48 protein-coding genes and 1 pseudogene (2 of these 49 only partly in view) are annotated in these 57671 nt (G+C 54.0%); 38 read left to right on the forward strand and 11 right to left on the reverse strand.

Annotated features, from left to right (window positions below; translation table 11 throughout):
* From Q334_RS0103115 to Q334_RS0103170, 12 genes are all read left to right on the forward strand, one after another.
* Positions 1 to 1584 carry the 3' portion of a GGDEF domain-containing protein gene (locus Q334_RS0103115; protein WP_035460555.1) on the forward strand. 180 nt of this gene lie to the left of the window's left edge, so the window shows 1584 of its 1764 coding nt (coding positions 181-1764); its start codon lies beyond the left edge, outside the window; the stop codon is at positions 1582 to 1584.
* 45 nt (positions 1585 to 1629) lie between these two features.
* Positions 1630 to 2259 carry an NUDIX domain-containing protein gene (locus Q334_RS0103120; RefSeq protein ID WP_027311927.1) on the forward strand — a complete coding sequence of 210 codons (630 nt, stop codon included), beginning with the start codon at positions 1630 to 1632 and terminating at the stop codon, positions 2257 to 2259.
* On the forward strand, positions 2249 to 2689 hold the full coding sequence (locus Q334_RS0103125) for a DUF1249 domain-containing protein (RefSeq protein ID WP_027311928.1): 441 nt from the start codon (positions 2249 to 2251) through the stop codon (positions 2687 to 2689). Before Q334_RS0103120 ends, Q334_RS0103125 begins: the two co-directional genes overlap by 11 nt.
* Positions 2689 to 3450 (forward strand): metallophosphoesterase, encoded by a 762-nt coding sequence (locus tag Q334_RS0103130; protein WP_027311929.1) that lies wholly within the window; start codon positions 2689 to 2691, stop codon positions 3448 to 3450. The genes Q334_RS0103125 and Q334_RS0103130 overlap by 1 nt, the downstream gene beginning before the upstream one ends.
* Positions 3410 to 4048 (forward strand): YqiA/YcfP family alpha/beta fold hydrolase, encoded by a 639-nt coding sequence (locus Q334_RS0103135; RefSeq protein ID WP_081414314.1) that lies wholly within the window; start codon positions 3410 to 3412, stop codon positions 4046 to 4048. The genes Q334_RS0103130 and Q334_RS0103135 overlap by 41 nt, the downstream gene beginning before the upstream one ends.
* Before the next feature lie 9 nt (positions 4049 to 4057).
* Entirely contained in the window at positions 4058 to 5965 is a 1908-nt protein-coding gene (parE, locus tag Q334_RS0103140) for a DNA topoisomerase IV subunit B (protein ID WP_027311931.1), read from the forward strand.
* Positions 5966 to 6524: 559 nt separating this feature from the next.
* Entirely contained in the window at positions 6525 to 7415 is an 891-nt protein-coding gene (locus Q334_RS0103145; RefSeq protein ID WP_027311932.1) for a WYL domain-containing protein, read from the forward strand.
* Between the two features lie 51 nt (positions 7416 to 7466).
* Positions 7467 to 9881: a type I restriction-modification system subunit M gene (locus Q334_RS0103150; protein ID WP_027311933.1), complete on the forward strand. Its 2415-nt coding sequence runs from the start codon at positions 7467 to 7469 to the stop codon at positions 9879 to 9881.
* Between the two features lies 1 nt (position 9882).
* Positions 9883 to 11262, forward strand: a complete 1380-nt coding sequence (locus Q334_RS17860) for a restriction endonuclease subunit S (RefSeq protein WP_211249481.1) — start codon at positions 9883 to 9885, stop codon at positions 11260 to 11262.
* Between the two features lie 4 nt (positions 11263 to 11266).
* Positions 11267 to 12439 (forward strand): DUF4268 domain-containing protein, encoded by a 1173-nt coding sequence (locus Q334_RS0103160; protein ID WP_027311934.1) that lies wholly within the window; start codon positions 11267 to 11269, stop codon positions 12437 to 12439.
* A 9-nt stretch (positions 12440 to 12448) separates the two neighbouring features.
* Positions 12449 to 13918, forward strand: a complete 1470-nt coding sequence (locus Q334_RS0103165) for an ATP-binding protein (protein WP_027311935.1) — start codon at positions 12449 to 12451, stop codon at positions 13916 to 13918.
* A 380-nt stretch (positions 13919 to 14298) separates the two neighbouring features.
* Positions 14299 to 17352 carry a type I restriction endonuclease subunit R gene (locus tag Q334_RS0103170; RefSeq protein ID WP_027311936.1) on the forward strand — a complete coding sequence of 1018 codons (3054 nt, stop codon included), beginning with the start codon at positions 14299 to 14301 and terminating at the stop codon, positions 17350 to 17352.
* Between the two features lie 87 nt (positions 17353 to 17439).
* On the opposite strand, the pseudogene Q334_RS20245 reads toward Q334_RS0103170, so the two are convergent.
* Positions 17440 to 17553, reverse strand: a pseudogene (locus Q334_RS20245) (IS3 family transposase); the annotation flags it as partial.
* Positions 17554 to 17647: 94 nt separating this feature from the next.
* The gene (locus tag Q334_RS0103175; protein ID WP_281172991.1) at positions 17648 to 18073 is read right to left on the reverse strand and encodes a TniQ family protein; all 426 of its coding nucleotides are present in this window, start codon (positions 18071 to 18073) and stop codon (positions 17648 to 17650) included.
* 247 nt (positions 18074 to 18320) lie between these two features.
* Between Q334_RS0103175 and parC the strand changes: the two genes are divergently transcribed.
* Positions 18321 to 20573 carry a DNA topoisomerase IV subunit A gene (parC, locus tag Q334_RS0103180; RefSeq protein ID WP_027311938.1) on the forward strand — a complete coding sequence of 751 codons (2253 nt, stop codon included), beginning with the start codon at positions 18321 to 18323 and terminating at the stop codon, positions 20571 to 20573.
* 84 nt (positions 20574 to 20657) lie between these two features.
* On the opposite strand, the gene Q334_RS0103185 is transcribed toward parC, so the two are convergent.
* Complete coding sequence (locus tag Q334_RS0103185; protein ID WP_027311939.1) at positions 20658 to 22484, reverse strand: HAMP domain-containing protein; 1827 nt, start codon at positions 22482 to 22484, stop codon at positions 20658 to 20660.
* A 154-nt stretch (positions 22485 to 22638) separates the two neighbouring features.
* Between Q334_RS0103185 and serB the strand changes: the two genes are divergently transcribed.
* Positions 22639 to 23787 carry a phosphoserine phosphatase SerB gene (gene serB / locus Q334_RS17865; RefSeq protein ID WP_051527482.1) on the forward strand — a complete coding sequence of 383 codons (1149 nt, stop codon included), beginning with the start codon at positions 22639 to 22641 and terminating at the stop codon, positions 23785 to 23787.
* An 86-nt stretch (positions 23788 to 23873) separates the two neighbouring features.
* On the opposite strand, the gene Q334_RS0103195 is transcribed toward serB, so the two are convergent.
* On the reverse strand, positions 23874 to 25892 hold the full coding sequence (locus Q334_RS0103195) for an EAL domain-containing protein (RefSeq protein WP_027311940.1): 2019 nt from the start codon (positions 25890 to 25892) through the stop codon (positions 23874 to 23876).
* Between the two features lie 158 nt (positions 25893 to 26050).
* Here Q334_RS0103195 and nhaA point away from each other — a divergent pair, with 158 nt between their 5' ends.
* Positions 26051 to 27262, forward strand: a complete 1212-nt coding sequence (nhaA, locus tag Q334_RS17870) for a Na+/H+ antiporter NhaA (protein WP_051527483.1) — start codon at positions 26051 to 26053, stop codon at positions 27260 to 27262.
* Between the two features lie 64 nt (positions 27263 to 27326).
* Here nhaA and epmB read toward each other — a convergent pair whose 3' ends face one another.
* Positions 27327 to 28379 carry an EF-P beta-lysylation protein EpmB gene (gene epmB, locus Q334_RS0103205; protein ID WP_027311941.1) on the reverse strand — a complete coding sequence of 351 codons (1053 nt, stop codon included), beginning with the start codon at positions 28377 to 28379 and terminating at the stop codon, positions 27327 to 27329.
* 50 nt (positions 28380 to 28429) lie between these two features.
* Between epmB and efp the strand changes: the two genes are divergently transcribed.
* Both efp and epmA read left to right on the forward strand, forming a co-directional pair.
* The gene (gene efp / locus Q334_RS0103210; protein WP_027311942.1) at positions 28430 to 29005 is read left to right on the forward strand and encodes an elongation factor P; all 576 of its coding nucleotides are present in this window, start codon (positions 28430 to 28432) and stop codon (positions 29003 to 29005) included.
* A gap of 92 nt (positions 29006 to 29097) precedes the next feature.
* The gene (epmA, locus tag Q334_RS0103215; RefSeq protein ID WP_027311943.1) at positions 29098 to 30069 is read left to right on the forward strand and encodes an EF-P lysine aminoacylase EpmA; all 972 of its coding nucleotides are present in this window, start codon (positions 29098 to 29100) and stop codon (positions 30067 to 30069) included.
* A 48-nt stretch (positions 30070 to 30117) separates the two neighbouring features.
* On the opposite strand, the gene asd is transcribed toward epmA, so the two are convergent.
* The 4 genes from asd to rsgA are packed head-to-tail and all read right to left on the reverse strand — an operon-like array spanning position 30118 to position 34449.
* A complete protein-coding gene (gene asd, locus Q334_RS0103220) occupies positions 30118 to 30984 on the reverse strand; it encodes an archaetidylserine decarboxylase (RefSeq protein ID WP_027311944.1) in 867 nt (288 codons plus the stop codon).
* Positions 30985 to 31800 carry a sulfurtransferase gene (locus Q334_RS0103225; protein ID WP_027311945.1) on the reverse strand — a complete coding sequence of 272 codons (816 nt, stop codon included), beginning with the start codon at positions 31798 to 31800 and terminating at the stop codon, positions 30985 to 30987. It abuts the gene before it with no gap.
* A gap of 1 nt (position 31801) precedes the next feature.
* Complete coding sequence (locus Q334_RS0103230) at positions 31802 to 33397, reverse strand: HDOD domain-containing protein (protein WP_027311946.1); 1596 nt, start codon at positions 33395 to 33397, stop codon at positions 31802 to 31804.
* On the reverse strand, positions 33394 to 34449 hold the full coding sequence (gene rsgA, locus Q334_RS0103235; RefSeq protein WP_027311947.1) for a small ribosomal subunit biogenesis GTPase RsgA: 1056 nt from the start codon (positions 34447 to 34449) through the stop codon (positions 33394 to 33396). The genes Q334_RS0103230 and rsgA overlap by 4 nt, the downstream gene beginning before the upstream one ends.
* Before the next feature lie 125 nt (positions 34450 to 34574).
* On the opposite strand from rsgA, the gene orn reads away from it, so the two are divergent.
* The 18 genes from orn to Q334_RS0103325 all read left to right on the forward strand — a co-directional run bounded on the left by orn (position 34575) and on the right by Q334_RS0103325 (position 53679).
* A complete protein-coding gene (gene orn, locus Q334_RS0103240) occupies positions 34575 to 35135 on the forward strand; it encodes an oligoribonuclease (RefSeq protein WP_027311948.1) in 561 nt (186 codons plus the stop codon).
* Complete coding sequence (locus Q334_RS0103245; protein WP_245593648.1) at positions 35128 to 36654, forward strand: NAD(P)H-hydrate dehydratase; 1527 nt, start codon at positions 35128 to 35130, stop codon at positions 36652 to 36654. The genes orn and Q334_RS0103245 overlap by 8 nt, the downstream gene beginning before the upstream one ends.
* A 2-nt stretch (positions 36655 to 36656) precedes the next feature.
* Positions 36657 to 37127 carry a tRNA (adenosine(37)-N6)-threonylcarbamoyltransferase complex ATPase subunit type 1 TsaE gene (gene tsaE, locus Q334_RS0103250; protein ID WP_027311950.1) on the forward strand — a complete coding sequence of 157 codons (471 nt, stop codon included), beginning with the start codon at positions 36657 to 36659 and terminating at the stop codon, positions 37125 to 37127.
* Complete coding sequence (locus Q334_RS0103255) at positions 37124 to 38545, forward strand: N-acetylmuramoyl-L-alanine amidase (protein ID WP_027311951.1); 1422 nt, start codon at positions 37124 to 37126, stop codon at positions 38543 to 38545. Before tsaE ends, Q334_RS0103255 begins: the two co-directional genes overlap by 4 nt.
* 23 nt (positions 38546 to 38568) lie before the next feature.
* On the forward strand, positions 38569 to 40410 hold the full coding sequence (gene mutL, locus Q334_RS0103260; RefSeq protein ID WP_081414331.1) for a DNA mismatch repair endonuclease MutL: 1842 nt from the start codon (positions 38569 to 38571) through the stop codon (positions 40408 to 40410).
* Between the two features lies 1 nt (position 40411).
* Positions 40412 to 41350 carry a tRNA (adenosine(37)-N6)-dimethylallyltransferase MiaA gene (gene miaA, locus Q334_RS17875; RefSeq protein WP_081414317.1) on the forward strand — a complete coding sequence of 313 codons (939 nt, stop codon included), beginning with the start codon at positions 40412 to 40414 and terminating at the stop codon, positions 41348 to 41350.
* Positions 41351 to 41455: 105 nt separating this feature from the next.
* Positions 41456 to 41695, forward strand: a complete 240-nt coding sequence (gene hfq / locus Q334_RS0103270; protein ID WP_027311953.1) for an RNA chaperone Hfq — start codon at positions 41456 to 41458, stop codon at positions 41693 to 41695.
* Positions 41696 to 41707: 12 nt separating this feature from the next.
* A complete protein-coding gene (gene hflX / locus Q334_RS17880) occupies positions 41708 to 43048 on the forward strand; it encodes a ribosome rescue GTPase HflX (RefSeq protein ID WP_051527484.1) in 1341 nt (446 codons plus the stop codon).
* Between the two features lie 27 nt (positions 43049 to 43075).
* Complete coding sequence (gene hflK / locus Q334_RS0103280; RefSeq protein ID WP_027311954.1) at positions 43076 to 44278, forward strand: FtsH protease activity modulator HflK; 1203 nt, start codon at positions 43076 to 43078, stop codon at positions 44276 to 44278.
* On the forward strand, positions 44278 to 45150 hold the full coding sequence (hflC, locus tag Q334_RS0103285; RefSeq protein WP_027311955.1) for a protease modulator HflC: 873 nt from the start codon (positions 44278 to 44280) through the stop codon (positions 45148 to 45150). Before hflK ends, hflC begins: the two co-directional genes overlap by 1 nt.
* Before the next feature lie 113 nt (positions 45151 to 45263).
* Positions 45264 to 45461, forward strand: a complete 198-nt coding sequence (locus tag Q334_RS0103290; RefSeq protein ID WP_027311956.1) for a DUF2065 domain-containing protein — start codon at positions 45264 to 45266, stop codon at positions 45459 to 45461.
* A gap of 17 nt (positions 45462 to 45478) precedes the next feature.
* Positions 45479 to 46669 carry an ATP phosphoribosyltransferase regulatory subunit gene (locus Q334_RS0103295; protein WP_027311957.1) on the forward strand — a complete coding sequence of 397 codons (1191 nt, stop codon included), beginning with the start codon at positions 45479 to 45481 and terminating at the stop codon, positions 46667 to 46669.
* Positions 46670 to 46840: 171 nt separating this feature from the next.
* Entirely contained in the window at positions 46841 to 48136 is a 1296-nt protein-coding gene (locus tag Q334_RS0103300; protein WP_027311958.1) for an adenylosuccinate synthase, read from the forward strand.
* Between the two features lie 106 nt (positions 48137 to 48242).
* Entirely contained in the window at positions 48243 to 50624 is a 2382-nt protein-coding gene (gene rnr / locus Q334_RS17885) for a ribonuclease R (protein WP_051527485.1), read from the forward strand.
* Positions 50625 to 50636: 12 nt separating this feature from the next.
* Positions 50637 to 51386: a 23S rRNA (guanosine(2251)-2'-O)-methyltransferase RlmB gene (rlmB, locus tag Q334_RS0103310; RefSeq protein ID WP_027311959.1), complete on the forward strand. Its 750-nt coding sequence runs from the start codon at positions 50637 to 50639 to the stop codon at positions 51384 to 51386.
* 89 nt (positions 51387 to 51475) lie between these two features.
* Complete coding sequence (locus Q334_RS0103315; RefSeq protein WP_027311960.1) at positions 51476 to 52825, forward strand: sodium-dependent transporter; 1350 nt, start codon at positions 51476 to 51478, stop codon at positions 52823 to 52825.
* A gap of 118 nt (positions 52826 to 52943) precedes the next feature.
* Positions 52944 to 53375, forward strand: a complete 432-nt coding sequence (locus tag Q334_RS0103320; RefSeq protein ID WP_027311961.1) for a type II toxin-antitoxin system RatA family toxin — start codon at positions 52944 to 52946, stop codon at positions 53373 to 53375.
* A complete protein-coding gene (locus Q334_RS0103325) occupies positions 53368 to 53679 on the forward strand; it encodes an RnfH family protein (RefSeq protein WP_027311962.1) in 312 nt (103 codons plus the stop codon). Before Q334_RS0103320 ends, Q334_RS0103325 begins: the two co-directional genes overlap by 8 nt.
* A gap of 22 nt (positions 53680 to 53701) precedes the next feature.
* Here the strand turns inward: Q334_RS0103325 and Q334_RS17890 are convergent, their stop codons facing one another.
* Entirely contained in the window at positions 53702 to 54043 is a 342-nt protein-coding gene (locus Q334_RS17890) for an outer membrane protein assembly factor BamE (RefSeq protein WP_081414318.1), read from the reverse strand.
* Positions 54044 to 54132: 89 nt separating this feature from the next.
* Between Q334_RS17890 and fur the strand changes: the two genes are divergently transcribed.
* Positions 54133 to 54549: a ferric iron uptake transcriptional regulator gene (fur, locus tag Q334_RS0103335; RefSeq protein WP_027311963.1), complete on the forward strand. Its 417-nt coding sequence runs from the start codon at positions 54133 to 54135 to the stop codon at positions 54547 to 54549.
* A 77-nt stretch (positions 54550 to 54626) separates the two neighbouring features.
* Here the strand turns inward: fur and recN are convergent, their stop codons facing one another.
* A complete protein-coding gene (gene recN / locus Q334_RS0103340) occupies positions 54627 to 56297 on the reverse strand; it encodes a DNA repair protein RecN (RefSeq protein ID WP_027311964.1) in 1671 nt (556 codons plus the stop codon).
* A 165-nt stretch (positions 56298 to 56462) separates the two neighbouring features.
* On the opposite strand from recN, the gene grpE reads away from it, so the two are divergent.
* On the forward strand, positions 56463 to 57026 hold the full coding sequence (grpE, locus tag Q334_RS0103345) for a nucleotide exchange factor GrpE (protein WP_027311965.1): 564 nt from the start codon (positions 56463 to 56465) through the stop codon (positions 57024 to 57026).
* Positions 57027 to 57137: 111 nt separating this feature from the next.
* A protein-coding gene (dnaK, locus tag Q334_RS0103350; protein WP_027311966.1) for a molecular chaperone DnaK crosses the window boundary here: on the forward strand, positions 57138 to 57671 show its 5' portion. 1380 nt of this gene lie beyond the right edge of the window; the window shows 534 of its 1914 coding nt (coding positions 1-534); the start codon lies at positions 57138 to 57140; the stop codon falls past the right edge of the window.

Here is a 57671-nt window from a genome sequence, read left to right on the forward strand (position 1 = left end):
GGGCGGCTACGAGAGTTAGAGCTTTGTGCCCGGCATTTGGCGATTGAACACTTTGCCACCCTGCAATTGGCGGGACGGTTATTTTTAAATGTGACCACCCAGGCTCTCTTGAGTCCTGATTACCCCAAGGGAACGACCTTGGAGTTGCTGGCCAAGGTCGGCATGAGCCCGGATCAGGTGGTGATCGAACTCTCCGAGCAGCAACCCTATGAAGATTTTGCCCAGACCCGTCAGGCCGTCGAGCATTATCGGCAGATGGGTTTTCGCATTGCTCTGGATGATTTGGGCAGCGGTTATTCAGGCCTGCGCCTTTGGTCCGAGGTGGCACCGGACTATGTCAAAGTCGATAAGCACTTTATCCATGAGCTCGACCGTAACCCGGTCAAACGTGAGTTTGTCCGTTCGATTATGAGCATCGGCCAGGGAGTGGGCTCACGCCTGATCGCTGAAGGCATTGAAACCCCAGAGGAGCTACGCACCCTGCAGGATATGGGGATGAGCCTGGGGCAGGGGTATTTGCTCGGTCGCCCCTTGCCCTTACCTGGATTGGCGGTGGAGCCGCGTTGGTTAAAGCGCGAAGGGCAGCAGTATCGTTTAGGGCAAACCACGGAGACTGCCGCCAGCCTGGTGCGCACCCTGGAACCCCTGACACCGGAGCAGCGCACGGGGGAGGTGGTGGCACTGTTCCAGCAGGATGCCAGCCTCAGTGTGTTACCGGTGGTGCAGGATGGTCGTCCCCTGGGGATGGTGCGGCGTGCCGCGCTGCTGGAGAGCTTCTCCACCCAGTACGGGCGTGCGTTACTGGAAAACAAACCGATCAGCCGTTGTATGGAGCCCCAGCCGCTGTGTATCGACAGCCAGTTGCCGCTTGATCAGGTCAGTCAGTTGGTAACGGAAGCCGCTGCCACCGAGTTGGCGGATGCCTTTATTATCACCCATCAGGATTTTTATCTGGGGTTAGGCAGCGTGCGGGATCTGCTCCGGCGGATGACGGAGCTGCAGGTGCAAAGTGCGCGCTATGCCAATCCCTTAACCCAGCTGCCGGGCAGTGTGCCGCTGAACCGGGAAATGGATACCCTGCTACACAGCGCCAGCCCCTTTTGGGTGGCCTATTTCGACCTTAACCACTTCAAGCCCTTTAATGACCACTATGGCTACTCCCGTGGCGATCAGGTGATCCAGCTGTTGGGGGAACTGCTACGTCGCCATGCCAGTAACCAGGATAACCTGGTGGGACACATCGGCGGGGATGACTTTATTGTGATCTTCCAAAGCCCGGACTGGCAGCAACGCTGCGAGCGTATTCTGCAGGAGTTCGATGGCCAGATCGCCAGCCTCTATGATCCCCAGGATTTGCAGCAAGGGGGGATTAAAGGCCATAACCGGGAGGGCCACACGGATTTTTTTCCACTACTGGGACTGGCCATCGGCGTGGTCCAGCCAGATCCCAGTCGTTGTGCCAACCATAATGATATTGCTGCCCTGGCGGCGCAGGCTAAGCATGAGGCTAAACAGCAGCCGGGCAGCTTCCTCTATATCGCTCAACCGCAGCGCCCGCCGAGCTATCGTCTGAACTGCGCCTGACTCTGCTATACTGCCGCCCTGCCACGGTTGCCAGGAGAGGGAGTGATGCTGAAGGCCCGTTTTAGCCAGGCCGATGTTGAGGTGCTGGAACAGAAGCCACTGTATTCTGGCTTCTTTCAGATGAATGCCTATCGTCTGCGCCACGCCAGTTTTGCCGGTGCCAGCATTGAAGTGCAACGGGAACTGTTTGAGCGGGGACGCTGTGTTTGCGTCCTGCTGTATGATCCCTGGCAGGATGCGGTGGTGTTGCTGGAGCAGTTCCGCATCGGCGCCTTACGTGAGCCTAGTCCCTGGTTGCTGGAGCTGGTGGCGGGGATTGTGGAAGCGGGGGAAACGGATGCTGAGCTGGCGGCACGGGAGGCAATGGAAGAGGCCGGAGCGACCCTGTTGGCGCTGGAGCCAATGCTGGAGTATCTCAGCAGCCCTGGCGGCACCAATGAAAAGGTGGGGTTGTATCTAGGCTGTGTCGATGCCAAGGGACTTGGCGGGATTCATGGTCTGGCCGAGGAGGGAGAGGACATCCGCGTACAGGTGGTCAGCCTGGCCGAAGCCTGCCAGGCCTGCGACAATGGCCGTATCAATAATGCGGCCACCCTGATGGCGATTTTATGGTTGCAACTGCATAAACAAAGAGTCATAGCCCGTTGGCGTGAGCAAGGAATTTATGAAGGTTAAGCGTAAATATGTCCCCGATCTGGTGCGGATGATGGCAGTGTGCGAAAGCAACTACCTGCGTCTGCAACGCCTGCTGGCGGGCCAGCAGGATCGGGCCAGTTATTGCTTGCCCTTACCCAATGCCAGTGAAGGCCAGTTGGCGATCGAGGTATTGGAAGACTTTGCCTATACCAGCAGCCTCAAGATCAGCCATAGCCTGAGCAGCCCCTGGCTGGCGGATCAGATATTGTGGGTGCGCCTTTACCACGATGCCCGCAGTGCTGAGGTAACAGGGCCCTGGGGCAAGGTGCTGGCGGGCAAAAACGATTATCCCAATGCGCAGATGCACAGCCCGGATGAAAAACTGCAGTTAAATCTGCTGCTGGGGGAGTGGCTCAAGCACTGCATGGATCACGGCTATCGCCAACAACCGCTGCAGGTGGCGGGCTGATGGGGGCGGCGCTGCGCTTATTGCAATTAACCGACCTGCACCTGACTGCCCATCCTGATCTTGCCCATAAAGGTGTTTATCCCTGGCAGCGTTGGCAGCAGGCGCTGGCGCAGTTGCGTCAGCAGCCCCATGATCTACTGCTGCTGAGTGGCGATCTGGCCCAGCATGACGCCCCCAATGCCTATGCTGCCTTGGCACAGAGCCTGGCCGATTGGCCCCGTCCCTGGCGAGTGATCCCTGGTAACCATGATGACCTGGTGCAGATGCAAGCGGCCTTGCCGGCCTCGGCGCTGTGCAAGTCAGAGGTGTGGGGCTCCTGGCAGTTACTCTATGCCTATAGCTGTGCCCACCCCGATGGCCGGGGGGGAGCTGCGCTGGGGCAGGATGAGCTGGCTTGGCTGGCACATCAACTGCGCCATCCTCAAGCGGCGAACCAACTGCTGCTGATCCACCACCCGCCGCTACCGGTCTTCAGTGCCTGGCAGGACGCTATTATGCTGGCCGATGCAGACGCCTTATTGCGCCTGACCGAGCAGGCAGCGCATTTGCGCGTGCTGCTCTGTGGCCATGTGCACCAGGCTCACCATTGGCGTTATCAACACTGGCAAGCATTCAGTACGCCGGCACTGGCCGCCCAGTTTGCCCCCTACCAGGCACAGATGACCCTGGCGACGGGTCAGCAGAATCTTGCCGCCTGGCGTTGGCTGGAGCTATTTGAGGATGCTAGTATGCACACCACTGTACAAAGATTCAGTGGTTAAGCCTTTGCCTGTCTATCAGTTTTATTATTTACACGGTTTTAACTCCTCCCCTCAGGCGGCCAAAGCGCAAGAGTTGGCGACCTTTCTGCAGGAGCAGAAGGCGCTCGATTATCAACTGCTGGTGCCGCAGTTGAGTAGTCGTCCGGCGCAGGCGGTAGCAGCCTTGCAGCAGTCTGTGGCTCAGGCCCAGGCGCAAGGGCGGCAAGTGGTGCTCTGGGGCAGCTCCCTCGGTGGTTTTTACGCTACCTATTTGAGTCAGCGCCTCGGCTGCCGGGCGATTCTGATCAATCCGGTGGTGGCTCCCTGGACTCACCTGAGCCGCTATCAGCAGCCCATCACCAACCCCTATAGCGGTGAAACCTACTGCATTGGCGCCGAGCATCTGGCGGAGCTGCAGCAGTTGGCGTTGCCTGAACTGCCGTGCCCACAGAACTTACAGGTGTGGTTGCAGAAAGGGGATGAGGTGTTGGATTATCGCCAGGCCGCCGCCTACTACCAGCAGGCTGAGTTGATTATTCAGGCAGGGGGCGATCATCGCTTTCAGAACTTTTATCCATGTTGTCCGCGCATGTTGGCTTTTGCGCAGACCGGCCAATGAAGCATGACTATGAGCAAACAGGAATATAACGCCCAGGCCATTGAGGTATTGAGTGGCCTCGACCCGGTGAAGAAACGGCCGGGGATGTATACCGAAACCGATCGACCCAATCACCTGGTGCAGGAAGTGATCGACAACTCGGTGGATGAGGCCCTGGCGGGCCATGCCAACCGTATTGAAGTGCGCCTGCATGAGGATGGCTCGATCAGCGTGACCGATAACGGTCGCGGCATGCCGGTGGATATTCACCCGGAGCATGGCGTCAGTGGGGTCGAGCTGATCCTGACCCGTTTGCACGCCGGGGGTAAATTCTCCCAGGGTAACTACCAGTTCTCCGGTGGTTTGCATGGGGTAGGGGTATCGGTGGTCAATGCCCTGTCGAAGTGGCTGGAGGTGGTGGTCAAGCGCGGTGGTCAGGTATACCGCATGAGCTATGCCGATGGTCATAAGATGAGCGAGCTGGAAGTGACGGGCAGCTGCGCGCAGAAAGACCGGGGCACCCAGGTGCGCTTTTTGCCCGATAGTCATTACTTCGATAGCCCACGCTTGAGCCTGAGCCGCTTGCGTCATCTGTTGCGGGCCAAGGCGGTACTCTGCTCCGGCCTGACCATGGTGCTGGTGGATGCCAGCAAAGGCGAAGCCCAGGCGGAGACAGAGCAATGGTGCTATCAGGATGGGCTAACTGACTATCTGAAGCAGGCCACGGCCCAATCGCCGACCCTGCCGGATGAACCCTTTGTGGGTAACTTTGCCGCTGAACAAGAAGCGGTGGAGTGGGCGGTACAGTGGTTGCCAGAGGGGGGGGAACTGTTGACCGAATCCTACGTCAACCTGATTCCCACCGTGCAGGGGGGAACCCATGTGAATGGTTTCCGTACCGGCTTGCTGGAGGCCATGCGCGAGTTTTGTGAATTCCGCAATCTATTACCCCGTGGCATGAAGCTGTCGCCAGAGGATATCTGGGCTAATTGCAGCTATGTGCTGTCGGTGAAGATGCATGATCCGCAGTTTGCCGGACAAACCAAGGAGCGTTTGTCTTCACGCCAGTGTGCTCCCTTCGTTTCCGGGGTGGTGAAGGATGCTTTCAGCCTCTGGTTGAATAAGCATGTCGAGTTGGCGGAACAACTGGCGGAGCTCTGTATTAGCCATGCCCAGAGTCGCCTGAAAGCCGCCCGCAAAGTGGTGCGCAAAAAGGTAACGCAGGGGCCGGCCCTGCCGGGTAAGTTGGCCGATTGTAGTGGCGCTGAAGCCATGCAGGCGGAGCTGTTCCTGGTGGAGGGGGACTCGGCTGGAGGCTCGGCCAAGCAGGCGCGGGACCGTGAGTTTCAGGCGGTGATGCCGCTGCGCGGTAAGATTCTGAATACCTGGGAGGTGGACTCCAGCGAGATTCTGGCCTCCCAGGAGGTACACGACATTGCCGTGGCCATTGGGGTTGACCCCAGCTCAACCGACCTGAGCGGTCTGCGTTATGGCAAGGTGTGCATCCTGGCGGATGCTGACTCGGACGGTCGCCATATTGCTACCCTGTTGTGTGCGTTGTTCGTCCGTCACTTCCCCGCGTTGGTTAAGGCCGGTCATGTGTTTGTTGCCATGCCGCCGCTGTTTCGAATCGACCTGGGGAAAGAGGTGTACTACGCCCTCGATGAGGCGGAGAAAAGCGGGGTGCTGGATCGTCTCAAGGCAGAAGGGCGCAAGGGCACCCCTCAGGTTACCCGCTTTAAGGGGCTTGGTGAGATGAACCCCCTGCAGCTGCGGGAAACCACCATGGCCAGGGACACCCGGCGTCTGGTGCAGTTGGTGTTGGATGAACAGGATGACACCCAGGAAATACTCGACATGCTGTTGGCGAAAAAGCGTTCAGGTGACCGTAAGACCTGGCTGGAAAGCAAAGGCAACCTGGCGGATGTAGAGGTGTAATGTAAATTAGTGCATAAAGTTGAATAGTTCGACATAAGCTTGAACAAATAAGCCCCGCCAAACTCGATTTGCCGGGGCTTTTTTATGGGTCACGCAATAATAAGAACAAAATCTATTGGCTTGTGATGATGTTCTGACGATCTGTCGAAGGTGCCACCGAAGCAAGCCTGGAATGGACTCCCGGCAGCTGATCGCCAGTGAGCTCATGCTCATGTTTATCTGCGTGCACACCAGGCCCCGCGAAACATCCCAAAACTCTGTCTGCATGACTATATCCCTTCGCTGGCGGGTCTGGATGAGGCCACCGACAAAGCCCAGCGTCAGGCGGTTTACTCCTGCGGGTTAACCACTGAGTTGTTGGTAATGCTTCCCTCAGGTGGCAAAAATACCCAATTAAAGGCAGCCCATAAGCCTTTTGCGGCTCGCTAGCAGCAGTCAGCCTTGCCAGAGGGCAATTTTTTGTATTTCAAGCCAGAAATGCTGTGATAGGATGTCACCTGATAAAAACTATCAGGTGACATATTCAGCCTATGGTCATGCAGCATGATGGGATTCTCATATGAATAGCACGCTTCGGGATTTAACTCAGGCCCAACGCGATCGTATCGCCCACATCGACTTCACCCTGCTATTTAAGGGGGAAGCCAACCGTGCTGACCTGGTGGGTCGTTTCAGTATCACACCCGCCCAAGCCACCAAGGATTTCACCCAGTATCGGGAGCTGGCCCCCGCCAATATCCGCTATGACGAGAAGCTGAGAACCCACCTGCGTGGTGACCAGTTCAAGCCCCTGTTCGACTACGATGTGGTGCGCACCCTGGCAACCATCAGTCAGGGCTATGGCGACGGCTTTACCGGCAAGCTCAAGCCACCATTGGCCTGCGAAGCACCGTACCATCTAAACCAGCCCAGCCTGGCCATCGTTGCCAAAGTGACCGAAGCCATTCACAAGGCCAAGCCCCTGGCCATTACCTATGTATCCCTGTCCAGCGGTGAGTCCCGGCGCGAGATCGTGCCCCACACCTTGGTGGATAACGGCCTGCGCTGGCATGTGCGGGGGTTCGACCGCAAGAGCGGCGAATTCCGCGACTTTGTGCTCACTCGCATTAAAGAAGCCACAGTGGTTGAAGCCTCCGCCATCGACGAGCAAGAAACCGAAAGCCAGGATCGCCAGTGGAACCGCTTCGTCGAGCTGGAACTGGTACCCCATCCCCGCATCCAGCATCACGAAGCCATCGAGCTGGATTACGGTATGGAAGGTGGCGTAATGAAGGTCGAGATTCGAGCGGCGACAGCTGGGTACCTGTTGCGGCAATGGCATGTGGACTGTTCACCGTCCCACACGCTCACAGGCCCCGAGTACCAGTTATGGCTCCGTAATAGCCAGGCGCTATACGGCGTGCAAAACCTGATTCTGGCCCCCGGCAGAGCCGAGCAACCGCCGGCTTGAACCCAATGACTAAATCAATTTAAGCCAAATTATTAAACCCCAGGAAACACAATGGACCACAGCGTACACAACAAACTTGTCTCATTTATCTGGAGCATCGCCGACGATTGCCTGCGCGACGTGTACGTGCGCGGTAAATACCGTGACGTCATCCTGCCAATGGTGGTATTGCGTCGACTGGACACCCTGCTGGAGCCAACCAAAGAAGCGGTACTGGAAGAAGTTCGCTACCAGAAGGAAGAAATGCAGGCCACCGAACTGGACGAAGAGCCACTTAAAGAAGCCTCCGGCTACGTGTTTTACAACGTATCCAAATGGACGCTCACCAGCCTGCACAACACCGCCACCAACAACCGCCAGATTCTGTTGGCCAACTTTGATGAATACCTCAATGGCTTCAGCGCCAACGTGCAGGAAATCATCGAGCGCTTTGAACTGAAAAGCAAAATCCAGCATATGGCCAATAAAGACGTGCTGCTGGATGTGGTGGAAAAGTTCATTTCTCCGAAAATCAACCTGACACCTGTGGCTGCCGAAGACCCGGATGGATACAAGCTGCCCGCGCTTTCAAACCTGGGCATGGGCTATGTGTTTGAAGAGCTGATTCGAAAATTCAACGAAGAAAACAACGAAGAAGCCGGGGAGCATTTTACACCAAGGGAAGTGATCGAACTGATGACCCACCTGGTGTTTGACCCGATCAAAGATAAGATTCCATTAACCCTGACCATCTATGACCCTGCCTGCGGTAGCGGCGGCATGCTCACCGAATCGCAGAATTTTATTGAAGAAAAGTATCCGGCGGACCCTTCAGCAAAAAGTCAGAGAGACATCTATCTCTACGGCAAGGAAATCAACGACGAAACCTACGCCATCTGTAAATCCGACATGATGATCAAGGGCAACAACCCTGAAAACATCCGGGTCGGCTCAACGCTTTCCACCGATGAATTCGCATCCCTGCGCTTTGACTTTATGCTCTCCAACCCTCCTTACGGCAAAAGCTGGGCCTCGGAGCAAAAATACATCAAAGACGGCAGTGATGTGATTGACCCGCGCTTTAAAGTCAAACTCAAAGATTATTGGGGCAATATCGAGGAGTGTGACGCCACCCCGCGCTCCAGCGATGGCCAGCTGCTGTTTTTAATGGAAATGGTCAGCAAAATGAAAGACCCTGCTTCCGGCACAAATGGCAGCAGAATCGCATCGGTTCATAACGGTTCCAGCCTGTTTACCGGCGATGCCGGCAGCGGTGAGAGCAATATCCGCCGCTACATTATCGAAAACGATTGGCTCGACGCCATCGTGCAGTTACCCAACAACCTGTTTTACAACACCGGCATTACCACCTATATCTGGCTGCTCAATAACAACAAGCCTGAGTCCCGCAAGGGTAAGGTGCAGTTGATTGATGCCAGTCTACTTTATCGAAAGTTGCGCAAAAACCTGGGCAACAAGAACTGCGAGTTCGCCCCGGAACATATCGAACAGATTACCCGTACCTATCTGGATTGCGCGGCAATTGAACGAGAGTTGGACGCAAATGGCGATCCCGTCGGCATCGCCAGCCAGGTCTTTAACAACGAAGATTTTGGCTACTACAAAGTCACCATCGAACGCCCCGACCGCCGCAAAGCCCAGTTCAGCGCCGAGCGCATTGCGCCTTTGCGTTTTGACAAGCAGTTAAGCGAGGTCATGGAGCACCTGTATGCCGAACATGGCGACAAGCTTTACGAGAAGGGCTTCTTAAAATCCATCGAGAAAAACGTCCTTGCCTGGTGTGACGATAACGACATCAGCCTGAACGCCAAGGCCAAAGTCAAACTGCTGGATGTGAAACACTGGCTAGGACTAAAAGCGGTTTACGAGACGGCCCAGGCGCTGATGGCTGCAATAGGGTGTGACGAGTTTGATGACTTCAATCTGTTTAAAGATCAGGTGGATGCCGAGCTGAAGGCGCTTAAGGTCAAACTCTCTGCCACTGAAAAGAACGCCATCCTCAATGCCGTGAGTTGGTACGATGAATCTGCGGCCAAAGTGATTAAGAAAGTAGTGAAAATCAGCGGTGACAGGCTGGATGAACTGCTGGAGCGCTATGGCTGCACTCAGCAACAACTGGCAGATTTCGGATACTACCCAACGGATAAGAAAAACGAATACCTCACCTATGAAGCCAGCAGTGAGCTGCGCGACAGCGAAACCATCCCGCTGCGGGATAAACAGGGCCAGCCGCAAAGCATTTATCGGTACTTTCTGGATGAAGTTAAACCCCACGTAGAAGAAGCCTGGATCAATCTGGATTCCGTCAAAATCGGCTACGAAATCAGCTTTAACAAATACTTCTATCGCCATAAGCCGCTGCGTTCTTTGGAAGAAGTTGCCAGGGACATACTGGATTTGGAGAAAAAGGCTGAAGGTTTGATAGCGCAGATTCTGGGTGTGGATATTGAGCAGGTGCAGGGGTGATATGGCTATGGTAAGTATTGCTGAATTACCGAAGTATGAGACGTATAAGGACTCTGGCTATGAATGGATCGGCAACGTTCCATCGAAATGGGAGGTGTCAAAACTTGGTAGTTGCTTGTCACCGGTTTCAATCAAAAATCATCCAGAGTTGCCCTTGCTTTCTATAACAAGAGAGCAAGGAGTAATCGAGAGGGACATAGAAAATCAAGATTCAAATCATAATTTCATTCCTGATGACTTGAGTGGCTATAAATTACTCAAAAAAGGTCAGTTTGGAATGAATAAGATGAAGGCGTGGCAAGGTTCTTACGGTGTATCAAACCATACCGGAATCGTTAGCCCGGCTTATTTCGTGTTTGATTTCGTAAAGCCAATATTTCCGCCCTTCTTTAATTGGGCTATACGAAGCAAATTATATGTTTCGTACTTTGGTAGTGCTTCGGATGGCGTTAGAGTTGGCCAGTGGGATTTGTCGAAAAGCAGAATGAAGGTTATTCCATTTTTGGTTCCTTCTGAGCAAGAGCAAAAGTTGATCGCCAGTTTCCTCGACAAAAAAACCACCCAAATCGACGAAGCCATTGCCATCAAAGAGCAGCAGATCGCCCTGCTGAAAGAACGCAAGCAAATCATCATCCAAAAAGCCGTCACCCAGGGGCTTGACCCCAATGTGCCCATGAAAGATTCCGGCGTGGATTGGATTGGGGAGATTCCGGAGCATTGGGATTGTGCAAAGTTAAAATATTATATTGATATATTGCCTGGGTACGCATTTAAAAGTGAGCAGTATTCATCAGAAGTGTCTGATATGAAACTCTTGAGAGGTATAAATGTTTCACCTGACCTAGTAAAGTGGGAAGAAGTAGTTTATTGGCCTAGCTCAAAAGTAAAAGGTTTAGAAAAGTATGATTTGCAAGAAGGAGATCTGGTTATAGCAATGGATCGTCCTTGGGTATCTTCTGGAATTAGGGTTGCTGAGATTAGTAAAAAAGACCTGCCTTGTATGCTTCTTCAACGAGTAGGAAGAATTAGAGGAAATAGCGGATCGTTAACTTCATATATAAAGCTATTACTTTCAACGAATTTATTCCTTAGCTATTTTGAACCAATGCTCACTGGTATAAGTGTGCCTCATATTAGCTCAGATCAGATTGAAGACTTTCGAGCTCCAATACCTTCGTTACAAGAGCAGCGTGAAATTTTAGATTTTGTAAATAGACAAACGAACTATTTCGATCATGCAATTGAAAGCACTCTACAACAAATAGAAAAACTCAAAGAATACAGAGCCACTCTGATCAATAACGCTGTGACCGGAAAAATCAAAGTCACTCCTGAGATGGCCGGTTTGAATAACAACGTGCAGGACGCAGTGGAGGTATAGGGCAATGTTTACCGTCAATCATCAAACCAATCGCATCAGCCCGGTAAAAATCAAGACTTTCAGCGAATTGGGTTTTACCGAGCGCAAGCACCTACAGGAGTGGTTGGCCCATCAGCCCGATGCGCTGGGCGAAGAGCTGCTGATTATTCAAAAGGAGTTTGATGGCTTCGACGATACCCGCGAACGCCTCGATTTGTTGGCACTGGATAAAGACGGCAATTTAGTGATTATCGAAAACAAACTGGATGACAGTGGCCGCGATGTGGTGTGGCAGGCGCTGAAGTATGCCTCTTACTGCGCCAGTTTGACCAAAGGCCAGATTGTCGAGATTTATCAGCAATACCTGCATCGCTATTTGCCAACGATTGAAGCGGGCGAGCCACTCGCTCAGGCGGGCCAACCAATCGATGCCGCGACCCGTATTTGCGAATTTCTCGATGCACCCGATCTGGATGAAGTCAAACTTAACCTCGGCAACAGCCAGCGCATTATGTTAGTGGCAGCCAATTTCCGTAAAGAAGTCACCAGTACGGCCCTGTGGCTATTAGGCCAGGGTATCAGCATTCAATGCTTTAAAGTCACACCCTATGCCCTGGGTGAGCAGCTGCTGATTAACATCGATCAGATCATCCCCACGCCGGAAGCCAAAGAGTTGATGATTGGTATCAATGCCAAAGAGGCGGAAGAAAAAACCACCGAAGTGGTAGTGAAGAACCGCCACACCGTGCGCCGTGAATACTGGGAAAAGGCCTTGGAAGCCTTTCAAAAAAGCCAATGCAATCTTTATGACAATATCAGCCCCAGCAAAGACCACTGGCTTTCGGCGGGTTCGGGCTTAAGTGGCTGCCCCTACAATTTGATTTTTAATAAAACTGAGTTGCGCGTAGAGCTTTGGATTAGTCGTAGTGCAACAGAGGAAAATAAATTCCTCTTTGATTTTTTGCTGGGCCTTAAAGACGACATCGAAACAAGTTTTGGTGATGCGCTTGAATGGATGCGCCTGGACGAGAAGAAATCCTGCCGTATTCAATATTCCTGTGCGGCAGATGGTTTTAATAAAGACACCTGGAAAGAATCGGTTGCCTGGCACCTGGAGCATATGTGCAGGCTGGAACAGGCTTTGAAGAAGCCACTGCAAAAAGCCGCCGAGGCGCTTAAGCAACAGAATTTTGAGTAGGTTACGTTGATGACTTTATATCGCCCCTTGGAATATCTGCAATCTTTGTTAAAAGAACTGTGTTCACTGCCACAGGAAAGCGAGTGGGTGGAGTTCAAGCATAACAATGATGATGCACCACTGATCGGTGAATATATTTCGGCGCTGGCTAATTCCGCCGCTTTGCTGGGTAAGCAATCTGGCTATGTGGTTTGGGGCGTTGAGAATAATACCCATGAGGTGATTGGCACCACGTTCAAGCCTTCGGCGGTTCGCCACAAGCAACAGGAATTGGAAAGTTGGTTGTTACAGAAAATATCGCCAAAAATTCACTTTCGCTTTTTTGAGTTTTTTAGTGCGAATGATTTGCCGGTCGTTATTCTAGAAATACAGGCCGCTGCACACAACCCGGTGCAATTTGATGGTGTTGAGTTCATCCGTGTCGGCTACTATAAAAAGAAGTTAAAGGAATTTCCAGAAAAAGAGCGCGCCCTTTGGCGCGTGTTCGACAAAACGCCATTTGAGCGACAAATAGCAGCCGCTAATGTCAATGCTGATGAGGTTTTGAAGTTACTGGATTATCCGGCTTATTTTGAATTAACCAGTTTGCCCTTGCCGGAAAATCGCGCTGGAATTCTAAATGCTTTAAAGGCTGATCAAATGATTCAGGAAATGCCCGGTGGTCAATGGGGTATCACGAATTTGGGTGCCATCCTGTTTGCGAAAAAGCTGCAAAACTTTCAGCACTTAGGGCGCAAGGCCGTAAGGCTCATTTTATATCGTGGCAACAGCCGCATCGAAACCGTTCGGGAAATCGAAGGTAACAAAGGTTATGCCGTCGGCTTTGAAGGGCTTATCGACTATCTAAAGACCTTATTGCCCTCCAATGAGGAAATTGGCAAAGCGTTTCGCAAAGAAGTGCCTATGTATCCAGAGCTGGCTATTCGTGAGTTGGTAGCGAATGCCATTATTCATCAGGATTTTTCAGCCACCGGTACAGGCCCAATGATTGAAGTCTTTGATGCCAGAATGGAGATTACTAATCCTGGTGTTCCTTTGGTTGCGACCGATCGGTTTTTGGATTCACCACCACAGAGCAGAAACGAAGCGCTGGCTTCATTCATGCGACGCATCAATATCTGTGAAGAGCGTGGTTCAGGGGTTGATAAGGTGGTGTTCCAGACAGAGGTCTATCAGTTACCCGCGCCGATCTTTGAGGTGACTGACAATCACACCCGCTCGGTTTTATTTGGCCATAAACCCTTTGCCGATATGGATAAGGAAGATCGTATACGGGCCTGTTATCTGCACTGCTGTTTGCGTTATGTGAACCGGGAGCCAACTAACAACAGCTCATTGCGTGAGCGGTTTGGGATTGAGCAAAAGAACCAGGCGCAGGTGAGCCGAGTGCTAAAGGATACCGTTGCGGCAGGCTTGATAAGGGCCTACGACCCCGATGCTGGCACTAAGGCGATGCGCTATATCCCGGCTTGGGCATGATTTGCTTGACCGTTGCTTGACTCAGGTGGCCGTTTTGTAGGTATGGTGAGTTTAGGTTGTTGTTTTTAATAGAAAAATAGATTTTTTGTTGCTTGATCGTTGCGTGGCTAGGCGGGGTTTCAGGAGGGGAATGGTCGCCTATTGTCAGCCGGGCGATGCGGCTACCTCTTTCTACGCATTGGTAGGTGAGCGCAGTTATTTTGAATGCAGTGATAGCTTGGGTCAACGGTTGTGTTTTGAACGGAATTTGTATGACTGTTGTTTGATAGAAAGGCAGTCGGATGTCATAAAGTACATATAAAACAACAGTTTATATGATATCTGTTGTGTGACTGATGCTTGATCGACTAAGGCGATTTATAAATTAAATAGGACGTAAGATGGTTAGCAACACCAACGAACAGGCGCTGGAGGCTGCGATTGAGCAGGCTTTAACCGGTACCACCTCAGAAGCCGTCAAGGCAGCGGGTGGCGTTGCCGATGGGGCCGATGCTCAGGTCAAGGAGACGCCTGCTGACTACCTGGTCGGCAATCAGCGCTTCAAGCTGGGCCTGCCCACCGATTTTAATGCCCAGTACGCCCTTGATGAAAAGCTGTTCTGGCGCTTTCTGGAGCATACCCAGAAGCCTGAGCTGACCAAGCTGCAAAAGCACAATCCTTCGGACTGGCAGCGGAAGCTGCTGGAGCGTTATGACCGGCTGATGAAGAAGCACGGCATTCTCCACCTGCTCAAGAAGGGGCTTCCGGTAGATGACGCCCACTTCCATCTGATGTATCCGGCTCCCCTGGCCAGCAGTAGCGAAAAGGTTAAGCAGAACTTTGCGGCCAATATTTTCAGCTGTACCCGGCAGGTACGATACTCCCTAGCCAACCCGCTCCAGGAAATCGACATGGTGCTGTTCCTGAACGGCATCCCACTGGTGACCATGGAGCTGAAAAACGCCTGGACCGGCCAAACCGCCCGCTACCACGGACAGAAGCAGTATCGGGAAGACCGCGACGTAAACCAGCCGTTACTGAACTTCGGGCGCTGTCTGGTGCATATGGCTGTGGACACCGATGAGGTGTACATGACCACTAAGCTGGCAGGTCTTGCGACTTACTTTTTGCCCTTTAACAAGGGCCACAACCACGGTAAAGGCAACCCGCCCAACCCACATGGCCATAAGACGGCGTATCTATGGGAGAAGGTGTTTACCAAGGAAAGCATTGCCAACATCATCCAGCACTTTGTAAGGCTGGATGGCAGCAGTAAAGATCCGCTGCCCAAGCGCACGCTGTTCTTCCCCCGTTACCATCAGTTGGATGTGGTGCGTAAGCTGGTTGATCATGCGTCTAACCAGGGTGTTGGCCATACCTATTTAATTCAGCACTCGGCAGGGTCGGGTAAGTCCAACTCCATTACATGGGCGGCCTACCAGCTCATCGAAACCTACCCGGCGTCACTGCAAGTTGCGAATGGGAGGAGCATTGAGCAGCCTCTGTTTGACTCGGTTATCGTGGTGACAGATCGACGACTGCTGGACAAGCAGCTGCGGGATAACATCAAAGAATTCTCCGAGGTTAAAAACATCGTTGCCCCGGCCCACAAGTCTTCTGAGCTGAAGAGCGCACTGGAGAACGGCAAAAAGATCATTATCACTACCATTCAGAAGTTCCCGTTTATTGTGGATGGGATTGAAGACCTTAGCGATAAGCGCTTTGCAGTGATCATTGACGAAGCCCACAGCTCACAATCAGGTACTGCCCACGACAATATGAATCGAGTGATGGGGCAGGATGACGATGAGGACGATCAGGACAAGATCCTCAAAGCCATGAAATCCCGCAAGATGCAGGGCAATGCGTCCTACCTGGCTTTCACCGCTACGCCCAAGAACACCACCCTGGAAAAGTTTGGTGAAAAGCAGAAAGACGGTACATTCACACCCTTCCACTTGTACTCCATGAAGCAGGCCATCGAGGAAGGTTTCATTCTGGATGTGCTCGCCAATTACACCACCTATAAAAGTTATTACGAGATTGAAAAGTCCATCGCGGAAAACCCGGAATTCGACACCAAAAAGGCGCAGAAGAAGCTCCGAGCCTATGTAGAGCGCAGTCAGCAGACCATCGATACCAAAGCGGAAATCATGCTGGAGCACTTCATCCCCCAGGTGGTCAATGCCAAGAAGCTCAAGGGCAAAGCCAAAGGCATGGTGGTGACGCAGAATATTGAGACAGCCATTCGTTACCACAAGGCTATTACGCGCTTGCTGGAAGCCAAAGGTAATCCCTTCAAAGCCTTGGTAGCCTTTTCTGGAACGAAAGAAGTGGATGGTATTGAATATACGGAAGCGGAGATCAATGGGTTTTCGGAATCTGATACCAAGGACAAGTTCGATACCGATGAATACCGCTTGCTCGTGGTGGCCAATAAGTACCTCACCGGGTTTGACCAGCCCAAGCTCTGCGCCATGTATGTGGACAAAAAACTATCGGGCGTTTTGTGTGTACAGACCCTTTCGCGCCTGAATCGTGCCGCGCCCAAGTGGGGCAAGAAAACCGAAGACCTGTTTATTCTGGATTTTTTTAATTCGGTTGAAGATATCAAAGCCGCTTTTGATCCCTTTTATACCGCCACCTCACTTTCGCAAGCGACCGATATTAACGTGCTGCATGAGTTGAAGGACGCGCTGGGTGAAGTGGGTGTGTATGAATGGCACGAGGTAGAAGACTTCGTAAAACGCTACTTCAACAACGAAGATGCGCAAACGTTAAGCCCGATAATTGATGTGGCTGCTGCCCGCTTCGAACATGAGCTGGAGTTGGAAGACGACGAAAAAATCGATTTCAAAATCAAGGCCAAGCAGTACGTAAAAATCTACGGGCAAATGGCATCCATTATGCCCTATGAAATTGTTGCATGGGAAAAGCTGTTCTGGTTCCTGAAGTTCCTGATACCAAAGCTGAAGGTGGCAGACCCGGATGCGGATACTATCGACGAACTATTGGATTCTGTTGATTTGAGTTCCTATGGCCTGCAAAGGGTCAAGCTGAATCACACTATCAAACTGGATGAGGCAGATACTGAGCTCGACCCTCAGAATCCAAATCCTCGTGGTGCCCATGGCGGGGACAAGCAAACAGACCCTTTGGACGACATTATCCGGACGTTCAATGAACGCTGGTTCCAGGGTTGGAGCGCAACGCCTGAAGAGCAAAAAGTTAAGTTCATCAATATTGCCGAGAGCATCAAACAGCACCCGGATTTTGAGGCTAAATATCAGAATAATCCTGATCCACATAACCGAGAGCTGGCATTCGAAAAAATGCTTAAGGAAGTGATGTTGCGTAGGCGGAAAGACGAGTTGGAACTGTACAAATTGTTTGCGGGGGACGCCGCTTTTAAGGCGGCGTGGATGCAGAGTATGCAGCGGATGATTGGTGAGTAATCCGCGAATTCAACACCGAAGTGCAACACCCCCCCTCAAAGCTATTGATCTGGCAACAGTTTGCCGGACACATTCTCAAGTGGCTGTTCATAGCTCTGATTCATAGTCCATCGGACTTATGTGGTCGTTGCTAGAGTGCAGCCGCACCCGGTTATAAAACACTTCGATGTACTTGAAGATCGCCTGCTTCGCTTCTTCTCGTAGTGAAGGCTAAGGTTGCAGGCGAGGCCATAGGTATCGAATTAGCCGGTGGGAATGGGTCGCTTTCACCGAATTCATTGAGAGAGTGGCGGTATTAGCTCAGCCTCTTCCCTGTCTTGGGGCTTGTATCGACGAGTAACAGCTTGTGCTTGATACAGGCTGTATAGGCGATGTGGCTCCATAGGTCGGAAGAATACCCCATCGCTTCGAGGTATTCAGGGCAGATTTTCGGAGTTTTGACGAAGATCTTGGGGGTAAAGTGGGGCACTTGGGACGATTTGAAGGTGTCAGCTGTTCTCGGATAGGTATAATCGAGCCCCAGCAGGGAAGAGTAAGGTGCTATGTCATACTCTCCAATGATTATCTGGTGGGCTGGTATCCGGAGGTTTTTCCACGGCAGACCGGCATGCTGGAGCAAATAGCCGATATGGTGAAAGCCATTTTGCCCGCTGACCCGGATGAGATAACTGACCATGCACTCATCGGGTTGCCGATGGGATCGAATTAGTAGTCTGCTCATGTTTTGAACATAGGATTTCAGCGTATGGTCGTGAAGAGATAGTGAGCTGGGGTTGGTAAGAAACTTGTTCAAACTTATGTCGAAGCCACGTGGTGCGTGGGCATTAGACGGTTTTTGGGGATAGTAGAAATTTGTTCAATCTTTTCTCGAAAGTTTTGATCAAACTTATCTCTAATCGAGCCGAAAAATGCGGGCTGTAGAGATGTTTTGTTCAAGCTTATGCGAGGATTTACAGTGTAAGAGCAAGATGACAGACACATTAAGCCTGGACAACGGCTTCGAGCGCCTGGCGCTGAAAGACTATACCGAAAAGGCCTACCTGGATTACTCCATGTACGTCATTCTCGATCGGGCGCTGCCCCATCTCGGGGATGGCATGAAGCCGGTACAGCGCCGCATCATCTATGCCATGTCCGAACTGGGGCTGAAAGCCAGCGCCAAATATAAGAAGTCTGCCCGTACCGTGGGGGATGTGCTGGGTAAATATCACCCCCATGGTGACAGTGCCTGTTATGAAGCCATGGTGCTGATGGCGCAGCCTTTCTCCTATCGCTACCCGCTGGTGGACGGTCAGGGTAACTGGGGCTCGGCGGATGACCCCAAATCCTTCGCCGCCATGCGTTATACCGAGTCCCGTTTGACCCCCTATGCCGAGTTACTGCTGGGTGAGCTGGGTCAGGGTACCGTCGATTGGGGAGCCAACTTTGATGGCACCATGGATGAACCCTTAGTGCTGCCGGCCCGTCTGCCTAACTTGCTGCTTAATGGCACCACAGGGATTGCGGTGGGCATGGCGACGGATATTCCGCCGCATAATCTGCGTGAGGTGGCAGCCGCCTGTATCGATTTGCTGCGCCATCCCCAGGCGGGGTTGGAGCAGGTGTTACAGCACATCCAGGGGCCTGATTACCCCACGGAGGCGGAGGTGATTACCCCGCGTGCCGAGCTGGAAGAAATGTACCGCCAGGGCCGTGGCAGTGTGCGGATGCGCGCTCGCTGGCGCCTGGAGGATGGTGACATCATTATCTATGCCCTGCCGCATCAGGTGTCAGGGGCCAAGGTGCTGGAGCAGATTGCCGCCCAGATGCAGGCAAAGAAACTGCCAATGGTGGTGGATTTGCGTGATGAGTCGGACCACGAAAATCCCACCCGCTTGGTGGTGGTGCCACGTTCGAACCGGGTGGAGGTGGAATCGGTGATGAATCACCTGTTCGCCACCACGGATCTGGAAAAGAGTTACAGGGTCAACCTGAATGTGATTGGTTTGGATGGTCGTCCACAGGTTAAAGGCCTGTTGCAGATGCTGCAGGAGTGGTTGGTGTTCCGCCAGCAAACGGTGCGTCGCCGCCTGCAATATCGTCTGGATAAAGTGCAGGATCGGTTGGAAATCCTGGAGGGTTTATTAATCGCTTACCTCAATATTGATGAGGTGATTGCCATTATCCGCCATGAGGATAAGCCCAAGCCGGTGTTAATGGAGCGCTTTAACCTGAGTGAACGTCAGGCTGAAGCCATTCTCGATTTGCGTTTGCGTCATCTGGCCAAGTTGGAAGAGATGCAAATTCGTACCGAACAGGATGAACTCAAGGCGGAACGTGATCGTTTGCAGCACCTGCTGGCGGACCCTGACGCGCTACGGGATCTGATGATTGACGAACTGCAGGCGGATGCGGACAAATATGGCGATGAGCGACGTTCGCCGTTGGCGGCGCGCAGCGAAGCTAAAGCCTTTAGTGAGCTGGACTTGCTCAGCAACGAGCCGGTGACGGTGGTGCTGTCCAAGCAGGGCTGGATACGGTCGGCCAAAGGCCATGATGTTGATGCCGCCGGTTTAAGCTACAAGAGTGGCGATGAGTTCTTGTTGGCGGTACCTGGGCGCTCTAATCAGCCAACCCTGTTGTTTGATGACAGTGGCCGCAGTTACACCCTGGCGACCCATAGTCTGCCCTCCGCCCGAGGGCAGGGGGAGCCGCTAACTGGGCGTATTAACTTAACTGCAGGGGCGCAGATTGTAGCCGCACTGATCGCCGATGAGGCTCAGCGGGTGTTGCTGGCCAGTGACGCGGGTTATGGATTTGTCACCAAGGTGGCAGATCTGGCCGGTAAGAATCGCGCCGGTAAGGCGGTGCTCACTCTGCCGGAAAACAGCCAGATGCTGACCCCGGTTTTGGTGCCTGCAGAGGCGCAGGAATACTCGGTGGCGGTAGTGTCCAATGAAGGGCGTTTATTGGTGTTTCCCTTGGCGGACCTGCCCGAGCTGGCCAAGGGGAAAGGCAATAAGATGCTTAATATCCCCAGTGCCCGCGCTGCTAATCGGGAGGAGCTGGTGGTGGCAATGGCGATGCTAGGAGCGGAACAGGCCCTGGTACTGCAATGTGGCAAGCGTGAACTACGCCTCAAACCGGATGATCTGGCACTCTATAAAGGCGAACGTGGTCGTCGTGGTAGTCGTTTACCGCGGGGATTTCAACGGGTGGAGTCCATGCGCGGCGAGAGCTGAGGCCGATCAGGGGATGTGCTGGCATCCCCAGCAGTGGCTGGAATAAGCAAGGGCGCCTTTGGGCGCCCTTGCTGTTGTGAGGGGTTAACTCTGGGCTTTTTCCTGCTGTAAGTGCTTACTGCTAAAGTGCACCACCTGGCGCTCCAGTAATCGCTGTGGTTTATCTTGCAGGCGCTCGACCAGGTAGATACCTTCCCCCGCCGGGCGAATGTAGCGGTCATCCAAGAGTTTTTCCCGCAAGAGGTCGGTGTCATAGACGGCGCGGGAAATGATCAGCTGATTCGAACTGACTTTACTCGCCAGCTCACTGCAATAGTTGGACACCTGATGCAGCTGTTTCAGGGGGCCGGTGTGCAGGGCCAGTTGCAGATTGAGAATAGGCTTCAATTGCTTGATGCGGGTCTGGTTATAGCCTTTGTAGAGGCCCAGGAACAGGGTTGCGGCACAGAGGGAGTTGAGGCCATGGCTGCCATCTTGCTCTGGGCTATCGAATACCACCAATAGGTTATCGTCGACATCAAACTCGAGAATACCACCATAGAGGCGGCAGGCCTGATTAATGAAGTCGTGGTAACGGGCCAGTGCTTCTTCCCGCTCAGCGGTAGAGGCATAGCCAGTGGATTGCTGGTGGGTAATAAAGAGCACAAACACCCGGTCATCACTCTGGCTGATGGAGCTGGGCTCAGGGCTCGCCGGTTTGCTGGCCGGAGTGGCTAATGCCTGGACGAGTTCGCTGGCAAAGTCCGGTGCCTGGCGCGGGGGCTCATGCTGAGTACTGAGCTGCACCTGCTTGGCCGCAGGCTGAGGTTCGGTAAAGAGTGGCGCGCCAAGATCGGGCTGGGCCTTGCTGTCGGAGGGTAGATCGAAAGTAAGGGAGCCCAGTTGCGGTTCGGCTCGTTGGGCGGCGAGTGGCTGTACCGCTACGGGCTGAGGCTGTTTTGCTATGGGCTGAGGCTCTGCCGGTTGGGGCGATACCGTGGCTGGGCTGGCAGCAAAGAGCGGTGCGCCGAAATCCAGTTCATCTTTGTTACTGGTCGGTGTGGCTGCCGTACTGGCGGGGGGCTGAGCCTTAGCGTTTTCGATTGCGGCTTCTAAGGGCGTAAAAGGCAAGGGCTCTTTACGGCTTGGATTAAGTGCGCGTGGTTTAAGGGTCAGTTCGGCTAAGGGGTCCTGGTTGTTTTGCGACTGGCTGTTTTCCAGCGGCCGTAAATCCAGTTCCTGTTGCGGCAGGGTAACCTGCTCAACTAATACCGGTACCTCATTGAGGGACTCTGCATGCAGGCGGTTAAAGCAAAAGTTGATATAGCCCCACTCGTCTTTGCGGTGCTCATCAAGCGGATAAAAGCGCTCGCCATAGCGGAGTTGGCGTGAGGCTTCAGTCAGGTCACTCAGGGGGCGCTGCATATAACGGGCTAGCCAAATCATCGGGATCAAGCTTAAAGCCAGAAGCAGGCTGTATTCATAGCCATGGTAATTGAGCAGATTGCTCAAACTGAGAGGCCAATCTGGCTGCTGCCAGCGCACCCGCAGAGAACCGACGGTTTGTTGGTTAACCTTGATTTTCAGTTCTTGATCAAATCCTTGGGTTTGGCTGCCGGCACGGGCGAGTAGCTGATCGTCTCGATAAAGGGCCGCTGCATCCACTAAGGGGTGTTGATGTAAGTCGTTGATCAGCACATTGAGGCCAATGCGGTCATCGCCAATCAACAATGGAATCGCTGCCAGCTGGGTTTGCTGAATCAGGACGCCCTTCAAGCTGGCGTTGTGTTGTTCGGCCAATTCATTGAGTTGGCGGTCCAGCAACCAGGCAGCCGCTAAGGCCGTTACGATTAATGAAGCAAGCCAGACCAGCACCAAACGTAGGTGCATACCGAGGGGGGTAAGGCTGCGAGGGGGCGTACGCTCCAGCATGGTGAAACAATCACGGCTTCCTGAATAAGAGTGCCTGATTATAACGAGCTTAGGCGGGATTGCAGCTGCTTTCATCGGTGTTCCAGGGTGGAAGTGGTATGATGGCGCCTTTGCATGCTTAAGCGAGGGTAGGCGGCGAATGTTAGAGGTACGAATGAGCGGCCCGTTAGAGGCTGATATGCTGGGCTGGTTAACACGTCATTTGTCTGATCAGGCCGAGTGGGGACAGGTTGAGCAGAGTTGGCAGGGAGACCGTCAATTACTGCGTTTCCAATTGCCAGTGGCGGCGGAGCGCGCGTTGGAAGCGGCGGTGTTAGAAGAAGGTTGGCAGTGGCAGATTAGTGATGCTCGCCAGCAGCAACCTTTTCGCGCGCGTTTGACCTTGATTGGCCAGGCGCTGACGCCTGCTCATTTAGCGGAAGTGGCATTGCTGATTCGCCAGCATGGCTGGCAGCCACAACAGCTGCAGCAAAAGAGCCTGAGCCTGCAGCCTCGTGAAGGTTTAGCCTGCGTGGAGTGGTTGTTGGCCGGTGAGGGCAATGAGGACAGCTTACGTGAGCAAGCACTAGCCTTCGCCACACGAACAGGGCTGGAGTTGGTGTTGCAACAGGCATCGGCTTTTTATGGTCTGCGTCGTTTGATTTGTTTTGATATGGACTCAACCCTGATTAAAGCTGAAGTGATTGATGAGTTGGCGAAAGAGGCGGGTATTGGTGAACAGGTCGCCGCGATCACCGAGGAGGCGATGCAGGGACATATCGACTTTAAAGAAAGCTTTCGCCGGCGGATGGCGCTGCTTAATGGTTTGGATGAGTCTGTTCTGCAAGGGGTGGCGGCACGGTTGCAGTTAATGGATGGGGCGGAAAAGCTGATCAGTACGCTCAAGCGTATGGGGTTTAAGGTCGCTATTTTGTCCGGAGGCTTTACTTACTTTGCTCAGTATTTACAGCAGCGGTTAGGCATTGATTTTGTTTATGCAAATCTGCTTGAACTGGAGCAGGGTAAGCTGACGGGACGTGCGGTGGAGCCGATTGTCGATGCCACCCGTAAGGCCGAGCTGCTACAGCAGTTGGCTGCGCAGGAAGGGCTCTGCTTAGAGCAAACAGTCGCGGTGGGGGATGGCGCCAATGATTTGCAGATGTTGGCCAAAGCCGGTATCGGTGTGGCCTTCCGTGCGAAACCCTTGGTGCGCGCCAGCGCCCGTCAATCGATCAGCACCCTGGGGTTGGATGCGATTCTTTATTTGCTAGGTTATGAGGAGAGCCTGGAGGCTGGTCTGGCCACAGGGACACCTGCTGCTTAAACATGGCAGCCGCATAGACAATAAAAAGGAGTGGGCGACCACTCCTTTTTATTTGTCCATTGTTGGGGCTATGACAGCGTTTTGGATTACTCCTCGGCGCTAAAGTTATAGTCCATATGCTGATGCGGAGGCTGCAGATAGTGGCCTTGGATATATTTGATACCTGCCTGCCAGAGTAAACTCAGGCAGGAGGCATTCTCCACCATGGGCCCAACAATCGCTTTTTGTTTGGGCGCCAGGGGGGCGATCAAGCGATAGAGACGAGCCTGGGTATCTGGCTGATGAATGTTGCGAATCAAGGGGCCATGTAGCTTGTAGTATTCGCAGTCAAAGTGTTCCGCCAGTTGTTGCGCATGGGTGGTCATGCCCAGGTGTTTTAAGCAGGTTTTTAAACCCAGATGCTGTACCTGTTGTTGGAAGCTTTGTGCCTGGCGGCCCGCCATCCAGGCATCCACTTCACTGATCTGCATGACGAGTTCATGATGACGATGTACCTCTCCCAGCGCTTCCTCCAGCCAGACAAAGAAGGCCGGATCATGAATTGCCTGAGCGCTGAGGTTGAGGAATACCCGGGTACGCTGTTCGGTCTTGCGCAAGGTATTGGCTAGATGTTGGATGACCCACTGGTCAATTAGTAGTGCTTGCCCGGTTTGTTCGCTCTGGTTGAAGAGTTCAACAGGGGTAATCCACTGGCCTTGATCATCACTCATCCGCAACAGTACTTCATAGCTGGGCTCACCAGGGCTGAAGAGGTTGAGGATAGGCTGGTAGAACAGGGTGAACTGGTTGTGATCCATCGCCTTGCGCAGTTGTTGGCGCACACTGGCTGCGGCAGGTTGGCCGCTGGTGGCACCGGCTCGCTGCGGTGAATACACCAACAGGGATTGCCCTTGCCGCTGTGCCTGGGCACAAGCATGCAGTGCTTGATGAACCAAGGTTTCTGCATCAGGCAAGGCGCCATGAATTTGCACTAAACCGGCACAGAAGCCGTTGCTCAGTGAGTAGGCGATTTCAGGCAGGTGGGGAGTAATCAGGTTCTGTAACTTACCAGCGCTGGCCAATACATGTGCATCGGTTTTGAGGGGGGCGACGATCCCCAGGTGGTGAATATCAATGCAGGCGAAGGCATAGGGTAAGTCTTGGTCACTGAAGTGTTGCTCCAACTGGGCAATCAGTTCATTGGCTTGGGGAGTGGGCTCACCATGCTCATCGACTAAGTCCCAGCGTTCCATTCTGGTTGCCATCAACACCCACTGACGATCGCTGGCTTGATGCTCGCCCCGATGTTGGATGTGCTGCATATGTTCAATTAACGCGCGGCGATCATGGGATGCAGCCTGCAATAGCAGTTCCGGATTGTCATTCAGGTGCTGGGGCTGATTGTTAATTAAACGTACCTGGAAGATGTTCTCTGGCGCAGGAGCCAGGCACTGCATACGAATTTGCAGGTTTTGCAGGTGGCTATCGCCGCCCAGGATGATATCCAGATGCTCGCCTTTGGCCCAGGTGGGGAGGCGTTGGTGCAGAGCTGTCATCGCTGAGGGGGAGAACACTTCAGCAAGATCCAGATCTTCCAGAGGTAGCTCTTCCGGTAACTGCCACAAGCGCCGATAAGCAAGGTTGGCATGGGTGTGGTGAGGATAGCGGATCAGAGCAACGGGTTCAGTTTGAATATCGAGTAAAGATTGTAACTGGGATTCCATTGAGTGCAGATGACGACGCAGGCGCATATGCTGGCGCCAGCTCTGCATCAGGTCGGCGAGCAAGCTGAACTCGACTCCCTGAGGATTCTGCAGGTTGTCAAAAACTAAACTGGCATCGGTTAGTACCCCAGGGGCACGATCACGGCTAAGGGTGACGAGAGGTTGATCACGCAGGTTGCGCCTTTGCCGCCGTAACCACTCTTCCAGGTCGTAATCCAGGCGCTCGGTAGCGAGTAGGACAATATCATAGGGGCCACAGCCTGGATTGTCGCTGAGGTTTTCTTCCCGTAACTGCAGGCCGATGCGTTCGGCCAGACGGCGAATTTCAGCCAGTACGGGTAGAAATTCATCGGGAAGTGGCATCTTTACCACTATATGTAAACAGTCACGATGAAGACTCATAAGCATCCTGCAGGAAGTAGGCAAATCTGTCTGAATACTAGCATGCTTATTAGAGGCGAACAGCTTGAAAAAAAACGAAACTGTACATAAGCCTGGGGATAGGGCACTAATGTTGGCTTTGTCCGAAAACCATAAAATGAGATGACAGGGAGCACACTATGGCGCTAGGGGTGTCACGTAAGCTGCTAAAAGAGTTTCTGCACCTGGAATCTGCCGGGGGGATTTTGCTGGTTATCGCCGCCATTTTGGCGATGGTCTTGGTGAATTCGCCCTTTGATTTCATCTATAACGCTTTGCTGGAAATTCCAGTGGAGATTCGCATTGGCGCGATTGAAGTCGCCAAACCATTACTGCTGTGGATTAACGATGGCTTGATGGCCATCTTCTTTCTGCTGATTGGCCTGGAAGTCAAACGGGAAGTGCTTGAGGGCCAGTTATCTGAACTTAGCCAAGTGGTATTGCCAGGAGTGGCGGCCTTGGGTGGGGTAGTGGTGCCCGCATTAGTGTATATGATGCTGAACCAAGGCGATGCTACGGCGATGCGTGGTTGGGCAATTCCGACTGCCACCGATATTGCCTTTGCTCTGGGTATTTTGGCGTTGCTAGGTTCGCGGGTACCTTCTTCGTTGAAGCTGTTCCTGTTAACCCTGGCGATCCTGGATGACTTGGCGGCGATTATCATTATTGCCGTGTTCTATTCCCATGAGTTGTCAGTCCTGTCGATGGGGTTAGCTTCTGCGGCGTTACTGATTATGGTGATTTTGAACCGTCTACATGTCTCGAATATCACCATCTATATCCTGTTGGGGGTATGTGCCTGGGTATTCGTGCTGAAATCTGGGGTGCATGCAACGCTAGCGGGGGTGGCGGTGGCCTTTACTATTCCGCTGAAAGTCGAGAAACCTGCTTACTATTCACCGCTGAAACATCTGGAGCATAAGTTACACCCCTGGGTAGCCTTTATGATTGTGCCGGTTTTTGCCTTTGCCAATGCCGGGGTGCCGATTAGTGGTGGTTTGGATCTGATGTTTACCGGTATTCCAATGGGGATTGCTCTGGGTCTGTTAGTCGGTAAACCCTTGGGTGTTTTTGGTGCCAGTTGGTTGTTGATTAAGTCTGGTTTTGCCAAATTGCCCAGTGGTGCCAATTGGTCGCAGCTGTTTGGGGTGTCGGTACTTTGTGGTATTGGCTTCACCATGAGTTTGTTTATCGGCTCGCTATCCTTTGATCAGAATGCAGCGGATTACGCCATGCAGGATCGTATTGGCATCCTAATCGGCTCCTTCTTTGCTGCGGTGATTGGGGTGGTGTGGCTATATCTGGCAGGCAAACCTAATCCAGATGATAGCGGTGCCGGCAAGGGCCACTGAGTCAGTTGTGATGGTTAACCCAACGCCCCTTTTGAGGGGCGTTGTCGTATTAGGTGCTTAATACTTAGGGGCTGAGCCAGGGGCTGCTGGGTAGCAGGGTTTTATGGGGGCGCCCTGGTACTTCGCGAGCAAGCTTGGCTACCAAGAAGCCAGGCAATTTTTGTTGGAGCTGTAAATGCAGCTGCTCAGCCTGGCTATCGCTGATGGCGAAGTGTGCTGCACCCGCAACGTTATCCAGCACAAACAGATAGTAAGGCAGAATATCAGCTGCAAAGAGAGCTTCGGCCAGGGCAACTTGAGTCGAGAGCTGGTCATTGATGCCTTTGAGCAATACCGCTTGATTAAGCAGGTGTACCCCTGCTTGGCGCAGCTTGCTCAGTTGAGTGCAGACCTCAGCATCTATCTCTTGGGGGTGGTTAATATGGCTGACCAATACCACTTTGAGGCGGCTCTGACCAAGGATTTGGACTAGTTCGGGGGTGACTCGACTGGGAATGACAACTGGCAGGCGGCTATGAATGCGCAGTCGACTGAGTTGGGGCAGTGCCTCCAGTGCGGTGATCAAGGCAGCTAAGCGGCTATCACTATTGGCCAGTGGATCACCGCCACTCAGGATAACTTCATTGACTTCGGGATGCGCTTGAATGTAATCCAGAATAGGTTGCCACTCCGCCCGGCTGGGGTTGTTGTCCTCATAGGGGAAGTGACGGCGGAAGCAATAGCGACAATTGATCGCACAGGCACCATTGGCAATCAATAAAACCCGACTGGCATATTTATGGATCAAGCCAGGCAGGGGGTTGCTATTGGCTTCTTCCAGCGGGTCACTGGCAAAGCCGGGTACACTTTGTAATTCCAGACCAAGGGGTAGCACCTGCAGTAACAAGGGGTCCTGGGGATTGCCCGGTTGCATCCTCTGCAAATAAGGGCGTGGTACCCGCAATGGGAACAAGCGTGCGGCTTGTTCGGCAGCTGGCAGCAAGCCAGGGTCAAGTTGGAGCAGTTGTAGTAGCTCCGCCGGTTGACGGATGACGGTGCGCATTTCCTCTTGCCAGCGGCTAGATGGCTGATCAATCAGGGGTAATGGCTGCCCGTTAGACAAAGATTGGGTTATCATTAGCGGCTATTCCCGCAAGGGGTATGTTTCTGTGTTCTGGTGAGACGACAATGGCTAACTATTCTACCAACGAATTCAAGAACGGTCTTAAGGTTCTGCTGGACGGGGAGCCCTGTGTATTTCAGGAAGTCGACTTCGTCAAGCCGGGCAAGGGTCAGGCATTTACCCGGGTAAAACTACGTAACCTGAAAACTGGCCGTATTTGGGAACGTACTTTCAAGAACGGTGAAAGCATCGAAGCCGCCGACGTAGTAGATACCGATATGGAATACATCTACACCGATGGTGAGTTCTGGCACTTTATGAAGACTGACGGCTCTTTTGAGCAATATGCAGCTGATAAAGCGGCGGTGGGTGATTCCATCAAGTGGTTGAAAGAGCAGGACAAGTGCATCATCACCCTGTTTAACGGTGTGCCTCTGGCGGTGACCCCGCCTAACTTCGTTGAGTTGGAAGTGGTTGAGACTGATCCTGGTCTGAAAGGTGATACCGCTTCAGGTGGTGGTAAGCCTGCTACCCTGAGTACTGGCGCTGTGGTGCGCGTGCCCTTGTTTATCAACGTAGGTGAAGTTCTGCGTGTGGATACCCGTACTGGCGAGTACGTGAGCCGCGCCAAAGAAAGCTGAGTGAATCCCCTTAGCTGGATGTTAATAAGGCCGCTTTTACAGCGGCCTTTTCTATGCATGTCCGAAGTCGTTAATGCACCCAAGGAGTCCCCATGAGCGAACAGTGGCAACCCCAGGCCAGTATGGCAACACTGCGCCAACGTGCGCAGCTATTGGCTCGTACCCGGGCGTTTTTTGCGGAGCTCGGGGTGTGGGAGGTAGATACGCCACTTCTGGCCAGTGCAGGGGTGACGGATCCGTATCTCAATGTGATGGAAGTGGCATACATCCCGGAAGCAGCGGGTGAGGCCCGCACGCTCTATCTGCAAACTTCTCCTGAATATGCGATGAAGCGCCTACTGGCGGCAGGTTCGGGCCCCATCTATCAGTTGGGTAAAGTGTTTCGCAATGGTGAGCGTAGCCCACGTCATAACCCCGAATTTACCCTGCTGGAGTGGTATCGTCCCGGTTTTAATGATCAGCAACTGATGGATGAGGTGGCCGCGCTCTGGCATGCCCTAGGTGGTATGGAGCCCCCCTTGCGTATCAGTTATCGCGAGGCTTTTGAGCGGGTATTGGCGATTGACCCCCATGAGGCCCCTATCACACAGCTGCAAGCCTTGGCGCGTCAGCATTGTGGTGCGGAGTTTGCCGATGAGCGTCGTGATACCTGGTTAGAACTGCTGATGAGCCAAGTGGTGGAGCCGGGCCTGGCACCTTTGGGCGCGGTATTCGTCTATGACTTTCCAGCGACCCAGGCAGCGTTGGCGCGTGTGGTGGAAGATGAGCGAGGGGCGCGGGTTGGTAAGCGCTTTGAACTCTATATTCGTGGTCTGGAAGTCGCTAATGGTTACTGGGAATTAACGGATGCGCAGGAGCAGCGCCGACGTTTTCAGGCGGATCTGGCGGTTCGTGCGCAGTTGCAACGGCGATTAATTCCTCTGGATGAACGGCTATTAGCGGCAATGCAGGCTGGTTTGCCCGACTGTGCTGGTGTGGCGGTGGGATTTGATCGGTTATTGATGCTGTTAAGTGGCAAACAGGAGATTGCTGAGGTGATTCCCTTTGCGCTTGAGCGCTGCTAAGCCATCAGCCAACCTGAAAGTCAGGCAGGCTGATGGCGGTAGGGCATCTTATTCCTGAGTGCTGAGCGGCTGGCCCATGGCTTCGCCCATGCGGGTGGCGCGTCCGGCCTGCCAGCCTTCTAGCCAGTTAATCCGATCCTTGCCAAAGAGTACGATGGCGGTGGAGCCGAGCCAGAAACGTCCCATTTCGGCCCCACGCTCAAGCTGAATTGGCTGGCTGGGGGTTAGGCTGTAAAGCTGTCGCGGAGTCAGGGGCGCAGGCGCCACTTGTCCCGCCCAGGGAGTTTCAATGCCTGCGACAATGAGGGCGCCCACCAATACCACTGCCATTGGGCCATATTCGGTCTCAAACAGGCAAACCAGACGCTCGTTACGGGCAAATAGGTTATCTACCTCTTCGGCGGTGGTTTGGTTGACCGAGAACAGGTCGCCGGGCACATAAAGCATATCCGTCAGAGTACCGGCTACGGGCATATGCACCCGGTGATAATCACGGGGGGAAAGGTAAACGGTGGCGAAATGTCCGTCTTCAAACAAGGCCCCCCAATCCGCACGTCCGCCTAACAGGGCGGTTGCGCTGTAACTGCGTCCTTTGGCCTGCAGTATTCGCCCCGCATGCAGTTTACCCATTTCGCTGATGCTGCCATCGGCCGGGCAGAGAATAAGGCGGTCGTCTGCCGGCAAAGGGCGGGCTCCCTCTTTCAAGGGGCGAGTAAAGAAGGCGTTAAAGTGCGGATAAGCCTTGGGGTTGGGCTCTGCTGCCTCGCTCATATCCACTTTGAAGTAGCGGATAAAGCTACCAATCAGCAGGTCCTTCAGCCAGGGCCAACGGCAACGGGCCAGGGCACCGGTCAAACGTGACAGGGCGTGCTGCGGTAGTAACTGTTGCAGGGCGATAAACAGGGTGGTTTTCACCTAAACATCTCCTTGACTGACGGGGGTGTCAGGGTGGTTACCCCACTCGAACCAGGAACCGTCATAACATTGAATACGGGGATAACCGAGCGCGCAGGCGGCTAGGTAGGTCAGGCCCGAGCGGCGATGAGTCTGGCAATGGGTGACGATGCTGTGCTCAGCCCGTAGACCACGCTCATGCAACAAGCGTTGTAGTTCGGCAAGCGGCTTTAACCGTGGTATCTGCGGGCTTTCCAGGAGTTCAGTCCACTCCAGCCAAATGGCGCCAGGAATATGGCCACCCTTGTGTGCATTGACGATTTTCTCGCCACGATATTCAGCTTGAGAGCGAGCATCCCAAATTCGCAGATCTTGGTGATGTTGCAGTAATTCATCCAGGGTGATGCGTTGACTGCCTTGCCATTGGGCTTGGTAGTCGCTGCGCTGGGGTGGGTTAACCTGTTGCTCAATCGCGAAGCCAGCCGCTTGCCAGGCAGGTAAGTGGCCGTTGAGTACGGAGACACGCTGGTGGCCCAGTAGATGCAGGGTCCAGAGCAGGCGCCCAGCCCAGGGGCCCATTTGGTCATCGTAGGCCACTACCCAGTGATGGGGTTGTAAACCGAGACTGGCGAAGCGCTCACTGAGTTGATCCAGGGTGGGCACGTAGTTTGCCACTGGCGGCTGGCCATGCAGCAGCCAGTCACTGGGCATGTGAATGGCCCCAGGTACGTGACCTTGTTGGTAGTGTTCCGCAGAGGACAGGTCAAGAAGCAGAATGTCGGCCTGCTGACGCAGGGCGTCCAACTCGGCGGGCTCGAGTAGTACGGGCACAGCCATATTAGGATCTCCCTTGTTGACGGGCTTGGTAAAGCTGGGTGAGTCCGCGCAGGGCACATTGCACCAGTTGCCGGAAGGCGCGGTAATGCAGTTCGGTCGGCTGGGCCGGGTTGCGGCCGGCATCGGCATAAATAATGGCCAAAGGCTTGTTGCCTAATACCATCGACATCAGCATAAAGTCTTGCCCCGCGCACTCACGGCGTAGGCTGTCAGGTAGCAAAGGCAGGAGTTTGGCGCGGTTATCGGGTTTGGCATGCAGCGCGCTGCTGCTACTGCAAAGGCGCTTAAATAGGCTGGGAACTTCCAGGCTTAGGTTCAACTGACGAAACACTTCAACGCCTTCCCCAGCGCTTAAACGCCCGGCGATCATGCCTTTTTGTGGAATAAAAGCCACCACTCGCTCCAGGCCGACCCCTTCATGTAAGGCGACGAGCAAGGTCTCCAGCAAGGCCTGTGGGGAGTTAAATTGCTTGGGGTTTTGGCTGAGGTGCTTAGCCAAATCCTGCACCAGTGCCACATCTTTAAGGTGGTTAGGGCGTAAGCTTCTGGCTGTCGTGGAGACGACGGCGGGTTGGCTACGTTGTGGGCTATAGTCCTGGCTTGGCAGGCGATAGGGAATGGGTTGGTCTTCCTTAGTTAAGACCAGTCGTGCCGCCGGTACCAAAATGCCAGGTGCTGGATACTGGCGTGCAGCCAGGGCCGCTACACGGTGAATACGAGCCGAGGTCGGCTCTAGCGGGCGGCGTAAAAAGTCGGCAATCAGGTTTTTGATCCGCTCGGTTTTGCGGCTTTGCCAGCCAAAGTGCAGGGTATAGGCAAGCCAATTAGCCAGTTTCACCGGCATCCAGCTGGCGGTGGTGAGGTGGTTGAGCTGGCGTTCTTCTTTATCCTCCAGCAGTTTGCCCTGGGCACGGCGATGAAGCAGGGCCAGTTGGCGCCGATCAGGTGAGGTGGCGTGATCCAGTGCCTGCACCAGCAGCTCGGGCAACTGCCAGGCTTGCGCCAGCGCATGGCCAATGCTTTGGGCAGGGCAGCCAAGCTCTTCGCTCTCCGCCAGAACGACATCTTCCTTGCCGACATAGACCCGCTCATAAACCGCGCTGATGCGTTCAGGGGCATAGCGCCAGAGTGCCCAATAGACAAAGGAGTAAAGCAGGGAGGCTGCATAGATTTGAGCCGCCTGATTGGGACGCCATTGCTGTGCCCAGTCGCGCGCCTGTACAGCGGCATGCTGGGCATTGGTCAGGGCGTAAAGATACTGGCGGTGGGCGACATTATGATCATTGATCTGCAGAACAGGCATCTTGCCAAGTAGTTCGCGGATACGCTGCAGGCCCAGGCTACTAAGAGCGTGGTCCAGGGTGCGGATGTCGGTTTCCTGATTGGCATTAATCTGGTTGGCTTGGCGTAATAAGTGCAGGCTCAGGGAAGGATCAGCCTGGAGTGCAGGGGCGAGATCCAGCAGTGCGACATCGGGATCACGCAGATGCTGCAGTAGAAACTGGCGGCTATGGGCCAGAATAGGCAGCGGTTTGTCCGCCAGGAAACTTACCCAGCTGGCGAGATCCTGCGGATGCTTCGCGCTGCCATCACTCATCGTTTGGGCTCCAGGCGTTGTTGTGCCTCTTCATCCAGGGTGCTAAGGATCATGCGGTAGCTGTGCATACGCTCGGCACTAATGGCTCCCTCCTGCTCGGCGGTCAATAATGCACAGCCAGGTTCCTGTTGATGACGGCAATCGCGAAAGCGGCAACGGCCAAGGAAGGGGCGAAATTCACGAAAGCCTTCCAAAAGCTCATCGGGGCTGAGATGCCAGAGCGCAAACTCACGGATTCCAGGGGAATCAATCAGATCACCGCCACTGGGGAAGTGAAACAAGCGGGCGGTGGTGGTGGTATGGGTGCCTTTGCGGGTGAGCTCCGATAGTTCCCCAACCTTGATGTCCACCCCTGGTAGCAGGGCGTTAATCAAGGAAGACTTGCCTACCCCTGACTGACCGACAAAGACACTGATACGCCCGCGCAGTTGTTCTTTTAATTCCGCCAGGGGGTCAGGGTCGCGGGTGCTGGTGTAGAGTACGCGATAGCCAATTTGTGCATAGCGCTGCAGCATTGCTTCCAACTCAGGACGTGGCTGCTGGCGTAACAGATCGGTTTTGTTCAGTAGCAAAATAGGCTCAATGTCGCTGAGTTCGGCGGCGACCAAGTAGCGATCAATCAGATTGGCAAAGGGAGTTGGCTCTACCGCCAGGGTGATAATGATCTGATCAATATTGGCGGCAACCGGTTTCAGGTCGCCATGCATGTTGGGACGCTTTAAGACCGAATGGCGGGGTAAATGGGCGACTACTACCCCCAGATCGTCTTTCAAGCTGGGACGCCAAATAACTTGATCACCGGTGACGAGAGCATCCAGGTTGGCACGCAGGTGGCAACGCACCAGTTGGCCCTGCCATTCTCCCTGTTGTCCTTCAATATCCAGTTGGCGTCCGTAGTGGGCAATGATTTGACCCTGCTGCTCCGGCCCCAGCTCACCAGCCGCTAGCTGCTCATCAATACGAGAGTCCTTATGCTGCGCACGCTGAATGCGCTCTTCCTGGATTTTTTGAATGCGCCAGTTCTGGCGCCGGGTCAGTTTGCGTTTGCTCATGCGGATCGCTACTTGAACGGGAGTTGCATTGTGCCTTAGCCCTGCAGGGAGGCCAAGGCGCTGCGAGGAAGTTCTGGTAGAATTGTCGTTAAAAGCGCACCCCTGCACAACTTTGGGAGCTAGCCATGGCGGCGGATAACCTTTTGGTATGGATGGACCTGGAAATGACCGGGCTCAATCCTGATGTGGATCGCATTCTGGAACTGGCAGTGATTATCACTGATCAGGATCTTAATGTAGTAGTAGAAGGCCCAGTCTGGGCGGTGCATCAACCGCCGGAAGTGCTGGCGGCGATGGATGAATGGTGTACCCGTACCCATGGGGAGTCGGGCCTGACGGCACGGGTAGAGGCGAGCCGAATTAGCGAAGCCCAGCTGGAACAAGAGCTGCTGGCTTTTTTGCAACAGCATGTTACTCAAGGAAGCTCGCCACTCTGTGGTAACTCGATTTGGCAGGATCGGCGTTTTATCGCCAAATACCTGCCTCAGGTCGATACCTGGCTGCACTACCGTTTAATTGATGTCAGCACCCTGAAAGAACTGGCCAAGCGTTGGCAGCCACAGCTCCCTGCTGGCTTTAAGAAAACCGGCGCTCACTTGGCGTTGGCAGATATTCAGGAATCAATTGCCGAGTTGCGTTATTACCGGCAAAACTGGTTGCTGCCACAGGAGCCCCAGGGTGAGTGAATTGCAATGGGCCGGTGCGGCCCGTACCCAGCCCCTACCCAGCCAACTCTATAGTGCGGCACAACATAAAGAGCTGGATCGTCGTGTGGCCCAGAGTCTCGCCATCAGTGGTTTTGAACTGATGCAACGGGCAGGGGAGGTGGCTTTTGCCGTGCTGCGCCAGCATTGGCCCCATGCCCGTCGTCTGCTCCTGGCTTGTGGACAGGGCAACAACGGTGGTGATGCCTTAATCGTCGCTGGGTTGGCGTTGCAGCAAGGCATGGAGGTGCGTTTACTTTTACCGCAGTCTGTTCATGCCTATGCCAGCGCTTTAACTGGTGAAGCGGCTCAGGCCTGGGCATGGTTGCAGCAGCAGGGTGTTTGCCAGGTCGTGGACGTGCAGCAGCTGCAGGCCAGCGATTATGATTTGGTGGTGGATGGCTTACTCGGGGTGGGGTTTCGCGGCAGTTTACGCACGGAATGGGTGGAGTTGGTTGAGGCTATCAACCAGCTGAGATTGCCGGTATTGGCGCTGGATTTACCCTCTGGACTGGAGGCCGATAGCGGCCGTGCCCCAGCAGGTGCGGTTAAGGCGACGGTGACCCTCACTTTTCTCGGCTTGAAACCTGGTTTACTTAGTGGCCAGGGGGCGGACTACTGTGGACAGATTTTGTTCCATGAGTTGGGTGCACCCGGGCAGGTTTATCAGAGTCTGCAACCGGTGGCGGAGCGAGTCGACTCAAGCTGGATTCAAGCGGCCTTGCCCAAACGTCAGCGCACCGCGCATAAAGGGTTGCATGGCCACGTGGTGGTGGTCGGGGGTGACCTTGGCATGGGAGGGGCAGCGCTGATGGCTGCTCAGGCGAGCTTGCGCGCCGGCGCTGGACGGGTGACCCTGTTGACCCGGCAAGAACATGTTGCACCGGCACTGATGCGGCAGCCGGAAATAATGGTGCAGGGTGTCCGTAATGGCTTGGAGGCCGCACCCTGGTTAGCCCAGGCCGATGTGATTTTGATCGGGCCTGGATTAGGGCAGAAAGCCTGGGGGCAGCAACAGTTACAGCAGGTGTTGGCCTTGCCGACAGCCAAGGTCTTGGATGCGGATGCGCTTAATCTGCTGGCACAGCAACCCGCTGCACTGAGCGACAGTATTTTGACCCCTCATCCTGGTGAGGCTGCACGCTTACTGGGTTGGAGTACGGCGGAAGTCGTGCAGGAGCCGCTGGCCGCGCTGGCTGCACTGCAGCAGCGTTATGCTGGAGTCACCCTGTTAAAAGGTAAGGGTACCTGGTTGGCGCAACAGCCACAGCGGGCACTGATGCATGCAGGTAACCCGGGGATGGCGGTGGCTGGCATGGGGGATGTACTCGCCGGTATCATAGCGGGGCTTTATGCGCAGGGGCTGTCTGCCTGGCAGGCCGCCTGTGTAGGGGCACAGGTGCATGCTGAAGCCGCTGACCGTGTAGCCGCACGTCAGGGTGAGCGAGGCCTGTTGGCAACCGATTTGTTGGCAGAAATCCAAAACGGAGTGAATCCATAACCATGAATGCCAGTATTGCCCAATGGCAATTTGCTGATGAAGAGGCCATGTTGACCTGGGCGGCGAAACTTGGCCCAGCCTGTTATGAAGGCGCCTGCATTTACTTGCATGGCAACCTGGGCATGGGCAAAACCACCTTGAGCCGCGGAGTGTTGCGTGGTTTGGGGTATCAGGGGGCGGTAAAAAGCCCGACCTATACCCTGGTTGAACCTTATCAGTTGGCGGAACTCGCGCTCTATCATTTTGATCTCTACCGCCTTGGCGATCCGGAAGAGTTGGAGTTCATGGGGATTCGTGATTATTTTGACGGCCATGCCCTTTGTTTGGTGGAATGGCCGGAAAAGGGCGGTGCCCTGCTGCCAACGGCGGATTTGGATATTTGGTTAACACCTTGGCAGCAGGGACGTGAACTAAAAGCCCAAGCCAATACAGCAAGGGGGCTGTCCATCCTTAAGGCATTGGGGTGTGAATGAACAGGCTGATCTCAATCTGGCTGGCTGTGTTGTTTGGCATGCTGGCCCTGGCAGTACAGGCAAGCGAAGTCCGCAATGTGCGGGTCTGGCAAGCGCCGGATAATACCCGGTTGGTGTTTGACCTGGACGGGCCGGTGGAGTATTCCGCTTTTATGGTGGAGAACCCCTATCGACTGGTGATCGACCTGAAGACCAGTACCACCCCTTTTGACCTGGCCAAGCTGGATTTGCAGGGATCGATCATTCAGAGCGTTCGCTCCGGTGTGCAGAATGGTCGGGATTTACGCTTGGTGCTGGACTTAAGTAAGGGCGTGCCCTTTCGTCACTTTACCTTGGCCCCTAATCAGCAGTATGGTCACCGTCTGGTGTTAGATTTGCTCACCGGCGGTGAAGAAGAGCCGGCGGCGGTGGCCGCCAAGCCGAGTGCTCAGCCTAGTCAGCCGAGCGCTGAACCCAGTAAAGCCAGTGGCAGTAATGGCGCCACTCGCGACATCATTATTGCCATTGATGCGGGCCACGGAGGGGAAGACCCAGGGGCGATTGGCCCAGGTGGGGTGCGTGAAAAAGTCGTGGTGCTAGCCATCGCCAAAGAATTGGCTGCCTTGTTGGAGCGTGAGCCTGGCTTTAAGCCGGTGCTGATCCGCAAAGGTGATTACTACATTGAGCTGCGTAAGCGCACCCGCCTAGCTCGTCAATCCAATGCGGATTTGTTTGTCTCGGTGCATGCGGATGCGTTTAACAAACCGAGTGCCCGAGGGGCATCGGTTTGGACGCTGTCAGAGCGCGGAGCCACCAGTGAGATGGGTCGTTGGTTGGCGCAGACCGAAAATAACGCCGACTTGATTGGAGGGGTGGGTAACGTCAGCCTGGAAAACAAAGATGAGGTCCTGGCGGGCGTGTTGTTGGATCTGTCGATGAGCGGCACCCTGAAGTTAAGTGATCAGGTCGGTAAGGATGTGCTGCGCTCTATGGGTGGGGTGGCGCGTCTGCATAAGAACCATGTTGAACGGGCAGGCTTTGTGGTGCTGAAGTCGCCGGATATCCCTTCGTTGCTAATCGAGACCGGTTTTATCTCTAATCCGGGCGAAGCTGCGCTGCTGAAGGATCCTGCTTATCAGCGCAAAATGGCCAATGCGATTTTTCAGGGGATTCGCAAGCATTTCTATGATGCTCCGCCACCTCAGACTTGGGTGGCCGCCAAGGTTAATGGCACCTTGGGTAAGGTGGCAGTGACGGAGGTGGTTAGCTCCAATCGCAGTGGCAGTCGGCAAAAATATAAAGTCATGGCAGGGGATACCCTATCGGCAATCGCCGCTAAAAATGGCATCAGTCTCAGCCAGTTACTGCGTGAAAATGACTTGAATTCGAACTCGGTGATTAAGGTAGGGCAGGTGCTCTACATTCCCCCCTCTTCATAAATTATTAAGCTGTGATGCCTGATTTGAAACGTATTCATACCCTCAGCCCGCGTCTGGCTAACCAGATCGCGGCGGGGGAGGTGGTAGAGCGCCCCGCTTCGGTGATCAAAGAACTGTTGGAAAACAGTCTGGATGCCGGTGCCAGTCGTATCGATATTGAAGTAGAGCAGGGCGGGGTCAAGCTACTGAAGGTGCGCGATGATGGCAGCGGTATCGCAGCAGAGGATCTGCCTTTAGCCTTGGCGCGGCATGCCACCAGTAAAATTATCACCCTGGAAGATTTGGAGGCCGTGCAAAGTCTGGGTTTTCGCGGTGAGGCGCTGGCCAGTGTCAGCTCCGTTTCGCGTTTGACGCTGATCTCGAGGGCGTTGGGGGCGGAACATGCCTTTGCGGTGGAGGCTGAAGGGCGGGAGATGAGTACCCAAGTTCGCCCAGCAGCACATCCGCAGGGCACAACGGTGGAAGTGCGTGACCTGTTTTTTAATACCCCTGCGCGGCGCAAGTTCTTGCGCACGGAAAAAACCGAGTTTTCCCATCTAGAAGAAGTGGTACGCCGGCTCGCGCTGAGTCGCTTTGATGTCAGTTTTATGCTGCGCCATAACCAGAAACCGGTACTCAATCTGGCGGCTGCGCGTACTGAGCTGGAGCGCGAACGGCGTATCGGACAGCTCTGTGGTAGCAGTTTTTTGCAGCAGTCGGTGGTGGTGGATATCAGTAATGGGCCGTTGCGCTTGCACGGCTGGGTAGGCTTACCAACTTTTTCCCGCAGTCAGCCGGATCAACAGTACTTTTTTGTGAATGGCCGAGTCATTCGTGATCGCTTGGTCAGCCATGCGGTGCGCCAAGCGTATCAGGATGTGCTGTATCACGGTCGCCACCCTGTTTTTGTGCTTTATCTGGAGCTGGATGCGGCGGTCGTGGATGTTAATGTGCACCCGACCAAGCACGAAGTGCGCTTTCGTGATGGTCGCATGGTGCATGACTTTATTTTTAGCAGCCTGCATCGTGCTCTGGCTGAGGTGCGCCCGGGGCAGGATCAGCCGCCTGCGCAGGCGGAAGCGAGTTTGGCCTTGCAGGATAGTGCTCCTGCCAGCAGTCCCCAGCAACGAGGCGAATTTGGCCCGCAGCAGTGGATGAGCCTAAGCGCTGCAGAGACACCGCGAGCAGGTCAGGTACAGGAGCAGATGGCGGCTTACTCCCGCCTCTATCCATCTGCACCGCCTGCGAGTGCGCCAAGCCCTCGACCGAGTGCTGCATTGCCAGAGTCGGAGCACAGCGATGTGCCGCCCTTGGGGCTGGCCCTGGCGCAGTTACATGGCATCTATATTTTGGCACAGAACCAGCATGGCCTGGTGCTGGTGGACATGCATGCTGCCCATGAACGGATTGTCTATGAGCGGATGAAGCTGGCTTGGGCCGGCGAAGGGTTGAAATCTCAACCGTTGTTGGTGCCTGTCTCTTTGGCTGTTAGCCAGCGAGAGGCAGATATGGCGGAAGAGCAGGAGACGTTTTTTCAGCGCCTAGGATTCCGCCTGCAGCGTATGGGGGATGAAACCCTGGTGATCCGAGAGGTCCCGGCGCTGCTGCGACAGGCCGATGTGCCACAGTTGCTGCGTGATGTATTGGCAGATTTGAGTGAAGTTGGCCATAGCCAACGGGTAGAGGCTCAGCTTAATGAGTTGTTAGGCACCATGGCATGCCATGGTGCAGTCAGGGCGAATCGTCAACTTAGCCTGGATGAAATGAATGCCCTATTACGCGATATGGAGCGCACTGAGCGTAGTGGCCAGTGCAATCATGGCCGCCCCACCTGGACGCAGTTGAGTATGAAAGACTTAGACAAACTCTTTATGCGGGGGCAATAAGGTGAGCCAAGCTTATCCTCCCGCGATCTTTTTAATGGGGCCGACCGCCGCTGGTAAAACGGCCCTGGCTTTTGAGCTGGTAGAGCGCTTGCCGTGCGACATCATCAGCGTTGACTCGGCCCTGATTTATCGCGGAATGGATATTGGCACGGCGAAGCCAAGCCCGGCAGAGCTGCAGCGTTATCCCCATCAGTTGGTGGATATTCGTGATCCTGCAGAAGTCTACTCGGTGGCGGAGTTTCGTCAGGATGCCCTGGCCGCGATGGCAGAGATCAGCAGTCGTGGCCGTATCCCCTTATTGGTGGGCGGCACCATGATGTACTTCAACGCGCTGAAGAAAGGCTTAGCACAGCTGCCGGAGGCTGATCCGTTATTGCGTCAAAGGCTGCAGGAAGAAGCTGAGCGTGAGGGTTGGCAGGTGCTACATCAGCGCTTACAGCAAGTGGATCCTCAGGCAGCGGAACAGATTCCGGCAGGTAACACTCAGCGTTTGCTGCGCGCCCTGGAAGTCTATGAGTTAAGCGGTCAGCCGCTAACCCAGCTATGGCAGCAGCAGGAGCAGCAACCACTGCCTTACCAGGTTTGCGAATTGATTTGGAGCCCAGCACAGCGCAGTGTTCTGCATCAGCGTATTGCCAAGCGCTTTGAGTTGATGCTGCAGCAGGGCTTTATCGACGAGGTGAGGAGATTAAAGCAGCGCGCCGATTTGCATGTTAATTTGCCCTCTGTACGCTGTGTCGGCTATCGCCAGGCGTGGAGCTATCTGGATGGCGAGTATGATGAGCAGGCGTTTATCGACAAGGGGGTGGCGGCGACGCGTCAATTAGCTAAACGGCAGCTCACTTGGTTGCGCTCTTTCACAGAGGCGAACTGGATTGATGCACAGCAGCCAGATGCCCAAGTAAAGGCCTTGAAATTGCTGGAGTCTATCTTCAATTAAGTGTATAAGTATTGACAACCAGCCAAAGGTGTGCGGTTTATCGCCACCTTTTTCTTTTGGCCGTAGAAGGGCGGCCGCACTGCGCTTATAACAAGGAGCAAAACAATGTCAAAAGGGCAATCCTTACAAGACCCTTTCCTGAACGTTCTTCGTAAAGAACGGGTTCCAGTTTCAATTTTTCTGGTAAATGGAATCAAGTTGCAGGGTCAAATTGAGTCTTTCGATCAGTTTGTCATCCTGCTGAAAAATACAGTGAGCCAGATGGTGTATAAGCATGCCATCTCCACTGTGGTGCCGGCCCGTCCGGTGAAGATACCTGGCCCTGATGAGGTACAGGTAGGCTGAGCGAGGTGCTGATTGTTCTTTGAACGTCCGAACACAGGTGAACGTGCCGTTCTGGTTCACCTGGATATGTATGATGATGCAGAGCGGGAAGATCCTACCGAGTTCCAGGAACTGGTCACGTCTGCCGGCGCTACTCCCGTAGCGCTGGTGACTGGCTCCCGTGACACCCCCAATCCTAAGTTTTTTGCCGGTTCAGGTAAGGTTGAAGAAATCCGTGCGGCAGTCTTGGCCCATGAGGCTGAGGTGGTGCTGTTTAACCATGCACTGTCCCCTGCTCAGGAACGTAATCTTGAGCGAGAGTTGCAGTGTCGGGTGTTAGATCGTACCGGGCTGATTCTGGATATCTTTGCCCAACGGGCGCGAACCCACGAAGGTAAGCTACAGGTAGAGTTGGCTCAGCTTGAGCATATGTCTACTCGTTTGGTGCGTGGCTGGACCCACTTGGAACGTCAAAAAGGCGGGATAGGCTTGCGTGGTCCGGGTGAAACCCAGTTGGAAACGGACCGTCGCTTGTTGCGTGAGCGGATTAAGTACATCCACAAACGCCTGGAAAAGGTGCGTAAACAGCGCGACCAAGGGCGGCGAGCCCGACGTCGGGCAGATGTTCCCAGTGTTTCCTTGGTGGGCTATACCAACGCCGGTAAATCGACGCTGTTCAATGCCATTGCCAATGCGCAGGTGTACGCCGCTAACCAGCTGTTTGCCACCCTGGATCCAACCCTAAGACGTATTTTGTTACCTGATGTGGGGCCGGTGGTGTTAGCCGATACCGTTGGCTTTATTCGTCACCTACCGCATAAATTGGTGGAATCCTTCCGTGCGACCTTGCAGGAAACGGTGGAAGCGACTTTGCTGCTGCATGTAGTGGATGCGGCCTCCACTGAGCGAGAGCAAAACCTGGAAGCGGTTAACCTGGTATTGACGGAAATCGGCGCCACTGAAGTGCCGACGTTGATGATCTATAACAAGGTTGATTTGTTAACTCAGGTTGAGCCCCATATAGATCGAGATGAAAACGGTAAGCCCAAAGCAGTATGGGTATCCGCCCAACAACGGCTGGGGTTGGATTTGTTGCAGCAGGCGATTGCCGAGCTGCTCAGTGAAGACCTGTTGCATGACACCTTGGCCTTAAAACCTCAAGAAGGTGGGCTGCGAGCACAGTTGTACGCCCAGGGGGCTGTATTGCAAGAGAGTTGGGATGAGGAAGGTAATACGCTGTTAGAGGTGCGTTTATCAACGGCAGATTTCTTACAGATGTTAAGACGCAATCAGATTCCAGCGGAGCGTTTTGGCTTGCGGCAACAGACCGAAACTTGCGAGCCCTGGCGTGCCTCCCTAGAATTTTGCGAATAATTACATTGGACTAAGACGGAGAAGCCTATGGCTTGGAATGAGCCCGGTGGCAACGGGCAGGATCCTCAGGACCCCTGGGGTTCCGGCAACCGTGGCAAGAAAGGCGGTGATCAGGGGCCACCCGATTTGGATGAAGTGCTGCGTAAGGTGCAGGATCAACTCAACTCCATTTTTGGTGGTAAATCCTCCGGTGGTGGAGATGGTGAGAACCGCAGTGGTGGTGGCTTTAGCTCTGGCTCCCTGATTTTTGGTCTGATCATTGCGATCGTGGTGTGGGCCGGTATGGGCTTTTACACCGTAGACCAGCAGGAGCGAGGAGTGGTGCTGCGCTTCGGTGAGTACCATGACATTGTCGCCCCTGGTTTGCGTTGGAATCCGCCTTTGATTGATCAGGTGATTCGGGTCAATGTCACTAAAGTGCGTTCACTGGATCACCGCGCTCCCATGCTGACCGAAGACGAAAACATCGTTGAGGTGGGGATGTCTGTGCAGTATGTCGTAGCGGACCCCAAGGCATTTGTACTGAATGTACGTGAGCCCGAAGCGAGCTTGGCTCAAGCTACTGAAAGCGCCCTGCGCCATGTAGTAGGTGGCTCGGAAATGCACTCAGTACTGACTGAAGGCCGGGAAATTCTGGCAGCGGCCGTGCAGGAGCGTTTGCAAGCCTACGTCGATAGCTATGGCACCGGGGTACAGATTTCACGGGTAAACATTGAGAATGCAACCGCGCCTAAGCAGGTGCAGTCAGCCTTTGATGATGTAATCAAAGCCCGTGAAGATGAGCAGCGGGTGAAGAACGAAGCGGAAGCCTATGCCAATGGTATCGTGCCTGAGGCTCGTGGCCGTGCACAGCGCATGCTGGAAGAGGCTAATGCTTACCGTGAGGAAGTGGTAGCTAAAGCAGAGGGTGAGGCGGAGCGCTTCCTCAAACTGCTGGCGGAATACCGCAAAGCGCCTGAAGTGACTCGCGAACGTCTGTATATCGATACCCTGCAGGAGGTTTATGCTAACTCCTCGAAGGTGTTGGTGGATGTCAAAGGTGGCAACAACATGATGTATTTACCCTTGGATAAGCTGACTGAGGCCAGTCAGAGTGCCCGGAGTAATCGTCAACAAGTGCTGACACCCCAGCAGGCGCGTTTGAGCAATGCTGATATCGAACGTATTGCCGATGATGTATTGAACGAGCTACGTAAGCGTCAGCCCACTATTCAACGGGAGGGCCGTTAATGACTAACAAGTCCTTTGCCGTGATTGCGCTGGTTCTGGTAGTAATCATAGGTTTGAGTAAATCACTGTTTATTATCAGTGAAACTGAGCGTGCGGTGGTGCTGCGCTTTGGTGAAGTGGTCGAGGCTGATGTTAAGCCTGGTCTGCATGTGAAGCTGCCCTTCGTAGATAATGTGCGTCGATTTGATGCGCGTTTGATGACTATGGACTCCCGTCCTCAGCGTTACCTGACGTTGGAAAAGAAGGCATTGATCGTTGATTCCTTCGTGAAGTGGCGGGTCTATGATGTTGAGAAGTTCTATACCGCTACCTCTGGTGATGAGTTTGTGGCAGCTAAGCTGCTGGCGGCTCGGGTTGACACTGGTCTGCGTAACCAGTTCGGGGGTCGTACTTTGACCCAGGTGGTTTCAGGTGAGCGTGATGAGCTGCTGCTGGACTTGACTACTAAACTCAGTGAAGTGACCAAGAACGAGCTGGGTGTGGAGGTGGTTGATGTGCGGGTTAAGCGTATCGATCTACCGCCTGAGGTGAGTCAGTCCGTGTATGAGCGGATGCGTACTGAGCGTGAGCGTGAAGCCCGTGAACTGCGCTCCCGTGGTCAGGAGCTGGCGGAAGGTATTCGCGCCGATGCGGATCGTCAAAAGACCGTTATCGAAGCAAACGCTTATCGTGATGCTGAGCGGACTCGAGGTGAGGGGGATGCGCAGGCGGCCTCTATTTATGCCCGTGCCTTCCAGCAGGATGCCGAGTTTTATGCCTTCTATCGTAGCTTAAGTGCCTACCGTTCGGCCTTTGGTCAGGAAGGGGATGTGCTGCTACTGGAGCCAAACTCCGACTTCTTCAAATATTTGAAAGACCAGCGCGGACAGTAAGGTGAGTGGCCAAATAAATCTGGCCACCCCTTTAAAACGTGATATGATTCCTCACCGGGCTTTTTTAAGCCCGGTTTTTTTTGCGTGTTTGAAATGCCGGGTAGTGGAGCGCCATGAGTGAGGATTTTTGGCAGGCGTTGGCGTTAGGTTTCTGTCTGCTGTTAATTATGGAGGGCATCATGCCCTTTTTGAGTCCTCAAGGATGGAAAAACACCCTTCGTCAATTAGTCGAAGCCGATGATCGAGTGGTCCGGGCGCTGGGATTAGCCAGTATGCTGCTGGGTACTGCCTTGCTTTATGTGTTTCGTTAGGGGTTGTGGAGAACAGCATGACTTTAGCTGATCGCTGGCTGTTGCCGGATGGCGTCAAAGAAGTGTTACCGCCGGAAGCTGAGCGGATTGAGAGCGTGCGTCGTCAGTTGCTGGATTTGTATCGCAGCTGGGGATATGACCTAGTGATGCCACCGCTGGTGGAGTATCTCGAATCGCTATTAACCGGGACAGGGCATGACCTGGAGTTGTTGACCTTTAAAGTGACGGATCAGCTGACTGGTCGCCTGATGGGGGTGCGTGCTGATATTACGCCCCAGGTGGCCCGTATTGATGCTCACTGCTTGCATGTAGAAAGCCCCGTGCGGCTTTGCTATGCCAGTTCGATTTTGCATACCCGCCCTGCGCACTTACAGGCGTCACGAAACCCACTGCAGGTGGGAGCGGAACTCTATGGCCATGCTGGTGCTGCCAGTGATGTTGAAGTAATTAGTTTGATGCTGGATACCCTGGCTGTGGCTGGGGTGCAGCGTCCGGTGACGCTAGATTTAAACCAGGTGGGAATTTACACCGCTTTATTACAGATGGCGGAGTTGTCGCAGCCGGAGCAGGATGAGCTGACTGAGCTATTACAACGCAAAGCGCGCACCGAGCTGGCCGCTTGGTTGGCAGTCAAGGTTAGCGATGCCAAGTTGGCAACCTGGCTAGTGGCGTTATTGGATTTAAACGGTGGCACGGAAGTGTTGGCTGAAGCTCGTAGCTGTTTTGTGGATGCTCCAGCAGGGGTGCAGGAGGCGTTAGACAATCTGCAGGCTATTTTAGAGCAGGTTCAGCACCGTCATCCGCAACTGGCGATCTATATCGATCTGAGTGAGCTGCGTGGCTACAACTACCACACTGGTATTGTCTTTACCGCTTATGTGCCGGGCTATGGTCAACCGGTGGCCAAGGGAGGTCGCTATGATCAGATCGGCAAGGTATTTGGTCGGGCTCGTCCAGCCACGGGCTTTAGTGCGGATTTGATGGTATTGGTCAGCCTATCTGAGCAATGCAGCAGTGAACTGCCAACGGGAATTCTGGCGCCGGAGCAATTGGATGAGGGGCTGGAAGCTAAGGTACGTGAGCTGCGTGCTCAGGGTGAACGAGTCGTACGGGCGTTGCCGGGAATGAGTGGCGACTTGCGTGGATTACGCTGTGACCGTCAGTTGGTACAGCACAATGGCCAGTGGCAGGTACAGCCGCTGGTATAAGGACTTCCCGGAGCCATCCGGAGGCGTTCAAACCTGGTCGAGGGGATTAACCGGGGGACGCCAATTAAGACCCTCCTGTAGGAGGGGCGGCGGGGGCGGTTATGGCCTCCTGGGCGGCAAGCCTTGGCTTGTCGGGCAGCTTTGACGTTTGAGTAATTGAGACCTGAGATTATGGGCAACAACGTAGTGGTGCTCGGAACCCAATGGGGTGACGAGGGTAAAGGTAAGATCGTAGACCTGCTGACCGAACAGGCAGCGGCCGTCGTGCGTTTTCAGGGTGGTCACAATGCCGGCCATACCCTGGTAATTGAAGGCAAGAAAACAGTCCTGCACCTGATTCCCTCTGGCATCCTGCGTGAAAACGTGCTCTGCCTGATTGGTAATGGCGTGGTGTTGTCACCGGAAGCCTTGCTGAAAGAAATGCGCCAGCTGGAAGAGAGTGGCGTGCCAGTACGTGAGCGTCTGCGTTTGAGCCCGGCTTGCCCGCTGATTCTGCCCTATCACGCGGCCCTGGATCAGGCTCGTGAAGCCCGTCGTGGTGACAACAAGATTGGCACTACCGGTCGTGGTATTGGTCCTGCTTACGAAGACAAGGTTGCCCGTCGTGGCCTGCGTCTGGGTGACCTGATGGATGCCAACCGCTTTGCTGTGAAGTTGAAAGAGGTACTGGAATACCACAACTTTATGCTGCAGCAGTACTACCAGGTGGAAGCCCTGGATTATGACAAGGTGCTGGCGGATTGCTTGGCTATGGGTGAAGAGCTGCGGCCGATGGTGGCTGACGTAGCCTGCTTGCTGCACGATTTCCGTCGCGCTGGTAAGAATATTATGTTTGAAGGTGCCCAGGGCTCGTTGCTGGATATTGATCACGGCACCTATCCTTTTGTGACCTCCTCCAATACTACTGCTGGCGGCACTGCCACGGGTTCTGGCTTTGGCCCCCTGTATCTGGATTATGTGCTGGGTATTACCAAGGCCTATACCACCCGGGTGGGTTCAGGTCCTTTCCCCACAGAACTGTTCGATGAAGTGGGAGCACAACTGGCCAAGCGTGGTCATGAGTTTGGCGCTACCACAGGTCGTGCCCGTCGCTGTGGTTGGTTTGATGCAGTGGCACTGCGTCAGTCTATCCAGGTCAATTCCATTTCCGGTCTGTGTTTGACCAAGCTGGATGTGTTGGATGGTCTGGAGACCGTTAAAGTCTGTGTGGCTTACCGTGATGCTCAGGGTAATGAAGTAGTGAACCCCATCGATAGCGAAGGCTATGCTGCGGTGGTGCCTGTCTACGAAGAAATGCCCGGCTGGAAAGATTCCACTGTGGGCGTACAGCGCCTGGAAGATTTGCCTGCTAATGCACTAGCATATATCCGCCGTCTGGAAGAACTGGTGGGAGCTCCAGTGGATATTATTTCTACCGGGCCTGATCGGGTCGAGACGATCGTTTTACGTCACCCCTTCGCGGGCTAAGACGTCGTTCTGCAGAAAGCCGGCCTTTGCCGGCTTTCTGCGTTTTAGGCGCGTCTCGGTAGGGATGCTGTATACTTTGCCTAACTTTGCATGATGGGAAGGAAGCATGACCGTCAAGGATCCGCACCTCGATCGCGAGGCTGAAAAATACGAAAACCCAATTCCCAGCCGTGAATTTATTCTCGACTACTTACAACAGCATCCAGGGCCTGCTACCCACGAGCAGCTGTGCACTGCGCTGCGCCTGGGTGATGAAGAGCGCCAGGAAGCACTGCGCCGCCGTCTGCGTGCGATGGAGCGTGATGGCCAGTTAATCTTCACCCGCAAGGGAGGATATGGGCTGGTAAACAAAATGGATTTGATCAGTGGGCGGGTGCAAGGACACCGCGATGGTTTTGGTTTTGTTATCCCCGATGATGGTTCGGATGACCTTTACCTGCATAACCGTCAGATGCGCTCTGTGTTTGAGGGTGACAAGGTATTGGTGCGGGTGCGAGGGCTAGATGCACGCGGTCGGCGTGAGGCGGCGATTGTCGAGGTGCTGGAACGCCGGGTGCAGCGCTTGGTAGGTCGTTACTTTGAAGAATATGGCATCGCTTATGTGGCGCCCGATAATACCCGTATTGCGCAGGACATTATGATCCAGCAGGACGGGGGAGTACGTGTGCGCCAGGGACAGGTGGTGCTGGTTGAAATTGAACAGTACCCGACTAAAACCAGCTTGGCGATTGGTCGCGTAGTGCAGATTTTGGGAGATCACCTGGCACCAGGAATGGAAACCCAGGTCGCTATTTATAATTACGGCATTCCCTTTGTTTGGCCGGCAGAGGTCGAGCAGCAGATTGAGGCCTTGTCGGAAGAGGTGAGCGAAGCGGACAAGCAGGGGCGGGTGGATTTGCGCCATTTGCCTTTGGTCACCATTGATGGTGAAGATGCCCGTGACTTTGATGATGCCGTCTATGCTGAGCCAAAACGTAGTGGCGGTTGGCGCCTGTTTGTGGCGATTGCCGATGTTTCCCATTACGTGAAGCCTAACTCGGCCCTGGATCGCGAGGCGCTCAAGCGGGGTAACTCGGTATACTTCCCCAGTCAGGTGGTGCCGATGTTGCCAGAGAAACTGTCGAACGGGCTCTGTTCGCTGAACCCACAGGTAGACCGCTTGGCGATGGTGTGTGAAATGACCATCAGTGCTAACGGCAAAATCAGCTCTTATCGTTTTTATGAGGCAGTCTTCCATTCCCATGCTCGGCTGACCTATACCAAGGTTAGTCATATTCTGGAACGGCCCAAGTCCAATGAAGGGCGCTCTTTGCGCAAACGTTATGCCGAGCTGGTGCCGCATCTGGAAAATCTCTATGCGCTATACCAGGCGCTGCTGCAAGCGCGTCACCTGCGCGGGGCTATGGACTTTGACACCACGGAGACCCGCATTCTCTTTGGTGAGGGGCGTAAGATCGAGCAAATCGTGCCAGTGGTGCGCAATGATGCCCATCGCCTGATTGAGGAATGTATGCTGTGCGCCAACGTGTCGGCGGCGCGATTCCTGGAGAAGCACAAGGTGCCGACCCTGTATCGGGTACATGAAGGGCCTAAGCCTGAAAAGCTCGATAAGCTACGCAGCTATTTGGGTGAGTTAGGGCTGAACTTAGGCGGGGGCTTAAAGCCGACGCCGATGGATTATCAGCTGCTGATGGAGCAGATCAAAGGGCGTCCTGATGCCCATCTGATCCAGACTATGTTGCTGCGCTCCATGAGTCAGGCGGTATATAGCCCCGATAACCAAGGGCATTTTGGCTTGGGTTATAAAGCCTATGCTCACTTTACCTCGCCAATTCGTCGTTATCCTGACCTGCTGGTGCACCGAGCCCTGAAGGCGTTAATTCGGAGTGAGCAGGAGGGCAGTCTGCCTGGCTATCCCTATAGTGGCTCCGATATGGTGACCTACGGTGAGCAATGCTCCATGACCGAGCGCCGTGCTGATGAAGCCACCCGCGATGTGGCGGCCTGGCTTAAGTGTGAGTACATGAGCCACCATCAAGGCGAAGAGTTTGAGGGGGTCATCTCCGGGGTGACCAGTTTTGGCTGCTTTGTTGAGCTGACCGATATCTATGTTGAAGGTTTGATCCACGTATCCTCTTTACCGGGGGATTACTACCACTTTGATGCTGCCCATCAACGTTTGAAGGGGGAGCGCACAGGTAAGAGTTTCCGCATGGGAGATAAGGTGCGGGTACGTCTGTCGAGGGTGGATTTGGATGAGCGTAAGATCGACTTTGACTTGCTTGCTGGTCCCTTCCGCCGTCACCTGACCCAGGGAAAAACGAGTCAGGAGCGTCCTGTACCTGCGGCGCCAGAACTGAATAAAAAAGCGCGTAAGCAAGAAATCAAAGAGCACGTAAAAGGTAAGCGTAAAGCCAAAGAGGCCAAGCGGGCACAGAAGAAAGGCAAGAAAAGCAAAAAAACCAAGGCCGCGAAAAGTAAAGGTTAAAAGTTAGCAGCTATGTCACAAGAATTTGAATGGGTGTTTGGTTTGCATGCGGTGCAAACCCTGTTAAAACGCGAGGCCAATCGTATCAAGCTGCTGCTGGTGCAGCAGGGGCGGCGGGATCAGCGTATGGAGGTGCTGTTAGGCCTGGCTGCCGAGCAAGGCATTAAGGTCAAGCAGGCGCCGCGGCAGGAGTTGGATACCCTGGTTGAGGGTGTTCATCAGGGGGTGTTAGCCCAGGTTGAGCTGCAAAAGCCGCGTAATGAAAACTGGCTGGAGAACTATTTGGACCAGTTGCAGCAGCCGCCTTTTTTGCTGGTCTTGGATGGTGTGACTGATCCTCATAATTTGGGGGCTTGTTTGCGTACAGCGGATGCCGCGGGCGTGCAGGCGGTGATTGCACCTAAAGATAAATCAGCCCCCCTGACTGCCACGGCGGTAAAGGTGGCCTGTGGGGCGGCACAGAGTGTAGCTTACGTGCAGGTCACTAACTTGGCGCGCACCTTACGTAATCTGCAGGAGCGGGGTATTTGGTTGGTTGGTACAGCGGGTGAGGCTGAGCAGAGCCTGCATCAAGCCAAGCTGACTGGCCCTCTGGCACTGGTGATGGGAGCGGAAGGTAGCGGTATGCGTCGTCTGACCCGGGAGTGTTGTGATCACCTGGTGAGTATTCCGATGGCAGGAGAGGTGAGTAGCCTCAATGTATCGGTCGCTACCGGAGTGTGCTTGTTTGAGGCAGTGCGCCAACGGCTAATCAACTCATAAGGAGTAAAAAAGGCTGGAGTGCTTGCATCTGCCCCTGGGCTAAGTAGAATTCCGGCCTTTTTCGACAAACCTGTGAGAAGACGTAGTCCATGCTAAAGCAAGAATCCATACATGGCATGTGGAGTAGTCGCTGGGTGTTTATCCTGGCGGCAACCGGGTCCGCAGTGGGCCTGGGTAACATTTGGAAGTTTCCCTATATCACCGGTGCCAATGGCGGTGGTGCCTTTGTTCTCGTATATCTGGCCTGTATTGCGCTGATTGGTATTCCGATCATGATGTCGGAAGTGCTGATCGGTCGTCGAGGTCGGCAAAGTCCGATTAACTCACTGCGTGATGTGGCTCTGGAGTCGGCCAGTAGTGGCCGTTGGCAGCTTGTGGGCTGGATGGGGGCCTTGGCAGGCCTGATGATTTTTGGCTTTTACTCCGTCGTAGCTGGCTGGGTACTGGCCTATGTCGTGGAGATGGCCCAAGGCCACTTTAACGGTGCCGGCGCTGAGCAAGTGGGAGCCTCCTTCGAAGGATTATTGGCGGACCCTCTGCAAATGTTGGTATGGCATAGCATCTTTACCGTGCTGAGTGTGGGCGTGTTGGTGAAGGGTGTGCATGATGGCTTGGAGCGTGGCATTCGTATCATGATGCCTGCCTTGTTTGTGTTGCTGTTTGTGGTGTTAGCCTATGGCTTTAGCACCGGTTACAGTGCGCAGGCGTTCCACTTCATGTTTGACTTCGCGCCGGAAAAACTGACCTGGGAAGCGGTGCTGGTTGCACTGGGGCATGCCTTCTTTACCCTGAGTTTAGGGATGGGCTCGATTATTGTGTATGGCGCCTATATGCCGAAGCAGGCAGGTATTGGCAGCACAGTTATGACGGTGGCTTTGCTCGATACCCTGGTGGCGTTGGTGGCTGGGATGGCGATTTTTCCCATTGTATTTGCCAATAATATGGATCCTGGTGCGGGCCCTGGTCTGATGTTTGTCACTCTGCCGGTGGCATTTGGCAATATGCCGCTGGGACAGATTTTTGGTTTCCTATTCTTTGTCCTGGTCGCCATTGCGGCCTGGAGCTCGGCTATTTCTCTGATGGAACCATCCATTGCGTTCTTGGTTGAGAAGTTTGGCTTAAGCCGTAGTCTCTCTTGCCTGTTGTTGGGCTTGGTGGGTTGGCTGTTAGGGGTGGGATCATTGTTGTCCTTTAACGATTGGTCCGCTTACACCCTGCTTGGGAAGAATTTCTTCGACATTCTTGATTACCTCACGGCTAACATTATGTTGCCGCTAGGGGGCTTGCTGGTAGCTGTTCTGGTTGGCTTTGTGCTCAAACCCAGCCATGTACAGGATGAGCTGGCATTGTCACCCTTCTGGTTCCAGCTATGGCGCTTGGTATTACGCTTTATTACTCCTGTATTGGTAGGGGTGGTATTCGTCGCCAATTTGCTCTAATCGGCTGTGATATACTGGGGCCCTTGTGGCCCCGGTTGCTTTATTACTTGCACAAGTCGGATTGTGCAGTCGAAATTAGGCAAAGTGGGGCAAGTTTGCTCGTAGGTGGAGTGTCCTCATGACCACGGTTGACCGAAGTGCGTTGGTGATGCATCCGGCTCAGGCCATGTATGCCATCGTCAATGATGTGGAAGCCTATCCGCAGTTTTTACCCTGGTGTTCTGCTGCCCGTATCCTGGAAGTGGATGAGCAGCATATGGTGGCCAGTTTAGAGGTAAGCAAAGCCGGTCTGAGCTATCGCTTTACTACTCGAAATGAACTGAATGCGCCTCACCGTATCTCGCTAGAGTTGGTCGAGGGGCCCTTTAAATATTTGCGTGGTGAGTGGCAATTCAAAGCACTGAATGAACAAGCCTGCAAAGTATCCCTTAGTCTCAGTTTTGACTTCGCCGGTAAGCTTGGCAGTTTGGCGATGGGGAAAGTATTTAACCAGATCGCAACTACCATGGTTGAGGCTTTTTGTAAGCGTGCGGAGAGCTTAAATGGATAAGCCTGCTAAGTTAATTAGCGTTGAGGTAGCCTATGCGCTACCTCATGATCAAATGATTATTCCGCTCCAGGTTGAGGAGGGCTGCACCCTGTATCAAGCGGTGCAACAGTCAGGGATTACAGATTACTATCCAGAGATTGATCCGGATAATGCGCCAATGGGCATTTTTGGCAAAGCGGTGCGTAATCCCAAGCAACAAGCGTTGCGAGAAGGAGAACGAGTCGAAATTTACCGACCGTTGTTAATCGATCCGAAGCAGGCGCGGGCCAATCGTGCCGCTAAAGCCAAGGCTGAGCGTAGCTAGCCCTGGCTCAAGTATGGAGCCCTTATTGATTGGGGGCTTCTTCTGCTCCGGGGCGATAGTGTCCCTGGATATTGCTAAGACGGCCATCTTGGCCAAAGTAAAGGCTAAGCTGGCGTTTGACCACCTCGCCATTGGCCTTTTCCAGGCTATAGAGATAGTCCCAGCGATGAGTATTGAAGGTATCGACCAGCAAGGGGCTGCCCATCACGAAGCGCACCTGCTCTTGGGTCATACCGGGTTGCAGTTGGTTAACCATGTTTTGGTCGACCATATGTCCTTGCTGGACTTCAATCCGGTGGATGCCGGGGAAGAACGAGCAGCCACTGAGCAGCAAAGCGCAGCTGAGAAGGATTGCCTTTTGCATAGCGATGCGACTTCCAATATCTTGTTTGGCGGGGAATAATACATGATATTGCCACAGACTGCGAAGAGCACAGAGTAAGGCTAGAAGCGATGGAAAATCAGGAATTACGTAAAGCCGGCCTGAAGGTCACCTTACCCCGGGTCAAGATTTATCAAATTTTGGAACAAGCCGGGGAGCAGGATCACTGGAGTGCCGAGGACATCTATCGCATTCTGATGGAGCAGGGTGAAGATGTGGGGCTAGCCACGGTATATCGTGTGCTGACTCAGTTTGAAGCGGCGGGCCTAGTGGTGCGTCACCACTTTGAAGGCGGTCACTCGGTTTTTGAATTATCTTCCGATGATAAGCATGATCACTTGGTGTGTGTGAAATCTGGCGTGGTGCGCGAGTTTTCTGATCCCATCGTTAATCAGCGCTTGGAAGAGATTGCTAAAGAGCATGGTTTTGTACTAACGGACCGTACGATTTATCTGTACGGCATTTATCAGGGCACTGATGATAAATAAGTCCGGTTAGTACCCCATGCACACAACGCCCAGCTAAGCTGGGCGTTGTTGTTTCTAGCACGAGTATTGCCGGTAGTTTAATGGGGCAGTTGTTGCAACATCGCCTCAGCATGGGCGCGGGCGTGGTTGCCTAACTCTACCCCTCCCAGCATACGGGCGATTTCTTGAATACGGTCTTCTTTGTTAAGGCGGCGAACCCGTGAAAGGGTATGGCTGCCCTGCACTTCTTTACTGACAAATAGGTGCTCATGGGCTTGAGCGGCGACCTGGGGTTGGTGGGTGACACAGAGTACCTGGACACGCTCACCCAGTTGTCGTAGCAAGCGGCCCACCACTTCCGCGACAGCTCCGCCAATCCCCACATCGACCTCATCAAATACTAGAGTGGGGGTGGTAGAGCACTGTGCTGCAACGACTTGAATCGCTAGGCTGATACGCGATAGCTCACCGCCAGAGGCTACCTTGTGTAGGGGGCGTGGTGGCTGGCCCGGGTTGGCGCTGAGTAGTAGCTCTACTCGATCAATCCCTTGGGCGCTGTAGTGCGGTTCATCCAGAGCAGTGACGGCGACTTCGAAACAACAATGCGGCATGCTCAAAGCATGTAGCTGGTCCATGACGGCACTACTGAGTTGTTGGGCGAGTTGCTGACGTTGACTGCTAAGGCGCTGGGCCTGCTCCAAATAATGTTGCCGTGCTTGCTGGACTTGCAGGGTTAGCTGTTCCAGCTGGGATTCATCCACGGCTAACTCTCCCAGCTCTTGCTGTAATTGGACGAGCAGTGCAGGCAGTTGTTGAGGTGTAACGCGATGTTTGCGGGCGGTGCTGTAGAGAGCATGCAGGCGCTGATCGACTGCTTCCAGACGGGCGGGATCCAGCTCGCAGCGGCCGAGCGCCTGCTCCAAGCTATGCATGGCCTCATCGACTTGGATGGCGGCACTATCAAGCATTTCTAGCGCTTCATGGCAACTTTGGCTATCTAAGCGCAATTGTTGCAGAAGCTGTTGTGCGCGGCGTAATTGTTGGGAGATAGCTTGATCATCGTCACGGCAAAGCTCTAAGAGCTGTTGGCCCAGCTGCAGATTCTGTTCAGCATTAGCCAGCATGCTTTGCTCTTGTTCCAATTGCTCTAGCTCATCCGGAAGGGGGGCCAGCAGCACGAGTTCTTCGACCTGATAGCTGAGTAGTTGTACTTTGGCTTGGTCTTCTGCACTGCGGTTCTGTACCTGTTGCAAGCGCTTTTGTAGCTGTTGCCAGTGCTGATAGCTTTGTTTGAGGGGCAGCAGAGCACTCTGGAGCTGACCATAGTCATCCAGCAGCTGTAAGTGAGTGGCCGGGTTGAGCAGGCGCTGATGGGCATGTTGGCCGTGGATTTCTACCAATAGCTCGCCCAGTTCACGTAACTCTTGCAGATTGCAGGGGCGGCCATTAATCCAGGCGCGGGAGCGGCCTTCGGCGCTGATGCTGCGTCTGAGGATGCAGTGCTCTTCTTCCAGCAGTTCACGTTCATTCAGCCACTGCTGGGCAGCGGGAATCTGACGGATATCAAAGCAGGCGCTGATTTCGGCCTTGTCACTACCATGACGGACACAGCCAGGATCAGCACGCTCCCCTAAAGCCAGGGCAAGGGAATCAAGCATAATGGATTTGCCCGCGCCGGTTTCACCGCTGACGGCGAGGAGGCCGGATTTTAGATCCAGCTCTAATTGATCAACAATGGCCACGTTGCGAATACTGAGCTGACAGAGCATGAGCGACCCTCTTAACTGTCTATGCGTACAGTAGTTTAGCGGGCTTTTGATTGTGTGCAATGCCCTGTTGGCTTTTTTATCTGTCGCTTGAATCGTGCTGGGATGTCCCCATATTGGTGCCAGTCCCACGACAACCATTGCAATCCTAGTGGAGGAGTTAAGTCCATGAGCGAGCAAAAGGCTGCTGAGCAGGCCCAGAATGACAGTGTGCAAGTAGAGGTCAATGAGGCTCAGACTTCTGAGGTGTTGACCGAAGAGGAGAGCCTGCAGGCGGAAATAGCTAAGCTGCAACAGCAGCTAGAAGAGGCTAAAGAAAACAACTTGCGTGTGCAGGCGGAAATGCAGAATGTGCGTCGCCGTGCTGAGCAGGATGTGGAAAAAGCCCATCGCTATGGACTGGAAAAAATCATCAATGAGCTGTTGCCGGTGGTAGACAACCTGGAGCGCGCCATTACTTCCGCCCAGGGAGAAGGTGAGCACCTGCAGGCGATTCGTGATGGTGTTGAGATGACCCTCAGTGCTTTCCTGGCTGCGCTGCAAAAGTTCAATGTGGAAACGGTTGATCCACAGGGGGAAGTTTTTAACCCTGAGCTGCATCAGGCAGTTAGCATGGTGCCGAGTGCTGAAGTCGAAGCGAACAAGGTGCTGAGTGTGATGATGAAGGGGTACACCCTTAATGGTCGTCTGCTGCGTCCGGCGATGGTTGTGGTCTCCAAAGGGGCGGCCTAAAACCGGAATTTTTTTAGGTATTTGCCCTTGAAAAGGGTCAAGTTGCACCAACTTAGTAGGCAACGTGTTCAGGGCCTAGCCCACCAAGTAAAGATTTGAGGTAAGCGTATTATGGGTAAAATCATTGGTATCGACTTAGGCACCACCAACTCCTGCGTGGCAGTTATGGATGGTGACAAAGTTAAGGTGTTGGAAAACGCCGAAGGTGCGCGTACCACTCCCTCCATCATCGCCTATGCGGATGATGAGGTGCTGGTCGGCCAGCCTGCAAAGCGCCAGGCAGTGACTAACCCCCATAACACCCTGTTTGCTGTTAAGCGTTTGATCGGCCGTAAGTTCAGCGATGATGTTGTGCAAAAAGACATCAAAATGGTGCCTTACAAAATTGTTGCGGCTGACAATGGCGATGCCTGGGTTGGGGTGAAAGATAAGAAGCTGGCGCCCCCACAGATTTCCGCCGAAGTACTGAAAAAGATGAAGAAAACCGCTGAAGACTACCTCGGTGAGGAAGTTACCGCAGCGGTGATTACTGTTCCTGCTTATTTCAACGATTCTCAGCGTCAGGCCACCAAAGATGCTGGTCGTATTGCTGGTCTGGAAGTGAAGCGCATCATTAACGAGCCCACCGCTGCAGCCTTGGCTTAT

This window comes from Balneatrix alpica DSM 16621, assembly GCF_000619885.1.
Taxonomy (GTDB): domain Bacteria; phylum Pseudomonadota; class Gammaproteobacteria; order Pseudomonadales; family Balneatricaceae; genus Balneatrix; species Balneatrix alpica.

Excerpts from the sequence above, each read along its gene's own strand:
- Q334_RS0103120 (WP_027311927.1), top strand. The coding sequence starts at position 1,630 with ATGCTGAAGGCCCGTTTTAGCCAGGCCGATGTTGAGGTGCTGGAACAG.
- Q334_RS0103125 (WP_027311928.1), top strand. The coding sequence starts at position 2,249 with ATGAAGGTTAAGCGTAAATATGTCCCCGATCTGGTGCGGATGATGGCA.
- Q334_RS0103130 (WP_027311929.1), top strand. The coding sequence starts at position 2,689 with ATGGGGGCGGCGCTGCGCTTATTGCAATTAACCGACCTGCACCTGACT.
- Q334_RS0103135 (WP_081414314.1), top strand. The coding sequence starts at position 3,410 with ATGCTAGTATGCACACCACTGTACAAAGATTCAGTGGTTAAGCCTTTG.
- parE (WP_027311931.1), top strand. The coding sequence starts at position 4,058 with ATGAGCAAACAGGAATATAACGCCCAGGCCATTGAGGTATTGAGTGGC.
- Q334_RS0103145 (WP_027311932.1), top strand. The coding sequence starts at position 6,525 with ATGAATAGCACGCTTCGGGATTTAACTCAGGCCCAACGCGATCGTATC.
- Q334_RS0103150 (WP_027311933.1), top strand. The coding sequence starts at position 7,467 with ATGGACCACAGCGTACACAACAAACTTGTCTCATTTATCTGGAGCATC.
- Q334_RS17860 (WP_211249481.1), top strand. The coding sequence starts at position 9,883 with ATGGCTATGGTAAGTATTGCTGAATTACCGAAGTATGAGACGTATAAG.
- Q334_RS0103160 (WP_027311934.1), top strand. The coding sequence starts at position 11,267 with ATGTTTACCGTCAATCATCAAACCAATCGCATCAGCCCGGTAAAAATC.
- Q334_RS0103165 (WP_027311935.1), top strand. The coding sequence starts at position 12,449 with ATGACTTTATATCGCCCCTTGGAATATCTGCAATCTTTGTTAAAAGAA.
- Q334_RS0103170 (WP_027311936.1), top strand. The coding sequence starts at position 14,299 with ATGGTTAGCAACACCAACGAACAGGCGCTGGAGGCTGCGATTGAGCAG.
- Q334_RS0103175 (WP_281172991.1), bottom strand. The coding sequence starts at position 18,073 with ATGAGCAGACTACTAATTCGATCCCATCGGCAACCCGATGAGTGCATG.
- parC (WP_027311938.1), top strand. The coding sequence starts at position 18,321 with ATGACAGACACATTAAGCCTGGACAACGGCTTCGAGCGCCTGGCGCTG.
- Q334_RS0103185 (WP_027311939.1), bottom strand. The coding sequence starts at position 22,484 with ATGCTGGAGCGTACGCCCCCTCGCAGCCTTACCCCCCTCGGTATGCAC.
- serB (WP_051527482.1), top strand. The coding sequence starts at position 22,639 with ATGAGCGGCCCGTTAGAGGCTGATATGCTGGGCTGGTTAACACGTCAT.
- Q334_RS0103195 (WP_027311940.1), bottom strand. The coding sequence starts at position 25,892 with ATGAGTCTTCATCGTGACTGTTTACATATAGTGGTAAAGATGCCACTT.
- nhaA (WP_051527483.1), top strand. The coding sequence starts at position 26,051 with ATGGCGCTAGGGGTGTCACGTAAGCTGCTAAAAGAGTTTCTGCACCTG.
- epmB (WP_027311941.1), bottom strand. The coding sequence starts at position 28,379 with ATGATAACCCAATCTTTGTCTAACGGGCAGCCATTACCCCTGATTGAT.
- efp (WP_027311942.1), top strand. The coding sequence starts at position 28,430 with ATGGCTAACTATTCTACCAACGAATTCAAGAACGGTCTTAAGGTTCTG.
- epmA (WP_027311943.1), top strand. The coding sequence starts at position 29,098 with ATGAGCGAACAGTGGCAACCCCAGGCCAGTATGGCAACACTGCGCCAA.
- Q334_RS0103225 (WP_027311945.1), bottom strand. The coding sequence starts at position 31,800 with ATGGCTGTGCCCGTACTACTCGAGCCCGCCGAGTTGGACGCCCTGCGT.
- Q334_RS0103230 (WP_027311946.1), bottom strand. The coding sequence starts at position 33,397 with ATGAGTGATGGCAGCGCGAAGCATCCGCAGGATCTCGCCAGCTGGGTA.
- rsgA (WP_027311947.1), bottom strand. The coding sequence starts at position 34,449 with ATGAGCAAACGCAAACTGACCCGGCGCCAGAACTGGCGCATTCAAAAA.
- orn (WP_027311948.1), top strand. The coding sequence starts at position 34,575 with ATGGCGGCGGATAACCTTTTGGTATGGATGGACCTGGAAATGACCGGG.
- tsaE (WP_027311950.1), top strand. The coding sequence starts at position 36,657 with ATGAATGCCAGTATTGCCCAATGGCAATTTGCTGATGAAGAGGCCATG.
- Q334_RS0103255 (WP_027311951.1), top strand. The coding sequence starts at position 37,124 with ATGAACAGGCTGATCTCAATCTGGCTGGCTGTGTTGTTTGGCATGCTG.
- hfq (WP_027311953.1), top strand. The coding sequence starts at position 41,456 with ATGTCAAAAGGGCAATCCTTACAAGACCCTTTCCTGAACGTTCTTCGT.
- hflK (WP_027311954.1), top strand. The coding sequence starts at position 43,076 with ATGGCTTGGAATGAGCCCGGTGGCAACGGGCAGGATCCTCAGGACCCC.
- hflC (WP_027311955.1), top strand. The coding sequence starts at position 44,278 with ATGACTAACAAGTCCTTTGCCGTGATTGCGCTGGTTCTGGTAGTAATC.
- Q334_RS0103290 (WP_027311956.1), top strand. The coding sequence starts at position 45,264 with ATGAGTGAGGATTTTTGGCAGGCGTTGGCGTTAGGTTTCTGTCTGCTG.
- Q334_RS0103295 (WP_027311957.1), top strand. The coding sequence starts at position 45,479 with ATGACTTTAGCTGATCGCTGGCTGTTGCCGGATGGCGTCAAAGAAGTG.
- Q334_RS0103300 (WP_027311958.1), top strand. The coding sequence starts at position 46,841 with ATGGGCAACAACGTAGTGGTGCTCGGAACCCAATGGGGTGACGAGGGT.
- rnr (WP_051527485.1), top strand. The coding sequence starts at position 48,243 with ATGACCGTCAAGGATCCGCACCTCGATCGCGAGGCTGAAAAATACGAA.
- rlmB (WP_027311959.1), top strand. The coding sequence starts at position 50,637 with ATGTCACAAGAATTTGAATGGGTGTTTGGTTTGCATGCGGTGCAAACC.
- Q334_RS0103315 (WP_027311960.1), top strand. The coding sequence starts at position 51,476 with ATGCTAAAGCAAGAATCCATACATGGCATGTGGAGTAGTCGCTGGGTG.
- Q334_RS0103320 (WP_027311961.1), top strand. The coding sequence starts at position 52,944 with ATGACCACGGTTGACCGAAGTGCGTTGGTGATGCATCCGGCTCAGGCC.
- Q334_RS0103325 (WP_027311962.1), top strand. The coding sequence starts at position 53,368 with ATGGATAAGCCTGCTAAGTTAATTAGCGTTGAGGTAGCCTATGCGCTA.
- Q334_RS17890 (WP_081414318.1), bottom strand. The coding sequence starts at position 54,043 with ATGCAAAAGGCAATCCTTCTCAGCTGCGCTTTGCTGCTCAGTGGCTGC.
- fur (WP_027311963.1), top strand. The coding sequence starts at position 54,133 with ATGGAAAATCAGGAATTACGTAAAGCCGGCCTGAAGGTCACCTTACCC.
- recN (WP_027311964.1), bottom strand. The coding sequence starts at position 56,297 with ATGCTCTGTCAGCTCAGTATTCGCAACGTGGCCATTGTTGATCAATTA.
- grpE (WP_027311965.1), top strand. The coding sequence starts at position 56,463 with ATGAGCGAGCAAAAGGCTGCTGAGCAGGCCCAGAATGACAGTGTGCAA.